Below are 57,671 nucleotides of genomic sequence, written 5' to 3'. Positions count from 1 at the left end.
CTTTGAACTAATCACTAAGCCTGTCCACCTAACGCTTTGCACGTTGCCTCAAGCCCGGGGTTTTCCTGGGTTACCCAATCACACACGAAGGTTTGGTTAATCATGAAGAGCGAACAGGTAGAAGGCGTTGTAGAAAAGGTTGCTGGCAAAGCGCAGAGCGCAGTCGGGAAGCTTTTTGGTGATTCGAAGTTGGAAGCTGAGGGCGCTGGACGCCAGGCTGCGGGTCAACTGACGCAAACCTATGGTGACGCACTGGACAGCGTTTCTACATTCGTCAAGGAAAAACCGGTTGCTGCACTGGCAATCGGGGCTGTTGCTCTACTGGTGCTGAAAAGATTGCTTGGTCGCTGAACAGCAGTAGCTTCAATAAGATTGCTGGCACGGTAGAGACGATGGTGAACGCTAACCAGAATCAGGGGCAAATTTCTGGAGTTTCTTGCAGGCGTGGAAGGGCGTGAAGTGGAGCGGGGTATCTGCCTGTTCCTTGGGTAGCCAAGTCATGCTGCCTAGCAATCGACGCGGTCTCTATGCCCTTTGCCGAGCTTGATGGGCTGAAAAGCCCTTATGTTTTCCAGGTCCCAGAAAAGCCAATGCCCCGACAAGTCGGGGCATTGGCTTTTTTATGAGCGAGTGGTCGGTTTGTATCGTTTTGTATCTGCGCTTTGGATAGATACACAGCGATTCCTTTAAGTCGGTTGATGACACATACGGGATACCTACGGGGCTTTAAATGAACCCATCGAGAAGGCGCAAACCTTCTCCAATGGATGACTCATTTAACTCGCGGCTATCTCTGCGCGTTTCGCGACGTTGTCGACCAATGACTTATAGGAAATTCAAAATGCCTGCAGCTACGTTCGGTTTCACCTGGCGCCATTGTATGGCTTCTTCCGTGAGAATGGGCGCTTTGGGATTGGCCCTGATAGCCGGCAGCGGTGGTGCCTGGGCTGCTGGCCCGGCCGCCGATGCGTCAGTTGCCAGCTCGGCCTCGACCAGTCCCGAATCGATTAGACCTTATCGAATTCACGTCGATGAAGCGCAATTGACCGATCTGAAAAAGCGTATTGCAGCGACCCGCTGGCCGGACAAAGAGACCGTCAATGACGTTTCCCAAGGCGTGCAGTTGGCCCAGGTCCAGGCGCTGGTGAAGTATTGGGGCAGCGGCTATGACTGGCGCAAGGCCGAAGCGAAGCTCAATGCGCTGCCTGAATTCATCACGACTATCGACGGCGTGGATATTCAATTCATCCATGTTCGCTCGCCAAACCCCAACGCGATGCCGCTGCTTCTGACACACGGATGGCCTGGCTCACAGTTTGAGTTCCTGAAGACGATCGGCCCTCTGACGGATCCCGTTGCTTACGGCGGTAAGGTTGAAGATTCGTTCGACGTGATCATTCCATCGATTCCGGGACACGGTTTTTCCGGTAAGCCAACTGAATTGGGCTGGGGGCCGGATCGGGTCGCGAAGGCTTGGGATGTGCTCATCAAGCGTCTGGGTTATACCCACTATGTTTCCCAGGGCGGAGATCACGGTTCGGTCATATCGGATGCATTGGGCCGCCTGAGTCCGCCGGGGCTGTTGGGCATTCACTTGAACATGCCGGCCACCATCCCGCCCGAATTGGTCAAGCCGATCAATAGTGGTGACCCGGCCCCTGTCGGGCTCACAGAGCCTGAACGCAAGGCGTTTGATTCCTTGAGCACCTTCTTCGGCCGCAATGCAGCATACGGCGCGATGATGGTTACGCGCCCGCAGACTATCGGTTACCTGCTGGCCGATTCGCCTACCGGAACTGCCGCGTGGATGTACGAAAAAATCGCCGCGTGGACGGACAGTGATGGCCAGCCTGAACGGGTATTGACCCGTGACGAGATGCTGGACGATATCAGCCTGTACTGGCTGACGAACGCAGGCGCATCGTCATCGCGTTTCTACTGGGAAAACAACAACAACAATTTCAGCGCTGCCGCGCAGAACACAGCAAGCATCAAGGTGCCGGTGGCGATCACGGTCTTCCCGCACGAGATCTATCAGGCGCCAAAAAGCTGGGCGCAACGCGCTTACCCATCACTTTCCTATTACAGCGAGGTTAACAAGGGCGGCCACTTCGCTTCCTGGGAGCAACCTCAATTGTTCAGCGAAGAGTTGCGGGAGGCCTTCAGGCCGCTGCGCGCCAAGCTGAGCGCAACGAAGACAGCCCAGTAGCTCACACGCAACCCAGCCAACACACCGGGCCGCTATTCGGCGGCTCGCTACGGAGAAATACCATGGAGATGACCTTGCTGAACAATCAAAATAAATCCAGCCGCCTGCGGGGTCTTGCCCCATCGCTGTTGGCAGCAGCGGTGCTGCAATTCGCGGCGGTGGCTGTCGGTTTTTCCCAAGCCAGCGCGGCTGATGTACCCGCGTCCACCATTGGGGCTATCACCCCGGGAGCTCACACCTCTCTCGGTGCACTTAAGCATGTGAAGGCGGGGCTGCTGAACGTTTCTTACGCGGAACTCGGTCCAGCCGATGGTCCTGTGGTCATTTTGTTGCACGGCTGGCCCTACGATATCAACGCATACGCTGATGTCGCTCCTGCTTTGGCGGGCAAGGGATATCGAGTGTTGATCCCTTCTGCGCGTGGTTATGGCGATACGCATTTTCTCTCGGCCAAGACTGCTCGCAATGGTCAACCTGCTGCGCTGGCGACCGACCTGATCGACTTCATGGACGCGCTGAAGATCAAGACGGCGGTGCTGGGTGGGTTTGACTGGGGCGCCCGCACTGCGGATATCGTTGCGGCACTGTGGCCGGAAAGAGTGAAAGCCCTGGTCGCTGTGAGCGGTTACCTGATAGGCAGCCAAGAGGCAGGCAAGGCGCCATTGCCGCCAGCCGCCGAACTGCAGTGGTGGTACCAGTTCTACTTCGCGACCGAGCGTGGGCGCCTGGGCTACGAGAAAAACACCCATGACTTCGCCAAGCTCATCTGGAAGCTGGCGTCGCCACAGTGGAATTTCGACGACGCCACTTATGAGCGCAGCGCGGCGTCCTTGCAAAACCCTGATCACGTGGCCGTGTCGATTTTCAACTATCGCTGGCGCCTGGGGTTGGTCAAGGGCGAGGCCAGATACGACGCGCTGGAGAAGAAACTCGCGGCATTTCCATCCATCAGCGTGCCCACCATCACCCTGGAAGGTGATGCGAACGGCGCACCGCATCCACCTGCCGAAGCGTACGCCAAGCGCTTCACTGGCAAGTATGAGTACCGATTGATCACCGGTGGAGTAGGCCACAACTTGCCGCAGGAAGCGCCGAAAGCCTTCGCCCAGGCGGTGATCGACGCCGATCATCTTTGAAAACCGGCGGAGAGGATGGCGAGAATGAAGCTGAAATTTCTGGCCGCGATGTCGGCTGCCATTGCAATCGCAGCGTTGACCGCTACCGGTGTTGCCTCGGGCGACGCCAGTAAGGGCGACGCCTCGCCGATCTATGGCGTGAAATTGCCTGAAAACTACCGCCTATGGCCGCTGATTGCGCCCGCGCAGGAAGCGGCCCCCTTGAACGAACTGCGAGCCGTGCTGGGCAATGACTTGGCCATCAAGGCTTATCAGGATTCAACGCTGCCATTCCCTGATGGCACGGTGCTGGTAAAGCTGGCCTGGAAACATGTGCAGTCCCCGGAATTCGAGCCGGCGTCCATCCCGGGGCCGGCCACCACCGTGCAGGTGATGGTGAAGGACTCGAAAAGATATGCAGCAACCGGTGGCTGGGGATTCGGGCGGTTTATCAACGGTAAACCGGCCGATGAAGCCCAACACGAAACCTGCTTCGCCTGTCACCAGGCGCGAGTGCGTAATCACGACTTTGTCTTCACGCGCTTCGCTCCCTGATTTCCCGTTAAACCCGGAGTCAACAATGAAAAAAGTATTAACCGCACTGGCCGTCGCCGTCAGCCTGAGCATGGCGACACACGCCTGGTCGCAAACTGAAAAACCCACGATTGTGCTCGTACATGGCGCCTTTGCCGATGCGTCGAGTTGGAATGGCGTCGTGAAGATTCTCGAGAAGGACGGTTACCCGGTGGTTGCCGCTGCCAACCCATTGCGCGGTGTAAAGAGCGATGGTTCGGCAATCTCGGCATTGCTGACGAGCATTCATTCGCCGGTGGTGTTGGTCGGCCACTCCTATGGCGGCAACGTTATCAGTGATGCGGCCAACGATCATGCAAACGTCAAAGCCCTGGTTTACGTCAGTGCGTTTGCACCTGAGGCCGGGGAAACCGTCGCCGGGCTGGCCGGCAAATTCCCGGGCAGCACGCTGGGTCCAACGCTGGCTGCGCCTGTACCGTTGGCCGATGGGGGCAAGGACTTGTACATCCAGCAGGATAAATTTCACAACCAGTTCGCCGCTGACGTCCCCGCGAAAGAGGCGGCATTGATGGCCGCCACCCAACGCCCGGTAACGGAAGCGGCGCTCAACGAAGCATCCGGCAGCCCTGCCTGGAAGCATATTCCGTCCTGGTACATCTACGGCGACAAGGACAAGAACATTCCCCCGCAAGCCATGGCATTCATGGCCAAGCGCGCCGCTGCCAAAGTCGTGGAAGTGGTCAAGGGCGCTTCACATGTGGTGATGGTTTCGAACCCGGAACCGGTTGCCCGCCTCATCGAAAAAGCCGCCACGGCGAAATGACACGCCAAGGGCGAAGCGGCGTTTTCAGCGCTCTACGCCGAGGCGAGTTTTGCACGTCGCCCGGCGGGTTTCGTTTTGAACTTGTGCAACGCTGAAACGCGGGAGAGAGGGGTATTCGACGCGGCCAACGCCTGGGCATACCGGGCGTTGTGCTTATCGCGGGCAACCGCAATCAATCAGGTACGCCACGATGTGGAAGATCAACCACAGTTACATTGACGGAGCATTCGTTCCCGTTCATGGCAATGAAACGGTGCAATGCATCAATCCGGCTACCGAGGCGGTCATCGGTACGCTCACTCTGGCTGATCGTGAAGATGCCAGGCGCGCGGTCGCGGCGGCTTCGCATGCTCAAGTCGCGATGGGCCGCACCTCCAAGGCCGAGCGTATCGACATGCTCGAGCAGTTGCAGGCTGCCGTGCTGGCGAGCACGAATGAAATTCGCGATACCGCCATCGAAGAGTACGGTGCGCCGTTTGCCCGTGCGCAATGGGTCAGTCGCTACGCTTCACAGTCATTTACCAATGCGGCGCAGGTGTTGAAACACTTCGACCTGAGTCGTTCGGTCGGTGACGCTACCGTGGTGATGGAGCCGGTCGGAGTCGCGGCGCTGTTTGCCCCCTGGAACAGCACCGCCGGGACGATATGCAGCAAACTGGCATCGGCCATCGCGGCGGGTTGTGCCTCGGTCATCAAACCGAGCGAGTTGAGCCCCTTGCAAACCACCGTTCTCGCCCAAGCGCTGCATCGCGCAGAGTTGCCCAACGGGGTTTTCAATATTCTGTTGGGACGCGGCAGTGATGTGGGTGACGAAATCAGCGCCAGCCCACTCATCGCGAAAATTTCATTCACCGGGTCCACCGCCACCGGAAAGCTCATTGCACGTGCCGGAATCGAGACCATGAAGCGAGTGAGCCTGTCGCTCACGGGGAAGTCGGCCTCTATCATCCTGGATGACGCCGATCTCGACATCGCCATTCCCCTGGCTCTGAATGCTGCGTTCATGAACAACGGTCAGGCATGTGTCGCTGGCACACGTCTGCTGGTGCCACGCTCGCACGCCGAGGACATTATCGAGCGCGTGAAAAGCCTGGTTGAAGCGATGGTCGTCGGCGATCCGCAGGATCCGGCCACTGCTCTCGGGCCGCTGGTCAATCGCGCCCAATTCGACCGCGTACAAGCTTTCATCCGCCGCGGGCAGGCGCAAGGCGCGACGTTGATTATCGGCGGGGAGGGCAGACCGACCGGCTTGGACAAGGGCTATTTCGTCAGGCCTACGGTCTTTGCCGACGTCAGCAATGACATGGACATCGCGCAAGAGGAGATTTTCGGCCCGGTGCTATCGATCATTGCGTATGACTCGCAAGAACAGGCGATCGCTATTGCCAATGCCAGTCTCTACGGTTTGCAGGCTTATGTATTTTCCCGGCAACCGGAGCGTGCCCAACGCCTGGCGACCCAGTTGCAGGCCGGCTCGGTGTTGATCAACAGAATTTCGCCAGAGCTGCTGGCGCCGTTCGGCGGGGTAAAGCAGTCCGGTGTCGGCCGGGAGTTTGGAGTCTTTGGGCTGGAAGCATTTCTTGAGGCCAAAAGCATCGTGTCAGATTAGCCTGGGGTTGGCGGGAGAGGGTGGTCGCGCAACCCAGGCCGCAGGAGAAAAAGCTAATGGCCCACAGCACGTTGCCTGTGGGCCATGGGTTTTCAAGGGTTACGCGGCTGGAGCTTTCGCCTCCTGCAGCAGTTGCTGAATCATCTTTTCCTGCGTCTCGTAGCGACCTTCTCCGAAGTGGGTGAAACGCACTTGCCCTTTGGCGTCGATCAGGTAGTGCGCGGGCCAGTACTGGTTATCGAAGTTGCGCCAGATCGCGTAGTTGTTATCGATGGCTACCGGGTAAGTGATGCCGAGCTTTTTCACCTCATCCCTGACATTGCTGATGATGCGTTCAAAACCGTATTCCGGGGTGTGGACGCCGATTACCACCAAGTCATCCTTCTCGTACTTCTGCGCCCAGTCCCTCACGTACGGCAGGGTGTGCTGGCAATTGATGCAGTCGTAAGTCCAGAAATCGACGAGCACTACTTTGCCTCTGAGCGATTCACTGGTCAGCGCGGGCGAATTGAGCCATTCCACCGCGCCGGACAGCGACGGCATCGGGCCTTGGGCGTTGTCGAGGGTGGGTTCGGCCTTGGCCTTGCTTACCAGGTATTCGACGACTTTGGGGACGCTTTGCAGCACGCCTTTTTCCAGCACGCTGACGCCTTCGGACGACGCCCCGGCCAACAGCGTCTTGTCGGCACCGGTAGAAATCATCAGCGCTGCGGCCAGGACCGCAAAACCGGTGACGCGCCGCAGCCAACCAGTGACCGGAATCGAGGCCTTCAGGCGATTGACTAAACCGCGTCCGGCGAAAATCAGCGTACCCAACGACAGTGCACTGCCCAGGCCGTAGGCCACCAGCAGCAGGCTGGTTTGCGCATTGGCGCCTTGCAGCATGGCGCCGGTAAGGATCACCCCGAGGATCGGCCCGGCGCACGGCGCCCAGAGCAGGCCGGTGGCGACGCCGATCATCAGTGAACCCAGCGGCCCGGACATTTTGCGCGTCTGGGGGTCGAGGCGATTGCCCAGTAACACGAACGGGCTGGCCAGCCAGCCACTGATTCGTGCCGAGATCAGCGACAAGGCAAACAGCGCCATCACCACAAGTGCCACATGACGCCCGGCGTTGTTGGCCTGAATCACCCATTCACTGCTGACCACGGCCAGGCTGGAAATCAGCGCGAAGGTCAGAACCATGCCACCAAGGGTAAGCAGGATCGAGGAGCGTGTGCGGTCGATACCGGCGAACAGAAATGGCACGACCGGCAGGATACAAGGGCTGAGGACGGTCAATAAGCCGCCCAGTAATGCGATGAGGAACATAAGGGTCTCCTGATGAAATGTGGGCAGGGCTCAGTTATCGCTGTGGCATTCGGCAAATTTGCGGTAGTTCAAGATCTCGGTCTTGCCCTGCGAATTCAGGTAGGTCAGCTGGGCATCGACAATGCCGCAGGCAGCCCCGGCATCCTGTGTCAATGCCACCACTTTCTGGATGTCCAGGTGCGTGCCGTAGGTGTAGGTCTGCGGCGTGACGTCGGCTTCGGCGCGGGCCGAGAAGGTGCAGATATTCAGGGCGGCAAACAGGCAAGTGGCATAGAGGGTATTGGTGTTCATGGTCGTTTCCTCAAGGCTTCATGGGTTGGGTCGTTCGGTTGAGCCGAGGCGCTAGGGTTGGCCTCGATGTGGCTCATTAGAAGCCCGCGAGGTATCTCGTCTGTGTCAAAAACAGGCGCGGATAAATCGGTTCGTATCAGGACCCCGTCCCGATACACAGCCATACAAAACCTAGGAAATTGTTGTTTTTGCCTCTGCATGTATCCTTCGCCACAGCAGATACACTGCAATACAAACCGCCGCGGGCGAACGGGCTCAGCCTCTATAGACTGAGCCGCAATTTCCAATGACAGAGGCTTGGCCCATGGAACACGTTGATCACATCCTCATCGTGGACGATGACCGTGAGATTCGAGAGATGGTAGGCAACTACCTGAAGAAGAACGGCCTGCGGACCACCGTGGTTGCCGATGGCCGCCAGATGCGCTCGTTTCTCGAGGCCACGCCGGTAGACCTGATCGTGCTGGACATCATGATGCCCGGCGACGATGGCCTGGTGCTCTGCCGCGACATTCGCGCCGGCAAACACAAGGCCACGCCGGTGCTGATGCTGACCGCCCGCAACGACGAAACCGATCGCATCATCGGCTTGGAAATGGGCGCCGACGATTACCTGGTCAAGCCGTTCGCCGCCCGTGAATTGCTGGCGCGCATCAACGCTGTGCTGCGCCGTACGCGCATGCTGCCGCCCAACCTGGTCGTTACCGAAACCGGAAGGTTGCTGGGGTTCGGGCGCTGGCGCCTGGACACCTCCGCCCGCCATCTGCTTGATGAAGACGGCACCATGGTCGCCCTCAGCGGCGCTGAATATCGCCTGCTGCGGGTGTTCCTCGACCATCCGCAACGGGTACTCAATCGCGACCAGTTGCTCAACCTGACCCAGGGCCGTGACGCCGACCTGTTCGACCGTTCCATTGATCTGCTGGTCAGCCGCCTGCGCCAACGCCTGCTTGACGATGCCCGCGAGCCGGCTTACATCAAAACCGTGCGCAGCGAAGGGTATGTCTTCTCGCTGCCAGTGGAAGTGCTTGGAGCACCGGCATGAAGCCTTCGCTGCATTGGCCTCGTACCCTCATCTCGCGGCTGTCGCTGATCTTTCTGGTCGGGCTGACCCTGGCGCAGGCCTTGTCCTTCGGCGTGCAGTATTACGAGCGTTACGAAACCGCGAAAAACACCATGCTCGGTAACCTGGAAACCGATGTATCGACGTCCATTGCCATCCTTGACCGCTTGCCCGCCGAGGAACGCATGAGTTGGTTGAAACAACTGGATCGACGCAATTACCGCTATTTGCTCGGCGAAGGCTCGCCAGGCGTCGCTCTGCGTGACACGCCGATTGCAGTGACCTCGATCAAGGAGGCCATCGGCAAGGATTACCCGATGACCGTGACAGACATTCCCGGGCCTATCAAACATTTCCAGGTCCATCTGAAACTGGCCGACGGCAGCCCGGTGACCATCGACGTGCGCCCCTCGATGGTGCCGTTGTCGCCGTGGCTGCCGGTGGTTTTGCTGGGCCAGTTGGCCTTGATGATTCTATGCACGTGGCTGGCTGTGCGTATTGCCATACGCCCGCTGACCCGACTGGCCCAGGCCGTGGAAAACCTTGATCCCAACACTCACCCGGTGCATCTGGATGAACAAGGCCCGACCGAAGTCGCACACGCTGCCATCGCCTTTAATGCCATGCAGGCGCGCATTGCGGCCTATCTGAAAGAACGCATGCAACTGCTGGCGGCGATTTCCCACGACCTGCAAACCCCGATCACGCGCATGAAGCTGCGTGCCGAGTTGATGGACGACTGCGGTGACAAAGACAAATTGTGGAATGACCTCGGCGAGATGGAACATCTGGTGCGTGAAGGCGTTGCCTATGCCCGCAGCGTGCATGGCGCCACCGAGGAAAGCCGCCGTACCGATCTTGATTCATTCCTCGACAGCCTCGTGTTCGACTACCAGGACATGGGCAAGGACGTGCAGCTCAGCGGCAAAAGCAACGCAGTGATTCACACGCGGCCCCACGCGCTGCGCCGAGTGCTAGTAAACCTCACGGATAACGCGCTCAAATTCGCCGGTGCAGCGCAACTGCGGGTGGAGCCGAAGGAGGGCGACAGCCTCTCGGTGACCGTGATGGATCGTGGTCCCGGCATTGCCGAAGAGGAGCTGGCCCGTGTGATTGAGCCATTTTACCGCGTGGAAAATTCGCGCAACCGCAGCACCGGCGGCACGGGCCTGGGCCTGGCTATCGCCCAGCAACTGGCACAAGCCCTCGGCGGCACCCTGACCTTGAGAAACCGCGAAGGCGGCGGACTGTGCGCTGAACTGAGATTACCGACGCGCTCATCGTAGGAGGAGCGAATAATGCAGGATTCGTTCAATCTGTCCCGTTTCGTCGAGGCGCAGCGCCGGGTGTTCAGTCGGGTCATGGACGAGCTGCGCGCGGGCCGCAAGACGAGCCATTGGACGTGGTTTGTCTTCCCCGCAAACGCAGGGGCTGGGTCGCTCCGCTCAAAGCTGATCTTTCATCCGGCTCGTAATCAATAAAGGCTGCCTGCTCACCCCCGACTGGCTGCACCACTCAAGCGCAGACATACCAAACCAGCGATGAAACGCCCGCGAAAAAGTGCTGACATCGGCGTAACCCAGCAGATGCGCCACGTGTGTAAGACTGACTGTCGGAACCAGCAGGTAATTGCGTGCCAGTTGTTGGCGAGTCTCATCCAGCAACTGCTGAAAAGACGTATTTTCTTGAGCCAAGTGGCGCTGCAAGGTTCTTGGGGTGACTGCCATGCAATCGGCCACCTTGTCGATCGTTGCACGTCCGCTGGGCAACAAGTTACGCAGCAATTGCCTGACGTAGCCAGGCATCACGTCTGTCGACAAGCGCTCTATACCTGATAGATGTGTAGCAAGAATCTGATGTAGTGCTTCGCTGGAGCGATCCAGTGGTTGCGCCAGCACGCATGCGTCAAATAGCAGACCAGTACGTGCTGCTGAGAACGTTGGTGTAATACCCAGTGCCTGGCGATAGCCCCACTCATCGGCAAGGGGCGGATGACGAAGCATTACCGCCTCAGGTTGCCATTGATCCCCCGCCAACGCGAGCATCAGTTTTAAACCGACACCACACGCCAGTTCTTCTGCTTGAGGCAATCCGACAATCGACATCTCATCGGTTCGATAACTCAGCAACGCGACGCCTTCGACAACCTCCAAATCAACCTGTGCCGCGCCGTTGTACAGCCCGAAATTCGCGCGCAGTTCGAGCAATGCATCGCCGATGGTTCGAGCGTTGTGGATCAGGAAAAACATATCACCGAAGACGTCGACACCTTGGTGGAGCCCGAATTCCAGACCGAACAATGCGTTATTCGAACGCTGCCGGCACATTTGCAACAAGCTGCAATATTGTTGGAAGGAGAGGATATCTTCCGGGCGCTGCAGCGACATCGCAGGCACACGGGCCTGTAGCAGTATACGGCTTGGGTCCAGACCCTGACGCCGGGCAAATTGATCGAACCCTGTCAGACTGATTGCACGAATAAATGGATTGGCCGCCATTTTTTACCCAAGAGTTTGTTGCATGCGCTGCTTCCACTTCTGCGGGCTGACGCCATTCCAGCGCGTGAAAGCCCGGGAAAAGGTGCTCAGGTCGGCATAACCCAACATACCTGCCAGCTGTGTCAGGCTGATCGATGAGTCGCAGAGGTAGCGTGCGGCCATCGTCTGGCGCGTTTCGTCCAGCAGCTCCTGAAATCGCGTGTTTTGTGCCCGAAGATAGCGTTGCAAGGTGCGCGGGCTGATCATCATGTACTTGGCCATGTCGCGAAGCGTGACCGGACCATTGGCAAGCTCATTGCGTAGCCTTTTTTGCACATAAGACGGTAATTCTTGCAGTGTTACGCGCGCTAACTCGTCGATCTGTTGCTGGGCTAATAGTTGACACCTGACGTCTGTAGCTCCGAGAGGTCTCGCCAGTAATGACTCATCGAAAACCCAGGCATTGACGGTGCTGTCAAAGCACGGAGGGACACCCAGCAGCGTGCGATAGGCAATGCGGCTGGCCGGAGCGCTGTGGCGCAACATCAGAGCTCTCGGTTTCCAGGCGTACCCTAGCAGTTCGCGGAGCAAGCATGCGGCAACTCCCATCGCCAGTTCCACTGTCTGATGTACTGAGGCCAACGTACCGTCAATGACTTCGTACACAAGAAGGGCACTGCCGCCTCGGCGTTCAAGGCGCACTAGTGCGCCGTCACTGTGTATATGGAAATAGCGTGTCAGCAGATTCAGCGATTCGCCCACATTGGCCGCGTTACGCATGGCGTACAGCAGAGTGCCTAGACTTTGCGTGCCTTGGTGCAAGCCTAACTGTAAGCCGAACAAGGGATTGCTCGACCGTAACGCACATAACTGGACCAACGCATTGAATTGAGCGCCGGATATTTGAGCGTTCAGCGGATCTTCGGGCAGGTCTACCTCCGCCAGCGCCGAAACCGGATCAATCCCCTGACTGGTAGCAAACGCCTTGAAACCAAGCAAAGCAACACCACGCACTGTGGACATCATCTGAGCCTCTCGAATGAAATACTGCCTTTGGCCTGAGAAGTATTGGCACGATATGCAAAATCTCTGGCGCGATATGCAAAGCTTTCACCCTTGTCCCGAGACCACACTCGAACGACCAATAACAAAAGACCTGCGTTCGGCCCAAGGCTGGACGATGGAGGTATACGATGCGTCGGTTTCTGTTCGCTTTGCTGGTGGTCGCGCTGATTTCGGGTGCGCTGTATGTTCAGCCACGGCCCGCTGACCACAATGTTGTTCATCATGCCAATCACCCGCCGGTTGCCAGCATCAGCGATGCCTTCACGCATTTCTGAGGACTGAAGCGTGCTCCTGCACAGAGGCGTGCTCGCGGAACTCGCCACTAGAAAGTGCTCCGTGCAGGAACATTTGCTCCAGCGTTCGGGCCGACTCGGCGTTGGCTGCACGCCCGCGCTGTTCGGCATCCACCAAGCCGTAGACCAGGGTGATGAACAGCTCGGTAAAAATCGCTGCGGTAATGTCGATGCGAAACAGTCCTCTTTGCTGACCTCTGAGGAAGAACTCGTCTAGCGCCGCCAGGTAAAACTGCCAGCGTGTGTCACCCCGTTCGAAGTCGAGGAAGTCTGGGCGGTATTGCGCCATAAGAAAGGCAAGCAATTCGCGATGAGCCAAGTGCTCGCGGATCAATCGACGCAGCGCGTCCAAGGGCTGCAGGTGCTGCAAACCGGCGCTGCGGATAATCAGATTGAGCGTACTTTCGGCGTACTCCTCCAGTCTCTGCCCTAGATTTTCCCGTGTCCCACAGTAGCGGTGCAGGGTCGCTTTACTCATGCCCGCCAGTTGCGCCAGCTCTTTCATTGTCGCCCGGGGGCGATTGACAACCGCCATAGTCAGCGACTTGAGCATTTGTTCATCATGGGAATTGGGTGTCATCACCACGCCTTTAGCGATGTTTATACAGGGATCACAATATTCTCATATGAGACAATGTTGACTCATTAGAGTTTGCAAAGTAGCATCCGCACCAAGTTCAATCAAGCCTTGGGTGAGAGATGGGAAATTTGCGTGCGATAGGGATGGCAGGCTCGCTGGCAGCGGCCATTGCGCTGGCCGGGTGTGGGCCGTCGAATGAACAAACGGATGTGGCCGAAGTGGCGCGTGCTGTAGAGGTGCTGGCAGTAAAGACGGAGCCTCTGGCTCTGACTTCGGATTTGCCGGGCAGGGTAGAGCCCATGCGAGTCGCCGAGGTGCGCGCGCGCGTGCCAGGCATCGTGATGCAAAAGCGTTTTGAAGAGGGCGCGGATGTCAAAGCCGGGGACCTGCTGTTCCAGATCGACCCGGCGCCGCTAAAGGCGGCCTTGTCGCGAGCAGAGGGTGAATTGGCCCGCACCCAGGCCGTCGCACTTGAGGCACAGGCGCGGGTCAAGCGCTATGAACCGTTGGTGAAGGTCGAGGCGGTCAGCCAGCAAGACTTCGACAGTGCCATGGCCGACCTGCGCAGCGCCCAGGCGGCCACGCGCTCGGCTCAGGCCGATCTGCAAAGCGCGCGCTTGAACCTTGGTTATGCTTCGGTGACTGCACCGATTTCCGGGCGTGTCGGCCGTGCACTGGTAACCGAAGGTGCGTTGGTCGGTCAGGGGGACGCGACGTTGATGGCGCGGATTCAACAGCTTGATCCGGTCTATGTCGATTTCACTCAGTCGGCCGCCGACGCGCTGCGCCTGCGCGAATCGCTCAATGGCGGAAAACTCTCCGCTGATGACAGTAAGACGTTGTCGATTCGTGTCGACGGCACCGCTTTTGAGCGTCAGGGCGCACTGATGTTTACCGATATCGCCGTTGATCGCGGCACCGGGCAGGTGTCATTACGCGGCAAGTTCGCCAACAGCGACGGCGTGTTGCTGCCGGGCATGTTCGTGCGCGTGCGCACGCCTCAAGGCACCGACAAACAGGCCATTCTCGTGCCCCAGCGCTCGGTGCAGCGCGGCAGCGATGGCGGCGCGCAGGTCATGGTCGTCGGCGCCGACGGCCGCGCCGAAGCGCGCAATGTGGCGACCGGTTCCATGCAGGGTTCGCGCTGGCAGATCAGTGAAGGCCTGAAGGCTGGCGATCAGGTGATTGTCAGCGGACTGAGCGGCCTGCAACCAGGTGCCAAGGTCGTACCCGCCCAGCCCCAAGCCCAGCCCCAAGCCCAGCCCCAAGCCCAGGCTCAGTCGCCTGAGTCGCACCAGTAAGGGCGCCGTCGCCGCGAGGATATTCCGATGTCTCTGTTTTTTATCAAACGCCCGAACTTCGCCTGGGTGGTAGCGCTGTTCATTTCTCTGGCCGGTCTGCTGGTCATTCCGATGCTGCCGGTAGCGCAGTACCCCAACGTCGCGCCGCCGCAGATCAAGGTGACGGCGACCTATCCCGGCGCCTCCGCGAAGGTGCTGGTGGACTCGGTCACCAGCGTGATCGAAGAGTCGCTCAACGGTGCGAAGAACCTGCTGTATTTCGAGTCGACCAACAACTCCAACGGTATCGCCGAAATTGCAGTGACGTTCCAGCCGGGCACAGATCCGCAGCTCGCTCAGGTTGATGTGCAAAACCGCTTGAAAAAAGCCGAAGCGCGGATGCCGCAAGCCGTGCTGACCCAAGGTCTGGAGGTGGAGCAAACCAGTGCCGGTTTCCTGCTGATCTATGCGCTGAACTATAAGGAAGGCACCCAGCACAGTGACACCACCGCATTGGGCGACTACGCCGCGCGCAATATCAACAACGAGCTACGCCGGGTTCCGGGCGTCGGCAAGCTGCAGTTCTTCTCCTCTGAAGCGGCGATGCGCGTCTGGCTCGACCCGCAGAAACTGGTGGGCTACGGGCTATCCATCGACGACGTCAGCGCGGCCATCCGTGGCCAGAACGTGCAAGTGCCGGCTGGCAGCTTCGGCAGTACGCCGACCAGCAGCCAGCAGGAACTGACCGCCACCCTGGCGGTGAAAGGTACGCTGGATAATCCGGAAGAATTCTCTCGTATTGTCCTGCGTGCCAACGAGGACGGTTCGACGGTCAAACTGGGCGACGTGGCCCGCGTGGAAATCGGTCAGGAAAGTTACAACTTCAACTCGCGCCTGAATGGCAGACCCGCCGTGGCAGCGGCGATCCAGTTGTCGCCGGGCGCCAACGCGATCCAGACCGCAACTGCGGTCAAGCAGCGCCTGGCCGAACTGTCGGCCTACTTCCCGGATGACGTGGAATATTCCGTTCCTTACGACACCTCGCGTTTCGTTGATGTCGCGATCGAGAAGGTAATTCATACCCTGATCGAAGCGATGGTCCTGGTATTCCTAGTGATGTTCCTGTTCCTCCAGAACATCCGCTACACCTTGATTCCGTCGATCGTGGTACCGGTGTGTCTGCTGGGCACGCTGCTGATGATGTACGTGCTGGGCTTCTCGGTGAACATGATGACCATGTTCGGCATGGTGCTCGCCATCGGCATTCTGGTGGACGACGCCATTGTCGTGGTGGAGAACGTCGAACGGATCATGGCCGAGGAGGGCTTGTCGCCGGTCGACGCCACGGTGAAAGCGATGGGGCAGGTATCGGGCGCGATCATCGGTATCACCCTGGTGCTGTCGGCGGTGTTCATGCCGCTGGCATTCATGTCCGGCTCGGTCGGTGTGATCTACCAGCAATTCTCGGTATCGCTGGCGGTGTCGATTCTGTTCTCCGGGTTCCTCGCGCTGACGTTCACCCCGGCGCTATGCGCCACGCTGCTCAAGCCGATTCCACAAGGGCACCATGAAAAGCGCGGCTTCTTCGGCGCCTTCAACCGTGGCTTTGCCAAGCTCACCGATCGCTATTCAGTCCTGAACAACGGGCTGGTGGCGCGTTCCGGCCGGATGATGTTGGTGTACCTGGGCATTATCGCCATGCTCGGTTACTTCTACCTGCGCCTGCCGGAATCGTTTGTGCCGGTGGAGGACCAGGGCTACATGATCGTCGACGTCCAGCTGCCGCCGGGCGCGACCCGTACCCGTACCGAATCGACTGGCGAACAACTGGAGCGTTACCTGGCTACCCGTGACGCGGTTCAGTCGACGTTCCTGGTGTCCGGCTTCAGCTTCTCTGGGATGGGCGATAACGCAGCGCTGGCATTCCCGGTGTTCAAGGACTGGTCGGAGCGTGGCGAAGATCAATCGGCCATGGCAGAAGTCAATGCGCTGAACGAGCAATTTGCCGTGGCCAACGACGGTGCGGTGATGGCCGTGCCACCGCCGCCGATTGACGGTCTGGGCAACTCCGGTGGTTTCGCCCTACGCCTGCAGGATCGTGCCGGCCTGGGTCGGGAAGCGTTGCTCGCTGCTCGTGATCAGGTGCTTGGTCAGGCCAACGGCAACCCGAAAATTCTCTACGCGATGATGGAAGGTCTGGCGGAGTCGCCGCAATTGCGCGTAGTGATCGACCGTGACAAGGCGCGCACCCTGGGGGTGAGTTTTGAATCGATCAGCAGTGCGTTGTCTGCCGCTTTCGGTTCGGAGGTGATCAACGACTTCACCAATGCCGGCCGCCAGCAGCGCGTGGTGGTGCAGGCCGAGCAGGGCGACCGGATGACTCCGGAAAGCGTGCTCAAACTGTACGTACACAACAGCGCGGGCGATCTGGTGCCGCTCAGCGCTTTCGTCACCACGCATTGGGAGGAAGGTCCGGTGCAGGTAGTGCGCTACAACGGTTATCCGTCGGTGCGCATCGTCGGTGATGCCGGGCCGGGCTACAGCACCGGTGAAGCCATGGCAGAAATGGAGCGTATCGCCGCGCAGTTGCCGGCCGGTTTCAGCTACGAGTGGACCGGTTTGTCCTACCAGGAGAAGGTCTCCAGTGGTCAGGCCACGCAACTGTTTGCGCTGGCCATTCTGGTGGTGTTCCTGCTGCTGGTGGCGCTGTACGAGAGCTGGGCGATTCCGTTGACCGTGATGCTGATTGTGCCGATCGGCGCCATCGGTGCGGTACTCGCGGTGATGGTCGCTGGCATGCCTAACGATGTGTACTTCAAGGTCGGTTTGATCACCATCATAGGTCTGGCGGCGAAGAACGCGATTCTGATCGTCGAGTTCGCCAAGGAACTCTGGGAAAAAGGTTACAGCCTGCGCGACGCCGCGATCGAGGCTGCACGGCTGCGCTTCCGGCCAATCGTGATGACCTCCATGGCCTTCATTCTCGGTGTGGTGCCGCTAGCACTGGCGACCGGGGCAGGGGCTGCAAGTCAGCGGGCAATCGGTACCGGGGTGATCGGCGGCATGCTCAGCGCGACACTGCTGGGTGTGTTGTTTGTACCGATCTGTTTTGTGTGGGTGCTATCGATGTTGCGCAGTAAACCGGCTCCCATTGAACAACCCGCTTTGGCTCAGGAGTGACGCATGCGTATTTCAGGATTTTCTACGCTGGTGATCGCCATGTTGTTGGCCGGTTGCTCGTTGGCGCCGACCTATGAGCGGCCCGTCGCACCGATTGCGGACAACTGGGCGGGCGAGTCGTTGAAACAGGGCGCTCCGATCAACCAGTTGGCGTGGCAGTCGTTCATCGTCGATCCCGACCTGCGCCGTCTGGTGGGTGTTGCGCTGGATAACAATCGCTCGTTGCGCCAGACCCTTTTGGACATCGAGCAGGCCCGGGCGCAGTACCGCATTCAGCGGGCCGATCGGGTTCCGGGGCTGAATGCAAGCGCGTCCGGCAACCGCCAGCGCTTGCCGTCGGACCTGGCCAGTGACGGCCGGGCAGGGGTGGCCAGCCAGTATCAGGTCGGTCTGTCGCTGCCCGAATACGAGCTGGATCTGTTTGGCCGGGTAAAGAGCCTCAGTGACTCTGCGCTGCAGGAATACCTGGCCACCGAAGAAGCAGCCCGCGCCGCGCAGATCGCGCTGATCGCTGAAGTCAGCCAGGCCTATCTGGTTCACGACGGCGCCCAGCGTCGGCTGGAGTTGACCCAACAAACCCTGAGCAGCCGCGAATACTCGTTCGCGCTGATCAGTCAGCGCCGCTCCAGCGGCACGGCGACAGCGCTGGATTATCAGGAAGCTCTGGGGCTGGTGGAACAGGCGCGGGCCGAACAGGAACGCAATCTGCGCGAGAAGCAGCAGGCGTTCAACGCGCTGGTTTTGCTGCTGGGCACAAAGGACGCGGGCAAGGTGATTCCCGAGCGGCTGACGACGCAGCCGATGCTGGTGCAAGACATCGCTGCGGACACCACATCGACGCTGATCGAGCGCCGGCCGGACATTCTTGCGGCCGAGCATCGACTGCAAGCGCGCAATGCCGATATCGGCGCGGCACGGGCGGCGTTCTTTCCGCGTATCAGCCTGACCGGCAGCTTTGGTACTTCCAGCGCGCAGATGTCCGGTCTGTTCGACGGCGGTTCGCGCTCCTGGAGTTTCGTACCGAACCTTTCGCTGCCGTTGTTCGATGCTGGTCGCAACAGTGCCGGGCTGAGTCTGGCCGAAGCCCGCAAGGATTCAGCTGTGGCGGCCTACGAAGGCACGATTCAGACGGCGTTCCGCGAGGTCGCCGATGCATTGGCTGCCACCGACACCTTGCGCCGGGAGGAGGCCGCGCGCCGCGCACTGGCCAATACCAGCACTGAAACCCTGAGTCTGGCCAAGGCCCGATATGAAGGCGGTATCGACAGCCACCTGCGTTATCTCGATGCGCAGCGCACCAGTTTCGTCAATGAAACAACGTTTATCGAGGTCAGCACGCAACGCCAGATTGCTCTGGTCGATCTGTTCCGTTCGCTGGGCGGAGGTTGGTCCACGCCGATAACCGTTAGATAACGCCTGACAAGAGCTCCTTTGGTTGGCGCATCCAACCGCCTTTGCCCCGTAGACCGAAAGGTCTCGGGGCTTTTTTTTCCAGGAAAACCGAGTAAGGCTTACAACGCACTCGCTGCGCCGGCCGCGCCATGCAGGAACATCTGTTCCAGCACATTGGCCGAGTTGGCACTGGCCGCGCGCCCACGGCGCTCGGCATCAACCATGCCGAAAATCATGGTCAGGAACAGCTCCGTGAAAACCGCGGCGGTGACATCGATACGAAACGCGCCCAGTTGCTGGCCACGCAGAAAAAAAGCATCCAGAGCGTCAGCATAAGTCTGCCAGCGGTCGCCCTCACCATTGACCGCAAACGTGTCGGGGCGGTACTGAAAGAGCAGGAAAACCAGCATTTCCCGATGCGCGAGATGCTCGTTGATCAAACTGCGCAACGCCTGTACCGGCTCGCCGTGCAACAGGTCGGTGGTGGTGGTGATCTGGTTCAGCACCGTCTCACCGTGGCTTTCCATCATCTGCACCAGGTTGTCACGGGTGCCGCAAAAGCGATGCAGCGTAGCCTTGCTGACGCCAGCCGCTTCAGCCAGTTCCTTGAGTGTCGCCCGAGGGCGATCCACGATGGCCAAGGCCAGCGCCTTGATAAGTCGTTCGTCTTGAGGAGTCAGGGTCATCAGTCGGTCTCGAATCGAATTTCAATCCGCCGAATTGTGCAGGAAAAGCTCATTACTGCAACGAAAACCACCGAAATAGAGCAAATGACTTCATCTGAGACAGTTTTTGTTCATCACGGGATCGGCGTTGCGCACCGTTCGAATGTCATGAATTGTAAGAAGCCTGCGCGATCTGATCCCCATGCGGCGCCTGGGCAAGGATCGACTCAGTGACTGGCCACCAACAAGGCCAGCGCAGTGCAAGCAGTCTCGGTTTCGGCTCGCAATCGATCCAGATCACCGTGGGCCGACCAGGCAATGGTCAGCCCGTCTACCAGTTGAATCAGCAAGCGGCTGGACGCCTTTAAAAACGCTTCGCTCAACTCAGTTCCCATGGCTCGCTGCAGCGCCTGCTCGGTGGCTTCAATGGCCACCGAGTAAATCTTGCTGGCCATTTGCGGGTCATTGCGCATTGCCCAGAAGAACAACTCGGTCTGCGCCCTGGCCGCATCCGGATGATCGATGAACCAAGTGATCAATTGCCGCAGAACTTCGGCTGCCGTCGCCGCAGCAGTGGCCCCGGCCGGTACCTGTTCCAGCGCTTGCGGTGGCAGGCTGAACAGCGATTCGTAGACCGCATAAAACAGGTCGTTCTTGGTATGGAACACGTAATGCAACGAAGCTAACGGACAGCCGGCTTGCGCCGCAATACGGCGGGTCGTGGCATTGGCTACGCCATGCTCGGCGATCACTCTGATCGTTGCCTCGACGAAATCCTGCCGGCGTAATTCAGCGCCCATTCTGGCCATGGTTCAGCAATCTCCTTTATTCCTGGCGCCCTATAACGACAAGGGCGATGTCGACGCTTGCGGATCCTACAGCAACAAATCGCCAGGCGTCATGAATGGAAAGGGGACATGAAACGGCTGCACCAATAATGGTAACAACTGTTTCGTTATTTCCCGAATCGGTGCGTTTCGGCGAAACAAACGGAAACATCCTCCGGCAGTTTTATCGCGCTGTAGACCCCGCGATCGCGCAATCGATTGATAAGAAACGACTAATTCCCGCTCTGTGGATCTTGGCACCGGGCTTGCTTTGATTACTCGACTTGGTCATTTGATCAAGTCAGTTGATTAGGTTAGCGCAGGCAACGGGTTGCCACCGTAAAGACCACCCCGTTGCTGATCAAGGCCCACGAGGATCCCTCCCATGAACACAGTGATTGAGCGCCCCCATAACAATTTTTCTATTGGCGTCGTAATCCAGCATCTGGTCGCGGCCGTCGCTGCCTCGGCGTTTTTCTGTACGGCACAGGCAGCAGATAAGGATCCAGCATTACTCGGCACCAAACTGACTCCGCTGGGAGGCGAGGCGGCGGCCAGTGCCGACGGGGTGATTCCCGCGTGGACAGCACCCGGTCCTCAAGGTGGCAGTTGGACCCATGGCCAAGTGCGCGGCAAGCAATGGACGTTCAAGGATGACAAGCCGCTGTTCAGCATCGACTCGGGCAACGTCGATAAATACGCCAGCAAGCTTTCACCGGGCCAGGTAGAAATGTTCAAGAAGATTCCCGGCTACCGGATGGACGTGTACCCGACACGACGCAGCTGTGGCGTGCCGGATTTCGTCGCGCAGAACACGAAGAAGAACGTCGGTTTCGCCAAGCTCGACGGCGACGGCCTGGCGTTGCAGGAAGCCTATGTTCCAGGCATTCCGTTTCCATTTCCAGCCTCGGGTGCCGAAGTGATGTGGAACATGAAAATGCGCTATCGCGGCGTTGGCTTCGATATGTCGAAAACCGTTTCCGGAATTTCGCCACGCAAGGGCAGTGAAGACTGGCTGCGCACCTCCACCGACTGGTTCATGTACACACCATGGGGCGTGAAGGGCAGCGCGCTGTTCTCGTCATTCGATCGCCTGGAAGTCGCCACCTACTTCAGCTACACCGACCCCGCCGCGCTTGCCGGACAAGCCGGGGTGGTCACCACCAAGGCCGGCGAGCAAGCCACCACGTTCTATTACTTCCCGGGCCAGCGCCGCGTGCGGCGCATGCCGGCGTATTCCTACGACGCACCGCAAATCGGCCTGGACAATCAATACACCATCGATGAATCCAACGTGTTCTTCGGCCCCATGGACCGCTTCGACTGGAAGCTGCTGGGCAAGCAGGAAATGCTTGTGCCCTACAACTCGTTCGGGGCCTACGACAACTCGGCGAAGATCGAGGAGGTGGCCAAGCGCGACTTCATCGCTCCCGAATCGCGTCGCTATGAGCTGCACCGCGTGTGGGTGGTCGAAGCGACCGTCCGCCAAGGCATGCGCCATCAGGCACCGAAGCGTCTGTTCTACATCGACGAAGACAGCTGGAACGCGCTGATGGCGGTGGACTACGACAAGCAGGGGCAAATCTGGAAGGTCCGCGAGGGTTACACGATCCCGGTGTACGAGACCGGCACCTGCGACATGGAAGCCCAGGCGCAATACAACCTGGTTGATGGTCGCTACCTGTACGACATGACCTCCATTGGCACCGGCAAGAACGACCATCGCTGGCTGACCGACGGGGCGAGCAATCCGCGCCTGAAACGCGACTTCTACACCTCCGACAACCTGCGCGCCAACAGCGAACGCTGATAGCGGCTTTCGGGAACAGACATGAAAAAAATAATCAGTAGAACCTCAGGTCTTGTCATCGCGTGTGCAACCCCATTTGCCATGGCGTTCACCTTTGAAACCGAAAACATTCGCGGCTCTTTCGACTCCACCATCGCCGTGGGCATGGGACTGCGCACCGAATCGCGCGGCTGCAACCTTATCACCAGCGGCCCCGGCGGGCACAATCCACCCAGCGGCTGTCTGGCGCCCAGCGCAGGTGTTGGTGACCAGGGCGACTTGAACTACGACCGGGGCGACCTGTTCACCAACTACATAAAAGGCATCCATGAACTGGTGCTGAAGTTTCCCGAAGACTACACGTTCATGGCGCGCGGTAGCTGGATTCGGGACTTTGCCGCGACCGACACCAGCGGTGCGCTATCGGCTAACCGGCCTGAAGGTGTCGGTAGCGACGGCCTCACCAGTGGCGCCCGAGACGATCTGGAGTTCAAGGCGCGTCTGCTGGATCTGTGGGTGAGCAAGAGTTTCGATGTCGGTGACCAACGTGTTCGCGCTCGCCTGGGTAATCAGGTGATCAACTGGGGCGAGAGTCTGTTCGCTGCTGGCGGCATCAACAACACCAACGCTTACGATGTCATGGCATTGTCGCGTCCCGGTACCCAGCTCAAGGAAGCCTTGCTGCCGGCCCCGATGTTGAGCCTGGCGTCGGGGCTTGGTGCCGGGGTGAATATCGAGGCGTATTGGCAGTTCAATTGGAACAAAAGTGAATTGCCCCCGGTAGGGAGCTATTGGTCCACCACCCACGCGCTGGGTGAGGGCAGGGGTACCTACGGGTACGATGAAAAAGAGGCGCGCAACAGCGGCCAATGGGGCGTGTCACTGCGCTGGCAGCCTGACAACACCGATCTCAACCTGGGTCTGTACGTGATGCGTTATCACGACAAACTGCCGTCACTGAGCGTGCAGGTGGATCCGCAAACCTTCGCCGCGGCGCCGACCTGGGAATATCCGGAAGACCGCATGATGTACGGCATCAGCGCCAATATGCCGGTCGGCGACTGGGCACTGGGCACCGAGTTGTCCTATCGTCCCAAGGATGCGGTACCGCTCAACCCGGTCATCGACGCTTGCGCCGCCAACGGTGGCAAATGCTGGAAAGACGCAAAGAAACTGCAATGGCACCTGACCGGCATCTACAGCATGACGCCGTCCAACTCGCCGACCTTGCTCGAATTCACCGGTGCCAGCACCGGTACCTTGTTGAGCGAACTGGTGGTCGTGAAATACCCCGGTCTGCATAACGACTACGCCGGGGAACCCATCGCCGCCGGCCTTAATACCTGGCAACTGGACCCGGCCATCGCGCCGAGCGCCAAGGGTAACAAAACCTCCTCTGGCATCAGCCTCGATTTGAGCCTGACCTATGACAACACGCTCGTTCCTGGCTGGCAGGTCACGCCGGGAGTGTTCTACTCGCGCTCGATCAACGGACGCACCCCGAACCTGTCGGCCACCTTCACCGAAGACGCCAGCAGCATGAACCTCTACCTCAACTTCGTGCGCAATCCGGCGAGCTGGCAAATCTCGGCCAACTACGCAAAGTTCATGGGCGGCAAGACCCCTTACGATCAACTGCTGCGTGATCGCGATTACGTTGGCCTTGTGGTTTCCCGAACCCTGTGAGGCGCGCCGTGAACAGTTCCCTGAACCTTAAGCAAAGCACTTCGCGCGGCGTGTTACCGCGCATCGAACAATGGCTGTTCTCGCATCGCATGCTGACGTTGGCGAGCCTGGCGCTGTTCACCTTGGGCATGGCTTGGTTTGCCGTGCAGTTGCGCATGGAAGCCGGGTTTGAAAAGCAGTTGCCCATCGGCCATGAATACATCGAGACCTTTGAGACCTATCGCAATGACTTGCTCGGCGCGAATCGGTTGACTGTGGTGGTCAAGGCTCGCCAAGGGACGATCTGGAGCCAGGCAGGGCTCAAGCGTCTGTATGACGTCACCCAGGCGCTGATCTTTCTGCCCAACGTGTCGCGCAGCAGCGTGCGTTCGTTGTGGACGCCCAACGCGTTCGTCAATGAAATCACCGAAGAGGGCTTTCGTGCCGACCCGCTGGTACCAGGGACGGTAACGCCGGAAAGTCTCGATGATACGAGCATAGCCATGATCGCCAACTCGACGGCGCAGGGTGGTTTTATCGGAACGCTGGTGGCTCGCGACCAAAGCAGCGCGATGATCACGGTCGACCTCAACGAGTTCGATACTAACGGCCTGCGCCTGGACTATGTGGCTTACAACCAGGTCCTGGAGCAGCAGATTCGCGGTCAGTTCGAGGACATGGATTTCGAGATCCAGATCATCGGCTTCGCCAAGCAGATCGGGGACATTGCCGTGGGCGCTTCGGCGGTTTTCGAGTTCTGTCTGCTGGCCTTGTTGCTGACAGCGGCTGCGGTGTTCTGGTACTGCCATTCGCTGCGTTTCACCTTGCTGGCGATGGGTTGCTCGCTGGTTTCGCTGATCTGGCAGTTCGGCGCTTTGCGTCTGCTCGGCTATGGCCTCGATCCGTTGGCGGTGCTGGTACCGTTTCTGGTGTTTGCCATAGGGGTATCCCATGGCGTGCAGCAGATCAACTTCATCATTCGCGAGATCGCCTGCGGCAAGTCGGTGGAGGGCGCGGCGCGTGCCAGTTTCAGTGGGTTGCTGATTCCCGGCACACTGGCGTTGGTCACCGCATTCGTATCGTTCGTGACGTTGCTGTTGATCCCGATACCCATGGTGCGGGAACTGGCAATCACCGCTTCACTCGGGGTGGCGTTCAAGATCGTCACCAATCTGGTGATGCTGCCCGTGCTGGCCTCGATGCTCAGGGTGCATGACGGTTACGCCGCAGCCGAGGAAGTTTCTCGCCAGCGCCGTGTCCGTTGGTTACACGGTCTCGCCCGTTTGAGCGAATGGCACAACGTGCGCTGGGTGCTGGGTATGGCCGTGCTGATCTTTGTCACGGCGGCGTGGCAAAGCCATGATCGAGTCGTCGGTTCTTTACAGGCCGGAGCCCCGGAACTGCGCGAGGATGCGCGCTTCAATCGGGATGCGCTGTCGATCGCCAGCAATTACGACATTGGTCTGGACTGGCTCAGTGTGGTCTTCGAGGTCAAGGTCGATGGCGGTGCGAACGACTGCGAGAACGTCGCTCTCGGCCAATATCAGGACCGTTTTGTCTGGGCCATGCAAGGTGTGCCTGGTGTGGTCTCGGTGACCTCGTTTTCCAACAGCCTGCGCCAGTTCAACGAGGGCTATAACGAGGGCAACCCGAAAATGAACGCGGTGCCCATCGACCCGACCAACTACTCGTCGATGGCCGCCGAGGTGGCTCGCGTGCCCGGCATGATGCGGCCTGATTGCAGTATGACCGCGGTGCATTTGTTTCTCGCCGATCACAAGGCAACCACCATTCACCGGGTGATCACCGCGGCCAAGGCTTTCCGCAGCCAGTTCACTCAGCCCGGGGTGAGTGTACGTCTGGCGTCCGGTAACGCCGGCGTGATCGCGGCGATCAACGAAGAAGTGGAACGCAGCGAGTTGCCGATGATGCTTTACGTCTACGGCGCTATCGCGCTGCTGGTGTTTGTCGTCTACCGCGATTGGCGCGCAGTGCTGGTCTGCTGCCTGCCGCTGACTCTGGGGACCTTCATCGGCTACTGGTTCATGAAGGAGCTGCAGATCGGCCTGACCATCGCCACCTTACCGGTCATGGTGCTGGCGGTCGGCATCGGCGTGGATTACGCGTTCTACATCTATAACCGTTTGCAGCTGCATCAGGCGCTCGGGCAACCGATCACCAAAGCCGTGGAGCATGCATTGCTGGAGGTCGGCGTCGCCACGATTTTTACTGCGATCACCCTGGCGGCGGGCGTCGCCACCTGGGCGTTTTCCGACCTGAAGTTTCAGGCAGACATGGGCAAGCTGTTGGCCTTCATGTTTCTGGTCAACATGATCATGGCTATGACCGTTCTCCCAGCCTTCGCAGTATGGCTGGAGCGGACATTCCCGCGACGGCGCCCAGTGCGCCTGATCGGCTCACTGGTGCATTGAGGAGACAGCCATGCGAAACCTGATGCCTTTACTGGTTCTGATGTTGCCGGCGTTATTGCAGGCTTCGTCCTTGTCGGCTGTACCGGCTACACAAACGGCCAGCGCCAATGCCGCGACGCTGTTGAGCGTTGCCCGGGCCGGGGAGCGAACCGTTGCCGTCGGCGATCACGGCGTGGTGCTGTTGTCGGATGATCACGGTGGGCATTTCCATCAAGCGACATCCGTGCCGTTGGCCACCCCTCTGACGGGGGTGTCCTTCGTCGATGCCCGTCAGGGTTGGGCCGTTGGTCACTGGGGGGCGATTCTGGCCACTACTGACGGCGGCGATACCTGGCAGGTGCAGCGCCTTTCCAGTGCAGAAGATCGGCCACTGTTTGCCGTGCACTTTTTCAATCCGCAGCAAGGGGTGGCGGTGGGGCTGTGGTCGCTGGTGCTGACCACCGATGACGGCGGCAAGCACTGGACCGAGCAGCGACTCGAAGCTCCGCCGGGTTCGAAGCGGGCCGACCTAAACCTAATGGGGCTGTTTGCCGATGGGGAAGGGTGCTTGTACGCCACCGCCGAACGCGGCCAGTTATTGCGCTCAGACGATCAGGGCAAGCACTGGCGCTATGTGGATACCGGTTACAGCGGCACGCTGTGGACGGGGGCGGTGCTGGGCGACGGCTCGCTGCTGGTGGGCGGGCAACGCGGCACGTTGCTGCACGGCTCCGCCGACGGCGCACGTTGGCAGCGCGTGTCGCTGCAAAGCAAGAGCTCGGTCACCGCCATCGATGTTTCCGGGCAAACAGTCATCGCCGTAGGTCTGGACGGTTTGATCGTGCGCAGCGACGACGGTGGCCAAAGTTTCCATGAACAACCCAGCGGCGACGGGGTTTCGCTCACGGCGACACTGCTGAACGGGGATGGCTCGCCGATCGTCTTTTCCCGTAGAGGCGTCGTTTCTCGGCACTGATACCGGCGGTATGTCGGGAGTCGAACGCCATGCTCGTTTCCCGACACGTCGGCGCGATTTTTTCTCAAACGAACTGCTGATTTCCGGCCGAATTTCCATGCCTGAATGAGTTTCTATAGGTGCAAAATAATAAACATAACGAATGTTGCGTTAATTAATTTTGCTTGTTAGAGTCGATGGCAAATAACAAGACGCAGCACGCTGCAAGCGCAGCGGCTGCCACTCTCGATGGAGGTACTTTGATGATCTCGCTCAAGTCGACACTCACCCTGCCAGCCGCTGGACTCACCGGTTTCGAAACCCCGCTGACGGAAGAGGAGGCTGCGATTCAGGCCTCCGTGCACCGCTTCGCCAAAGAAGTGTTGCGACCATTGGGTCGCGAGCTGGACCGCATGACCGCCGAAGAGGTGGTTGCCCCTGGCTCGCCTTACTACTCGCTGTTTGCCGAGTTCGCCAAGCTCGGCCTCGACCCGGCGCTGTTGGCACAGTTGCCGCCGGACATGGCGGTGCGAATCGAATCGCTGATCGGTGAAGAACTCGGCTGGGGCGACGCCGGGCTGGCGATCTCTTTGGGCTGCGCCGGTTTCCCTCTGCAAATGGCCGTTGCCGCCGGCAATGCCGAACTGGTCGAACTCTGCCAGGGCCGGATCGGCTGCTGGATGGCCACCCAACCCGACCGTGGCAGCGACAACCAGATCTTCGACATGGCGCGAGACTGGCCAGCGGGCAAGCTCGGCAATATCGGCAACCTGACCGCCAAAGTGGTTGGCGATGAAGTCATCCTCAACGGCCAGAGCTCGGCGTGGGTCTCCAACGGCGTCATTGCCCAAGTGGCACTGGGCTTGATCTGCGCCGATTACGGTGACGGTTTTTACGATGAGAACGGCCGGCCGCACGGGATTGCGCTGATTATTCCGCTTGATCTGAAGGGCGTGTCCAAAGGCAAGCCGCTGGACAAAATCGGGCAGCGATCCTTGCCTCAAGGCGAAATCTACTTCGACAGCGTACGAGTGCCTCGGCGCTTTGCTATCGCCGAGCGCGACAACTACTACGGCGCCGTCAGTTCTTCCTGGTCGTTCGCTGGCACCCACATGGGCCAGGTGTTTACCGGTGTCGCACGAGCCGCCTTCGAAATGGCCCTGCAGTACTGCCATGAGCGCCGCCAGGGCGGGCACCCATTGATCGACCACCAGATGACCCGTCTGCGCCTGGGTGACATGTTGCGTCGGGTCGAAACGGCCCGTGCGGTCGCCCGACGTTCGCTGAGCTTCGCGCGCCTGTCGCCGCAAACCCATCCGTACGCCACCGCCTCCGCCAAAGTCACGGTGACCGAAGAGGCGATGGCCGTTGTGCAGGAAGCTTTCCGCCTGTTCGGTGGCAATGGCACCACCCGTGAATACCCGATCGAAAAACTCTTGCGTGACACCCAGTCGTCATTGATCGAGGACGGCGAAAACCGGGTCCTGACCATGCGCCTGGGGCTGCTCGCCCAGCAGCTGTACGCCGAAGGCTGGGCTAACAACTGATTCTGAATGCACCCGACATCACTCATCCAACAATAACAAATGAGGTAAATCCCGATGGCCAAATATCCTGTCGTTGTCTATGGCGCCAGTGGTTACACCGGCATGCTGATCATGGACTGGTTGATCGACCAGCACATCCCGTTCACCGCCGTCGCTCGCAACGCCGCCCGCGCTCAGGAAATGATGGCACAACGCGTCGTCGGCCTGGAGTCGGCCACTTACGAAATCATTGAATGCGCCCACGAGGTCGACGCGCTGGTCTCGGTTTTCAAAGGTGCGCGCGTGGTGTGCAACACGGTCGGCCCGTTCATAAATTTTGGCCTGACTGCCGTAGAAGCGGCCTTGAAAGCTGGCTGCCATTATCTGGATCCAGCCGGAGAGCAGGCGCACATTCGAGCCTTGCGTGATCAGTTCGGCGAGCTGTATCGCCAGGCCGGGCTGCTGCTGTCGCCATCGCTGGCGTACATGTACACCTACGCCGAGATCGCCGCCGAATTGGCCCTGGAAACACCGGGCGTCGATTCGCTGGAAACCGCGACACTGACCCGCGGCCCACGCACCGGTGCCGCTGGGGTGACTGTCGGTTCAACGGCGACCATTTTCGAGGGCGTCCGTTACCCCGGCGCCTACCTGTGGGAGAAGGAACTGGTGCCTTATGCGCCGAACACAAGCTTCAACGTGGTTTGTCCTGATCTGCTGGAAGCTGTGTTCTGCCTGCCTTGGGGCGGCACTTCACTACCGGTATTTTACGAAGAGGATGGCCGGGTACGCAGTTGCATGTCCTGTGTCGGCTTCTACGACAACCCGGTGATGAAAATGGTCCACGGCCTGGGTGAGAAGTGGGAAGCCGAATACAAGCACCTGCCCAAAGAACAGCAGGACGCGGTGATCCAGAGCCTCGTGCAATCGACCACCCCGAGCATGCCACCGCGTGAACGCAGCACTCTGCAACGCACCGTTGACTTCGCAATCGGTCGTGGTCAACTGACGGCCGTGCGTGCCACCGTGCATGGCATCACGCCTTACATCGCCACCGGGGCCTTGCACGCCGCAGCCGTGGTCAAACTGTTGAATAACGACACCGCCAGAACCGGTTTCGCCTCGGCCTCGAAAGCCTTCGGTCATCGCTATCTGCTGGGCTTCCTCGAGCAGCGTGGCCTGGCCCGCGCAACCGTTACTCAACTGTGAAGTGAATAACATGGCGATTATTGATTTCTTCGACCGTGGCTGGCGGATCAATCCGCACGGCGCGGCGTACATCCAGGACGATCGGGTGTTCACCTTCACCGAAGTCCGCAACCTGTCTAGCCGGATCGCCAACGCGCTGTTAGCCGCCGACCTGCCCGGCGGCACCAAGGGCGCAGTCTGGTCGGCCAACGATGCGGTGGCCTGGACCTGCACCCTGGGGCTCTGGCGCGCCAACCTGTGCTGGATTCCCATCGGCGCACGCAACAGCGCCGAAGAGAACCGTCACGTGCTCGATGCCTTCGACTGCGAGGTGCTGTTTTTTCAACGAGAGTTCGCGCCGATCGTCGACGCGTTGCGTTCGAGCCTGCCGAAAATCCGGTTGTGGATCTGCATCGACGAGCACTTGCCCGGGGCGCCGTCGCTCAAGTCCTGGATCGCGGATCAGCCGGCCACGGCACCGAAGGTCGAGTATCAACTCGATGATGTCGTGGCGCTCTCGCCAACCGGCGGCACCACGGGGCTGCCGAAAGGGGTGATGAACACTCATCGCAGCATCCAAACGTTCTGCGCGCACTTTATGATCAATTTCCCATATGCCGATGAGCATCCGCCGGTCAACCTGGCGGCGGCGCCGATGACGCATACCGCCGGCACGCTGTCCCTGCCGTGCACCTCGCGCGGAGGCACCGTGGTGATCATTACTAAGCCGGATCCTGCACTGATGCTGGCAATGATTCCGAAATACAAGGTCACCGAGACCTTTCTACCGCCGACGGTTATCTATCGACTGCTGGATGTTCCGGATCTGGCGCAGAAGGTCGATTTCAGCTCGTTGAAGTATTTCCTGTACGGCGCGGCACCGATGTCGGTGGACAAGCTCAAGCAAGCCATCGAGACCTTTGGCCCGGTAATGGCCGGCGGTTACGGTCAGACGGAAGCGCCGGCCTCGATTTCCAACCTGCCGCCCGCCGAACATTTGCACGGTGGACGTCTTGCAACGGACGAGCGTTTGTCATCGGTAGGCCGTCCTAATCCGCTGGTTCGGGTGGAAATTCTCAGCGACGCCGGAGACATTCTCGGCCAGGGCCAAACCGGAGAAATCTGTGTGCGCGGCGATCTGGTGATGAAGGGCTACTACAAGGATCCGCAGAAAACCGCAGAAACCATCGTCGATGGCTGGCTGCACACCGGCGACATCGGCCATTTCGATGTGCACGGCTACCTGCACATTACCGACCGCAAGAAAGACATGATCATCTCCGGCGGATTTAACGTTTATCCCAGTGAAGTCGAGCAAGTGCTGTGGAGTCATCCGGCGGTGCAGGACTGCGCCGTCATCGGTGTGCCAGATGAGCAATGGGGCGAGGGCGTGAAGGCCGTGGTCGAGTTGAGCGCCGGGCATACCGTCACTGCTGAGGAGTTGATCGAGCTGTGCAAGACCCGGCTCGGTTCGGTCAAGTCGCCGAAAACCGTGGATTTCATTGATGCATTGCCACGCAGCCCGGTCGGCAAAGTACTGAAAAAAGATCTGCGTGCCCATTACTGGCAAAACGTTGAGCGGCGTATCTGAGGGAAATGATCTGATGGAACCTATTTACATCGCCGGCATTGCCATGACCGAGTTCGGTCGCCACTTGGACCGAAGCCTTCAGGATCTGGCGCTGGAGGCCTTGCAAGGCGCACTCGCCGATTCCGGTGCCCTGCGCGCCGATATCGGTGCGGTGTTCTACGCCGGGATCACCAACGGTCATCTGCAAGGGCAACTGTCGATTCCCGGGCAGGTGCTGTGCAGCAAGATCGGCCTCGAAGGGGTGCCGGTGTACAACGTCGAAAACGCCTGCGCCTCGGGCAGTACCGCGGTTCATCTGGCAGTGCAGAGCTTGCGCTCGGGGGCTACCGACGTAGCCCTGGCGTTGGGCGCGGAGAAAATGAACGTGCCGGACAAGGCGCGGGCGCTGGCCCTGTTCGAAACCGGCTGGGACGTTTCCACCGCCGAGGAAAACTACGCGACGCTGGTGAAAATGGGCGAGGGCATCGTGGTGCCGCCGGGCTCGGAATCCGATCGTCCATACAGCAAGTTCATGGCCATCTATGCCGCCATGTGTCGCTGGCACATGAAGACCTACGGCACCACTCAGCGACAGATTGCAGCGGTGTGCGCCAAGAATCATCAACACTCGGTGCACAACCCGTATTCGCAATTTCGCAAGACCTTCACCATTGAAGAAGTGCTCGCCGCGCCGCCGATCACTTATCCGATCACGCTGCCGATGTGTGCGCCGTTATCCGACGGCGCGGCCGCCGCGATTCTCTGTACCGAGGCGGGATTGAAACGCATTGGTGCCGACCCGAAACGTTGTGTGCGGATCGCCGCCAGCGTGATCCGCAGCTTCACCCTGCGTGGGCTCGACGAGCCGCACAAGCACGTCAGCCTGTTGGCAGCGCGTGAAGCCTACGAAATCGCCGGCCTTGGCCCGCAGGACATGCACGTGGCCGAAGTGCACGACGCCTCGGCCATGGGCGAAATCATCCAGGCGGAAAACCTCGGGCTTGCGCCGCTGGGGGAGGGTGGGGTGTGTGCCGAACGCGGCGATTTCACCCTGGGTGGTCGCCTGCCGATCAATCCCTCTGGCGGCCTGGAATCCAAGGGCCATCCGCTGGGTGCGACAGGGATCGGTCAGTTGTACGAGCTGACCACCCAGTTGCGCGGGGAGGCCGGTGCACGCCAGGTACCCGGTGCGCGGCATGCCATCCAGGAAAACGGTGGCGGTCTGCAAGGTGTAGAGGAAGCAGCCGTCGCTATTCACATCCTGAGTCGATAGGAGCACATCACATGTCCATGACCTACCAATCACGAGAGCTGGAAAGCCACTTCGCCGGCGGGCATTTCCGTCGGCTGGGTGGCTGGGTCGAAACTCCGGCTGATCTGCAACCCGAGCTTGAGGGCGATGTCAGCGCGGACGTCATCGTGATCGGTGGCGGTTTCGCCGGGCTGTCCACCGCCCTGGAACTGACGGCGTTGGGGGCCAAGGTTGTGGTGCTGGAGCAGGCGTTTGCCGGTTTCGGCGCCAGCGGGCGGAATGCCGGCTATCTGGGCGGCAGCGTCGGCATTGAGTTCGAGTTATTCTTGAAACGTGTTGGCAAGGAAAAAGCGCAAAAAATCGTCAAATTCTATGACGAAGCTGTCGCCTACGTCGAAGGTCGCTTACGCGAATTGGAGATCGACTGCGACTACAACGCATCGGGCATCATCAGGGCGGGCATCCATCCGTCGCAGGAGAAAAGGCTGCGCAAAAGCATGGCCGTGGGCCACGAATTGGGTTCGCAAACCGAGTTTCTGGATCAGGCACAAATGCGCGCGCGGGGCATTCCACCGGCCTTTCTGTTTGGCTGCCTGCAACGCCACGGCGGTACGCTGGACCCTGGCAAATATGTGATGGGCCTGCGCCGCGCTGCACTTCAGGCGGGAGTGAGGCTGTATGAAAACACCAAGCTTGAGTCGTACTCCGACGGGTCGACGATCACCTGCCGGACGCCACGCGGGCAGGCGAGCGCGCCGATAGTGGTGCTGGCCACCAATGCCTATACGCCGCAACTCGGTCTTCTGCGCGACAAAGTCGTTCCATTTCGAGTGTCGGCGGTCGAAACCGAGCCATTGACACCACAGCAGTTGGCATCGCTGGGCTGGGCAGGGCGGGAAGGGTTGACCACGCCGCACCTGGTGATGGAAAGCCATCGCCTGACCGCACGCAATACGCTGCTGATGACCACTAAACGGCTGGGTTATGCCTACGGCTCGAAAACCCCGAACATTCCCGATGAGGTGACCTACCGCGCGTTGCAAGACAACCTTGGCGTGCGTTTCCCGACGTTACGCGGTGTCGGCATTCAAGCGTGCTGGAGTGGTTACGTCAGCATGGCCTACGACGCGTTGCCGGTGGTGGGCGAAACCGGGTCGCACCACAACATTCTCTATACCGCGGGTTGCTCCGGACACGGCGTCGCATCGCAGTCGCTGATCGGTCACCTGCTGGCGGAAAGAATCGGCGGTATCGAGCATCCGCTGCTCGCCGCGTTGCGGCATAAAACCCCGAAAACCCTGCCCGAACCGCTGCAGTGGTGCGCCGTGAATGTGGCGCTGGGAGGGGCACATCTGCTGGACGAATACACCAACCGCAAAGTTGCGCGCCCTCATGCCTGACGGCTGAGGCTTATAGAACCAACACGCTGAGTTTGCATGATGACGCTGACCTTGAAGTCCTGGGGCCGGTAGGCGTTCGCCTGCAGAAAGACAAACGAATGTTTGCGTTTTCGTCACCCCTTTTTTACTGCCGCACCCACGCTCGGCCACGGGCGTTCAATTCAACAATAACGTGATGTGAGGCAACGAACATGAGCACTGACGCCCCTCCTGATTTGAAGCGCAGGCAACTACTTAAACTGGCCGGTGCCACTGCCGCCGTGGGATCGATCGGTTTGAACATTGGCCTGGCCACTGCCGCCGATGCGCTGCTCAAAGACAACCCGGACGATGTGTTTGATGTGGTGATCATCGGTGCCGGCCTGGCTGGTTTGACCGCCGCTCGTGATCTGCATCTGGCGGGTTGCGAGTCGCTGCTGGTGCTTGAAGCGCGTGATCGTGTCGGTGGCCGCACGCTAAATCATGACTTGGGTTCCGGCTATATCTCCGAGGCCGGAGGCCAGTGGATCGGCCCCGGACAAACCGCCGTAGCGGACCTGGCCCGTGAGCTTGAGGTCGGCACCTTTCCCAGTTTCTATGAGGGGGAAACCGTGATCCTCGGTGGCGATGGACGTGTCGCCGTCGATTTGAAAGGCACCTTCGGTACCGACGAAAGCGTCTCGGCAAAACTCAGCGAGCTGTCGCGTGATGTGCCGTGCGGCGCGCCATGGAAATCCCCCCGACTGGCCGAACTGGACAAGCTCTCGGCAGGCGACTGGCTGGCTCAGCAAAACATCAAACCGGAAGACCGCGCAGGGTGGAATGCCAGCTTTCTCCTGACCTGCGGCGTCACACCAGCGAAGATGGGCTTTCTGCATTTTCTGTCGATGATCAATTCGGCCGGCAGCGAATACATGCGGCTCGACTCGATCAAGGACAGCGCGCAAGGGACGCGGGTCGTCGGCGGTTCACAGGTTCTCAGCAGCAAAATGGCGCAATTGCTGGGTGACAAGGTTCGCTTGTCGTGCCCGGTGCGCAAAATTGCTGACTGGAACGGCGACATCGTCAGACTGCAAACGGATCAGGGCGAGATCCGCGCCCGGCGCGTGATCATGGCGATTCATCCAGCACTGTGCCAACGCCTGCAGTACGATCCACCGCTGCCCGAAACCCGCGCCGCCCTGCAGCGAGCCTGGCCGGCGCACTCGCCGGCACGCAAGACCACAATGGTCTACCCGCGGCCTTTCTGGCGCGACAAAGGCTTGAACGGCCATATCATTCAGGTCGGTGGGCCGGTCATCTGGGCATACGACAACTCGCCGCCAAACGGCGAAATCGGTGTGATCAATGCGTTCATTTTGAATGCCGCAGCCCCCACCGACCTAGAGGCCGCGAAGCGTATGCAGACCGAAATCTATGCACGTGCCCTGGGGGACGCAGCGCTCGAGCCGGTTTCCTATCACGATCATGACTGGGCGCATGCCGACCCGTGGACCATTACGTGCGTGTCGCCGATTCCCCCCGGTTTCTGGTCGACACATGGCGAGGCACTGCGTCCGCCCTGCGGCAATCTGTTCTGGTCGGGCACCGAAACCGCTGACATCTGGGCAGGTTACATGGACGGTGCCGTGCGCGCCGGACGCCACAGCGCCTTACAGGTGCTCAACGCATTACGTAGGGTGTAGGAGGCGGCAATGAAAAAAATCATAGCGCTTGGCGTCATCGTGGTCATTGCGGTGCTATTGGCGATTTTTGGCCGCGATCTGCTCGATCTGTATCGGCTGCAGAGTTACATCACCACCTCCACTGAGGCCTACCAGGCCGAACGCGGAAACTGGCCCCATCTGACCGATGCCTGCACCGGTTGCCATGGCAGCCACGGTAACTCGATGAACTCGAGGTATCCGAGCCTGGCCGGGCAACCCGCCGCGTATCTGTCTGCCCAGTTGCGCAATTTTGCGAGCGGACAACGGCTTGCGCCCAACATGGGGCCGTTGGCGATGACCCTCAGCCCGGATGATATTGATCTACTGGCGAATTTTTATGCCCGGCAATCGGTCGTTGCCCATGCGGCTGTCAGTCCTGACGAGGGGCTGAGGGATCAGGGCAAACAACTGGTGCAAACCCGAGGCTGCACCGCCTGCCATGGTGCCCAACTGATGGGCCAAGACGCCTTCCCACGCCTGGCTGCACAAGGGCAGGACTACCTTTTGGCCCAGCTCAACGCTTTTGCCAGCGCCGAGCGCATTGAGCCCAGTGGTGCCATGCAAGCCATGGCCGCAGCGCTGTCAGCGCAGGAGCGCCAAGCGATTGCGGCTTATCTGGCCGCACTCGTTCCTCAACCCCGCTAATCCATCAAATTATCTGTCAGCTGTACCGAGGCTATCGTTATGGAACCGAGAAATATTGTGCTGTGCCTTGCCTGTTTCTTGCTGCTTGCCAATGGGCTGACCTTCGGCATCAGGTTTCTGAAGAAAAGAAACCTGCTACTGGCTCTGGAGTGGTTTGTGGTTGCCTTTTCCGCAACAAACTTCCTGGTTTTTTTCCTGACGGGATCGGAGCATGCGTACCTGATTTCATACTTTTGCGACGCGTTCTCCAGAGCCTTTGGGATTCCGCTGATTACCGCGCTCGGGCTGATGGCGGTGACGCATGTCTACAAGCCGTCTGTGGGCAAGGAACTCATGATGTTTGCCGGCGCTCTGCTGGGCACACTCGCGTTGATCTCGGCCAAGGTTCTGGTCCCGCTCCTACCGTATTTCTACGTGCTGATGTGGATGATATTTTCGGTCTACCTGGTGTATTTCGCAGTACGCCTGGCAACCGTTGGAGAGTCACTGCACGCGATCGGAGTGATGTTTGGCATGCTCGCCTCACTGACCATTGCGTGCATCTACGACTTCTACAAGATCCCCGGCGACGATAGCAATGTACTGCTGAACTTCTACGTGCTTGCACTGACGACCTGGGCTTATCTGCTGGTGCACCTGTATTACGCGTATTGCGCGCTGGAGCGCGCGAAGGGCGCAATGGCAGCTCTGCAAACGCGCTGAGGGGTAGTTGAAGTGTTCGAAGCCGCCGTTCTGGGGGCTTTTTTGCGTGATGCAGAGGAGGACGGGGGGCATCCTTGCCCGTGCAGGATCAAGGGTTCAGCTTGGCCAGATAATGCGCCACGGCCTTGATGTCTTCATCGGACAGGGTGCCCGCCATGGCATTCATGGCCTGCGTCGGATCGGTGCGTTGGCCACACTTGAAAGCGCTCAATTGATCGCTCAGATAAAGCTGCCCTTGTCCGGCGATACGCGGAGCCAGGGGGCCGCCAGAGAGTTTTTCGCCGTGGCAGGCTGCACACCCGTTGGCGGCGACCACACGCTGACCGCGCTGGTCCAGCGCATCATCCTTCGTCGGGACTTCAGTCACACCAGGTTTCTGTTCGGAAAAATAGGCGGCCAGACGTTTGATCTGCTCGTCCGTCAGATTGGCCGCCAGTGGCTCCATCTGTGCGCTGTGGCGACGTCCTTCGGCAAACGCGTGCAACTGGTTTTCGATGTACGCTGCGGTCTGCCCTGCAAGCGCTGCGTATTGAGCGTCGCGCGGTTGACCGTTAGCGCCATGGCAAAGCGCGCAGGTGTCCTGTAACTGTGGCCACGCACCGCCATTGGCCTGGTATGCAGCGTCGTGCTGATCCACGGCCTGCATGAAACGATAGCCCGCCCACAGTTCCGGTCCATACATCGCAATTGATCCGGCCAACGCTGCGCTCACAACGATGGCTCCAACCATCATAATCCGCTTCATCAGGCGTTCCTCCGAGGTTGAAGTAACGCCTGGAGCGCTTCCATTGCCGCGCGATGTCCGGCGCGGACTGCACCGTCCATTGCCCCGGCCCAGATCTGCGCAGTCTCGGTACCCGACCAGATCATGCGGCCGACCGCCGGCGTCAGATACTCGCCCCATTGCGTCCAGAAACCGGGAGGCATGGGGGAAATACAACTCAAACTCCACGGGTCGATCTTGCCCCAGTCCAGATCATGAAACTGAATCGGGTGCAGGGCTTGTTCGCCCATGGCGCTGGCGTAGATCGCCGACAAGGTGTCCTGCGCGGTTTTGGGGTCATGGGGTAATTGGCCAGTTCTGACGAAGCCGCTGAGCACACCCAGGCTGCCGTCCTCCGGCGAATTGTCAAAGGCCCAGATCAGCGGACCTTCCACTTGCACGATCTGGCCGTTGAGGCCTTGGTCGCGCCAGAACGGGCGCTCATAGACGTGCACGGTCTTGCGCATCGGTGCATGGGCCGGCCAATGCCGATGCAGCTCGGCACGCCCGGAGGGCAGGGGTGGATCGAAGACGATCTGATTGCACAGCGCCGGGCTCAGCGCGGCAATCACCTGCCGCGTGCGCATGATGCCCTGATCGGTATGCAACTCGACGACATCACGATCCCAACCGACAATCTTGCGCACTGGGCACGCCAATCGGACTTTTTCTCCGAGAGCTTGCGCCATCTTCAAGCTGAGGATTTGCGAGCCGCCTACCAAACGTGATTCCTGTGCACCCCCTTGGACACCTTCGAGCTTTTCGAGACGGCAGTCAGAGGAGTTGATCATCGCCAGGTAATGCAGGAGCCCCATGCCGGCCGGCGTGGTACCGAAGGTGAGGCTCACGGACATGTTGAAGCCGATCTTGTCGACATTGCTGATGCCTTGCCCGGCCAGCCATTGGCCAATCGAGAGTTTGTCCAGCTCACCCGTATCCTTGGCTTTCCACGGCGCTTTGCTGGGGACGCCTTCGGCGAGTTTGTTCAGTTTTGCGACGATGTCAGTATTGGAATTCGGACCATCGCTGACGTCCTCTTGGACTGTTACCTCGTCTATCAGATAGACCGCCTTGCCCTTGTAGTACGTAGGAAAGGTTGCGACATCAAGCTGTCTGGCCAGATCGGCGATTGACGTTTGACCGGGGCCGATCCATTGCCCACCGGCCTCGCAGATTACGCCATTGCCTAGGTCATGGTTAAGTGTGCGACCACCGACGCGATCGCGGGCTTCAAGCACGACAAACGACTCGCAGCCAGCGGCCTGGAGGTCTCTGGCAGACGTAAGCCCGGACAGGCCTGCGCCAATGATCACCACATCCAGTATCGAGGTGTCTAAAGGTTGGGTTTGCGCCATCGCACGCCCGGTGACACCGAGCCCTCCGGCGAGGGCCGCGCCTCCAACCGCTTGCAATAACAATCGTCGCTGTCGTGATTGCGTCGACAGTTCATCGAGATCCGCATCCATCGTCACCTCCGTCTTTTAGTTATAATCACAGATGTTATGCAAATATATGACGGAACAGGAATTCAGCAAAGTGAAATCGGCGCAATGGCGATTAACCGAGGGGGTGAGAGATAGGCGGGCGCCATCAAGCAGGATTCGCTGCGCAAATGAAGCGAATCTTCTGGATGCCTGAGGGCAGGGTAGGGTTTAGCGAGCGGGGCTGATCAGCGTGATGACCGCATCCATCAAGGCCTTGCTGCGTTTGGCTTCAAATCGCTCTGGCTCGATTGGCAACATCATCATCCAGCCGTCACTCAGCGCGCTGAGCTGATCGGCGAGCAGATCGGCAGCAATGTCCTTGCGAATGATGCCCTGGGTTTGTCCTTTGCCCAGAATGCTTGCGAGATCCTCGCGAAAGCGCGAGTAACGTTTCTGGATTACGTCGGCAAACACCGGTTCGTGCCGGGCGTGTGCAAGCATCTGAAACAGGGCCAGCCAACGCGCCGAGTCGTTGGCTTGAGTCAGGTTCAACCACTGCTCGATCATTGCCCTGATATCGACTTTTTCCTGATCGGCATCCAGCAAGTGATCGAACTCGTCAAACAGACTCTGCGCCGCCGCCGTGATCATTTCTTCTTTATTGGCAAAGTAATAGGTCACGGCGCCCGTGGTGCAGCCGGCATGGCTGGCAACTTTGCGCAGAGACGTCCCGGCATAACCCTCCTGCGCAATGACTTCGATGGCTGCAGTCAACAGTTCACCGCGTTTTTCCAGACGGTTACCTACCGGGCGGCCGCGACGTGGGGCGGGCGCTGAATCACTGTCTTTGGAGTGCTGACTATCCGTGGAAGGCGCTTGAGCATCATGCATGAGAGAAAGTGATTCCGTTGGTTGAAGGCGTTGAGCCGGCAGCGGCTGCGAACGCCATTTTGGCTTGGCACGTCGCGATCATGCAATCGTTCAGATTCGACCGCTGCCAATCACCGCGACGGCCCGAACCTCCACGCGCAAGCCCGGCATTGCCAGTTGTGAAATGCCGACAGCGGTCCAGGCTGGATAACGTTCAGGGAAGTATTCGTCCTTTACCTGTCCAAAGGCGTGCACTTCGCCCTGCAGATCGGTATGAAACGTCATCAACTCGACGACATCAGCCAGGCTTGCGCCGGCAGCTTCGAGGATGGTCCGCAAAGACTGAAACGCCAGATGGGATTGCGCCTGGATGCCTTCGGCGGGAACCATGGCCTCGTCGATACCGACCTGGCCGGACACCCAGATCATGTTGCCGACGCGTGTTGCCTGGGAAAAGTGGAAGTTGTCGTAGATTGCCTGGGTGTGACCAGGGTTGAAGGACTGACGCTGCAGGACTTGAGTGTTCATGGCAATGCTCCTTTTATATTAATTGGCGGAACGTTGGGTGGCGGAAGCCGTCTCCCGCTTTCAGGGTCGACAGCTCTTCAGTAAACAGCACGCCTTGCTGCGGGTAACCGCTCGCGCTGTTTTCTGGTAAAGGATGGAAGGTGGCGTCGTCGCCAAAGAAACGGAAAACGAAGGTGTGACGATCCGGGAAAGCTTCATCCACTGGAGCGCCACCATGCAGTGAACCCGGATGCAGCAAGACGATATCGCCAGGCTCGGTAGCCCACGAAATGATGTCGAATGATTCGGGATCGTTTTGGCGCAGCGCCTCGATATCCGGCAGGCGTGGTAATGCGTCGCCGCCATGCAGCGGTTGAGTCGGATCGTTAGGATCGCGAAACGTAGTGCCGTCGTAGCGTGGTCCTTTGTGCGAACCTCGAACGATTTCCAAAGCGTTTTTCTTCGGCACTGATTCAAAACTGATCCAGGCATTGGCCCAGTGGCTTCCGGCCCATGGCAGATAAGACGTGTCCTGATGCCAAAGCGTGCGAGATCCGCGCCCACCTGCTTTGAGAAACACCTCTTCGGCGAAGTACCACACGTTTTCCGAGCCCCAGAGCTGCGCAAACAGCTGGCCAAAGGGCAGGGAGGTTACGAGTTCTTCAAGACGGGCTTTGGCGACGGGGTTGGCATTGTCAACATGGGACTGTTGCTCAGTCCCGTCGAACATTCGGGTTGCATGAGGGCCGTGATTCTCGACTGCCCAGTCATAGGCTGCCCGGCACTCAGCCAATTGATCTTTGTTCAGAAAACCTTTGATCAGGACGGCCCCGTCTTCCAGGAACGCCTTTCGCACAGAGAGTTGCATGAGAGCTTTCTCCTCGAAAATGCCACGTGGCAATTTCGATGCTAGCAGCCCTCAAAATTAAACACAACGACAGTTATGTTAATTATGAAGAGCCATTACCATGACAGAATCCTGAAGATCTGTGCATACCAGCAACGGCGCCGTCACGATCAAAGATGAGGGTTTCAGCTGCGCAGTCCTCACTCGGTGCCAAGCATCACCTTGTCTGAGCGCACAGCCCTTATCCAGGTATCGGCTTTTTGCGTAGCTATAGAAAGCCTGGATCGCTCGTAGATGCGCCGCCGCAGTATTGAAAACGCGGCGCCTGAGTTTGAGTTGGACGTACATGAGCGGACAAGCATGGGCAACGGCGCGCGTCACCAGCTTGCCCGAGCAGCGGTAGTCGTTGACCTGAAGAGGACTCGTCATGAGCACTATGGACATGGCTCATTGGGAGAGTAGGCGTAATAACGAATTCGTCGAATCAGTGACTTACGTCGCTTATGAACATATCCGACATAATACATTATTTAAAAGTGGGCGATGTCAAATGTTCATGAATCGCTCATCGGGAGAACGCCCCTGGCTTAATGCTCCAGAAATGAATGCGGCTGTTCATCGATTGATGTTCATAGACCGAGTTTTCCGAGACCCGCGTTAGCCTCGTCCCCGGGATGACTCAACCATTGGTCGACCTCGCCCTGCCTCGGGTTACGCGTGAGCACTACATCATCGGTAACGCCGCGATCAATTTCCCGTATCCGGACGTGTTGGCATTTTTTGTCGTACTGGAATCGTGATTCGGGGTTGTGCAAGGTGTCCCTTGCTGGCATCCATTTTCCGGGAACCACATCGTTTTTTTGGTGACGTCGGGATCTTGGATGCTACTCAGCAGCTAGCCGAGCGAGGCTGGCATGCTGAAGGGGAAACTGCATGGATGGCTGCAGCTAAAGCTTGATAGGCGTGATCAACCTGCTCAATCCGCAAGCTGGTCGCCGTGCTCCGGGTGCCAAGCCGAAACTGGTAGCAGGCTTGGCATTTTCAACGCATTGCACAGACCGCACGTTCAAGCCTGCGAGCTCGGCCAAGGTTTCTTGTGACCACTGGACGACCTCACGCATTTTGCGGATGAGAGCGGCGAACTCCTCAAGGTTCAGCATGCGAGGTTGGCCAGAAGTGTTGGTGTTCATTGTTGGGCTCCATCAGAGGTTGATACGGTTCATGATGAAGAAGCCGTCGATGAGACAACACTAAAGGGGTCCGATAAGCCGGCAGGCAAGGACTTGGTAGGAGTTCGGCGGCTACCAGCCCGCAGCTGATTGCAGGGCGTCCAGCACGTCCTGCAGATACTTTTCACTGCCAAAAGCAAACCCTGCTTCGAGTAGTGGCACTCGATGTTCATCCGTTGAATATTCCTGCGCCAATCGTATGATCCTGTCCTCAACTAGAGAGATCCGGCCTAGGCTGATCTGGCTAGTTTGGTTTCGCTCAATCATGCTGCTCAGCGACTCTTGGTTCACGTCTCGCAATTTCAAGAAATGAAGCAAGCAAAGGAACTCGAAACGCTCATAAAGCAGCTCTGCTGATTCAATTCCCGCAAAGTCAGGCGCCCATCGTGGGACGAGCACACCGGCAAGCCTGTTACTGAAGGGGGCCTTAGCGCGCTCCTGGCCTTCAAAGGTGTTCCAAATCTGGCGGCTGTTGCTCTCGATAAGGAAAGGTGAAAGCTCCGCATTCATCGATAGGATCCGGCCACGTCGCTGGTTCTGCAGCGGAGCATCGAACAATTTAAACAACTCGCCCAGCCGACCGGCTTTCGTCAAACCCAACCCATACCCATAAAACACCATGGCAGCGGGGTAGTGCTTTTGATCCAGCCAGCTCTTGAAACCTTCCTGGGCTTTCTGAGCCTCAGCGTACAGGGCACCGATCGCGTCTAATACCAGCTTGTGTTCGTTGTCAGATCCCCAACGTCCGATGACGGCAGCTAGCCTTACCAAGGGTTCTGTTATCGATTCATAGTCAAGAACCCAATCAATGGGCTGATGCTGGTGCCGCGTTTGACCGCCTGCAAACACAGACGCGAAGTGTCCGATCACCTTGCGCGTCTCATTACAGAACAGATCGTCCATCTGGATACGTTGTTCCGGCCGCGCGAGGAATCGTTTGGCCATTGCCACGCTCATATCCGCTCCCACCGGATTCAGCTGCCTGGACTGCTGGATGGTCTCCAGCTTGACGTTCAGCCCGGTAAAAAAGGTATTGGCATCCCCTGAGGTGATGACCACGGCTTTACGCTGATCAATCAATTCCTGGCCACGGTCGGACAACCGGCCGCGAGAGAGCCAGAACGTGGGGTACCGTCGACTAGGCGCGCGCAGAAATGCTGCCCGCAATGCATGATCCCACTCACCCGACCACCCCGCGACGATCAGACCGAACTCATCGATGATTCGGTCAAGCAACGCGTTAAAGGGTGTTGGGTACACACCCAGTTCTGCGTCAGTGTTCAGAATCCTGGCGTCTTTGTAATCACCATGGATCTTGAAGACGTAGCACTGAGAATGAGTCAGAGGCTCTGCGCCAGAAAGGGTGTCCTCGGAGCTTACGACAGTGGGTTCGATGCCCAATTCGCGTAGTGCGTTCTCCATGAGCCGATCGAAGTTCGTGGTGACGATAACGCGAATGTGGCCCGACTTGACCATTGAGGCGATCGCGCGGTGAGCCGGCGTGGGGGTCTTGAGTCCGTCCTCAAGCTCCTGAGCACTGGGCTCAAGAAAACCCTGAATGATGGCTCGACGTTCCGTCTGCGTGCTGGCGAGCTCTTCCAGCAGGACTGAGTAGTTGGGCTGTTGGCCAGTCGTATTGACATACCATTGAACCCAGTCATCTTGAGGGCGCGCGCCCGCTGCAACACCTGCGCGCTCCACCAGCTCTTTCGTGATCTCCCATCCCGTAGGAATACCCGCAGCCCGGGAAATGCCGGAGCCGACCAGGACGGCATATACCCCTTTGTTCTCGAACATCGAGAAGGCCAGCTGAGTCGTCGGATCTCCAGAGATAACGGTCATTCTATCGTCCTTAATAGCGTTCGCGCCCTGGCGAGATACAGGCGCAAAAAATGGTAAGAAGGGTGAGACTCGACTAGACGATCGATTATTGCAGTCCCATAGCCTGCTTTCTGAACGCGCCAAGGTTCGCTACCCAATTACGAGAGATAACGTGAAGCTTATTGGCAAGGTCGCGGCAGCACTCTGGTGTGAAGAGTGCCGGCAAATCCTCTTGGGCACTAACATACTCAAGAATGTTGCCATGACACAGGGTGTGCCGAACCCTTACGAGTTCCACGTTCTGGCGGGTAGGCAAATTGGTTTCGAAATCTTGCTCACCTGGAAATGCTAAGGCGTCGATTGACATGCCATTGGCCCTAGCTTGGCGCAACAGTGAGTTACTGAGCAGTGAGATATCGTCAACGTTGTCGATTGGGGCAGGGATCTTCACTTGAGCCATCGTATTGCGAAGCGAGCCCTCAATTCCGGTCAGAAATCCAGTGCAAGCCGGCAAGTAGAGTTCATGTTTCAGGGCATCATACGCCTGGATAAAAAGCCAATGGGTTTCCGCGCCCAGCGAATGCTGAAGCCAATAGCTACGCTCGTTGAAGTCCGCCTGCTGTTTTTGCAGGAAACTCTCTAGCTCTTGCTCGTTACCCGACTGCTCACGGTTGTCATTCATACTGGCTACCTCGTTTCAGCCGACTGCAATTGTGGGGCATCTGCCCCGGAACAGGCCTAGGAATCAACAGCGTACCCACGAAACAGAACATCAAAGGGTGTCGGGCTTGGAGATCCATTGCAGCACCTCGTCCACGCCAACTCGATTTGCCTGCGCACGCAGTGTTTTGCCAATTTTGAACGGTGCATCCTCTCTACAACGCTCTGCAAAGCGGACGAAGTTCTTATCGGCCGATATGATGATGTCCGCATCAACTAGATGGGTCGCCAGTCGTGTGTCGCCAGGGGTGCCGGTAGTGACTTTGTGCCAAGCTTGAAGAAACTCAAACGATCCACGCAGCCATTGCCGCGGAACTGCGGCGGGGTCTAACTCGTGCAGCCATAATCGATTCATCGACTCTGGCGATGAAAGCATAGCGGGCACGTCAATTTCGCTATCGAGCCATTCTCTCACCGCACTCTCATACACCTGCAGTTCCGATTTGAACATGTGCAGACTGGGCATCCGCCAGTAATGCACGGGCTTTCCAGTCCAGCCTGGAGTGCCAGCCTCTGGGACATGCCCGACGTACTGTAGGTGTGTATCTCCGCCAGGCTTGGTTTTCTTCATGCGCTCCCTTATCGCGAACGACTGCTCCACAGCCAAGCGTTCTTCTTCGTCCCGTCGAACACTTTCATTCGTTGGTGGTGTTTCGATCTCCCGGCGCGCGCGATCCCAGTAGCCTCCGGTTCGCCTTACCCAGTCGTACCTGACCCGATTGAACTCCCTAAGGTTAGGTTCGGCTATGACCCACTCAGGTCGAAGCTTGATGATCTCTGACTTGAGCTCCGCGCATTCGCTGAACACCTCGGGCATCAGTCGCTTCCAGTCCTTTTTTGTCAGTAGCTGCAGAACCTTGCGGCGGGCTTCCGGAACCGGCAGTTGCTGTACCTCATCCACCACGGCAGGGGAGACGACAATCTCAACGTCTGCTGCCCTAGCGACCGCTGCAAGCTCACAGCCAGCATCCTCATTCGCGATGTAGCTCCAAATGTTTGTATCCAAAAAAAATCGCATCAACGCTGTCTCAATCCTAAAGTAGTAAGCGTACTACGCTGTAAAAGCCGCCAAATATTGGATCACCCTAGATCAAACATCCACTGGAATCCTTCGACTGCGCCTACCTTTCAGAAAGCGTGTCTGCGTGGTATATGCATCTGCAAACACGTCTTCGGCTGGCCCGAAAGGGGCGAGCGCTTTGGTACGCAAGAGCAGGGCGGGGAATTGAGTTTACTAAGCCATTAGGTCGGCATCGCCGCCCGCGTTCACCGCATGGAGTCGAACGTTTCGATAGATCACCGAAAAGGCTAAGCTAGGGTTCGCGACGTCGGCTATCAGCCTCAGAGGTTTTGGTCAGTCGCCGCAGCATGGATAGAGTGATGCCCGCGATTTCCCCCTTACTACTTGAAGGCCGATTAGGACTCCCCGATTTCGAGATCCTCTAAGTTTCTGCGTCGGCAAAGCCAGCAGATTAGATTCACTACAGAATGAGATTACCGGGATGGGCAGAGTCCAAAGGATGCGGGAAGAGGAAATGGAGCGCGGCTATTCGAGCGTTGAGGATACCTATGTATGCGAGAGGTGCATTCAAGACGCTGGGCTGAAAAAATTCGTAAGGAGACATCGTAGTCCCGGTACCTGCTCCTACTGCGATAGATCAGTCAAAGTGTCCGCCATGGATAATGTGATAGAGCACGTGGTGAACAGCCTCTGCTTGGAGTGGGGCGATCCAGCCAATGAAGGACTTCCCTACGAGACCCGAGAAGGTGGGTGGCAAGGTAATGTTTACAACATTTATGAGCTGCTTTACGACGTAGGCCCCGATTGCCCAGAAGAGATTCTAGATACCATTGCCGGGTCAATTCATGACACCGGATGGTGCGAGAAAGACCCGTATTCTCTCCCTCTTCACAAGATATTGGTCTACGGCTGGCAGAGCTTCAGTAAATTCATCACTCACACCGCGCGGTTCGTCTTTTTCAGGGCGGTCAACCCAGCATACGATCGTGACCAGCATGACGAAATGAACCCGGTTGACATCCTGGAGACCTTGGGCCGGGTTGTGGGAAGTCTAGGTCTTATTGATACGGTTCCGGGCGGGAAAAAAATTTATCGCGTTCGGATCGTCGACCAGGACGAGTTGATAACGCAGGCCAAGGATCTTGGCCCACCTCCAGCCGAACGAGCAAATATGCCTAATAGGATGAGCCCAGTAGGCATTCCGATGTTCTATGGTGCATTTGATCTCAATACAGCCATTCGTGAGATTTACGAGCCTGACAATGCGAAGGGGAAGAAGGTCGCCTCGGGCGAGTTCACTGCTCTTCGAGATCTTAGAGTAGTGGATCTATCGAAGTCGCTTCCTGTTCCCAGCCTCTTCGATCCAACACTCCAGAAGCTGCGTAACTATTACCGGTTCATGAATAACTTTATCGACGATTTCACCAAACCAATTGAGCGTAGTGATAGAGCACACGCTGAGTACGTACCCACCCAAGTGGTGACAGAGTATTTTCGACATGTGTATCGGACTGGAGATGGAGCTCAGATAGACGGAATCATCTACCCCAGTTCAAAGACTGGGCAGAAGGCGATCGTGATTTTCGCTGACTCTACTGCATGCACTGATGCCGAAGAAACGCAGGGAAGTGGAGCGCTTCTGAGGTTGGACAGGGCGGTCGATGTCAGCTTGGATGTATATGCAAATGTTGAAAACATCGAAATTTTTTGACCAGAATAGGCGTTTTGCGCTGGTTGATAATGCCTGGAGTCTGGTGCGCCGGAGCTTCAAGGAAGCGCATTGTGGTCGTCTCATTTATTCTTAGCGTTGCCGAGCTGTCCGCTATCCCATGCTTCCGTGAGTTCGTCTATCCGATCCGCGATCTGAGGCTTTTTCGATAGGAAAAGGCAGCGTGTGTTGCCGAAAAATTCCTCCACCAGACTAGCTGACTATATGGCTGCGGCCGGCTGGAACTCAGGTAACATGCGAGTCGCGGCGCATTGCGCTTTGACTGATGGAGTAGTTGCGTGGGAAGGACGTTCGCATTCGTCGATGAGTCTGGCAATCATGACCTGGATACGTCGAAATCGGGAAGCTCTGGCTTCTTTGTGATCTGCTCGATCATCATAGCCGAGAAAAATCTGTTGGGGGCCTACGAGCGAGCAGAAGCGCTGCGCTTACAGCACTTTCAAACGGGTGAGATTGTAGTGGTCAACTAATCCCGGACACGACGTTAAGTTTTTTCTCGGCCTGAGGCAGGGCCAGCCCATCGTTGAACTGGTGCGGTCGAATCCAGTTGTACCGATGCATCAGGTAATGATTGATGTCTCGGTGCGCTTCGTGAGCCGTCATGTAGCCCACACTCGCTACCCATTCAGTTTTCAAACTGCGAAACACGCGCTCTATTGGCGTATTATCCCAACAGTTTCTACGACAACTCATGCTCTGGCGCATGCGGTAATGGGCATTGGCGGGCAGGGTATTGACGGGTACACACAATTGGAACTGCGCAGGGCTGATAGCGCTGTAGATCTGTTGCAAATGGGGATTACGGATTTTATCGACCGCGTGCGCCAAGCAGACCTGCAAGTTCAAGGGCGGACATCTGCTGAGCTGGTTAACATGGTGGCCCACCTGATGGTCAACGAGGTGCGTGAGTGCTAATCCCATGGACTGTTGACTGTGTTAGCGACGAAACAAGCGTATCAAACATAGCGCCTCGTATAAATTATTGGCGGTTCCCCAAGCAGTCTTTCAATGGCATAGGAGAAGGGATGTTCCGTCGTCTAACTCAGTTTTATCGCAATGTGATCACGTCGATGACGGCCTTTGTGATTTGGCTTTAATGCTTAGCACGAATTCGAGCCCAAATTTGTACCAAGGGCAAAGTTGTGTTGCCCTCCACCCTTCCAGTAGGCTTGAGCGATAGTGGCAGCCCGCCAGTAACACGTTGAAGGACGCAACGCATGCCTGAATCCTACAAGCCAATGCCGGCAGTGCTAGATCGGCAAATCGAAAACGAAGCTCAGGATGCATTTGGTCACAGGCATTTTTCCCAGGCACTCCAGAGCCTCATTGAGGCCGATCACCATAAGCCTCCGTTCAGCATTGGATTACTCGGCGGATGGGGAACCGGGAAAAGCTCTATCAAAGAGCTTTACACCCGAGGCCTCGCAGACGGTGCATCCGACGGTTCCGGTAAAATCTCGCGCAGGTCTCGCATCAAGAGCATCACTTTTAATGCCTGGCGTTTCGGCGGGAAAGATCAGGACATCAAGCGCGCGCTTCTGCGCCATGTTTTTATCGAGCTTGGGGGAGACGAACAGGCGCTTCATGACAAGCTCTTCCGCAACATCACACAGGTTGAGCATCAGTGGAAAGGATTTCGAGAGTATGCCTGTCAGTTATGGCGCGCGTGGTCGATGCCGTTGCCTGCCTTCCTGGTGGCCATACTGTTGCTTTTTGGTGTGCTGTGGGTTGGGCTAACCGTCCTCCCATGGAGCGACCCCTATGTTCGATCGACCTTCATCTTGGCAATAAGCGGTGCCTACAGCTATCTACTCAAGAACCTGAAGCCCTCAAAGGTCGATAGCTTCCGGTCGATCACCAAGGTTTCTCTTCCCAGCGCCAGCGCAGAACAATACGAAGAGATGCTCCTCGAACAGTTGAAAGCGTTCAAGGAGCCTTCGGGGATATTTCGAAAAGTAAACCCTTGCGAGCGCCTGGTGATCTTCGTCGATGATCTGGATCGGCTCTCAGCAGAAGAAATGGTGCTCGGCCTCGACGCCGTCCGGGCGTTCATGGAAATCCCCTCTGAAAAGCTTCCACACGGGTTGGGACTAGTGTTTGTGATCTCGTGTGACGAAGCAAAAGTAGCCGATGCGCTGGCGCGTGGTCGCGGCAAAAACCCTGAGCAGCCAGGTACCGTTTTCACGCACATGGACGCTCGTCGGTACCTTGATCGCATCTTCCAATTTCGACTTGAAATCCCGCCAGTACCTCGAGGAGACATGAGGCAATTCGCGCTGAAAAATCTCCTGTCATTTACTGAGATTGTCAGCGACCTGAAGACTTCGGGCACCAGCCCGGAGCAAGTGATTGATCGGATGATCCATGTGAATGTCGCGGATCCCCGGAACGCTCTGCAAATTGTCAACGCTTTTGCACAGTCCTGGTGGTTGGCGAAACGTCGTGAATACGAGGGCAGTGCAGGGGAGCGACCAGGCGGTCTGCACGAGGGATCGGTGACTGCTCACCCCATATCCCTGGGTGCACTCAGTGCAGCGCGGGTGAGCTTTCCGGACTTCTATCGCGATCTTCAGGATGACCCGTTGCTGCTCGGTCGACTGACCCAGTTACTGGTGAATGAAGGCTCACTCCTAGATCAACCAGTTGAGGCCCAAGCGTTATTGGGTAAGCGTTATGTAACCTTGGACAAGGATACAAAGACAACGACCATCCGCGATGACTGCAGAGAGCTTCGTCAATTCCTGTCCAGCCTTGTTGGTATTCGTTGGCCAGACTCTCTTCAGAGTCTGCTTCTGCTGTCTGAAGATCCAATAAGTCGAAAGTTTGGTGCCGGGACCAGCGTTATCTACAACCTGCTGATGTCTGGCGATACTCGCGGTGTGGTTGAGCAACTGTCAACGCGCGCTGATAATGTCGTCCTAAGCGATGACCACGCGCACCTGCTCCATGAGCTGGTCAGCGATCTACACCTGGAGACGACTGCCCGCCGTCATAATGCAATGCGTGTAATCGCCAACCTCCTTGACCGCCTACCACCACGGACAGTGCGTCTGATGCTGGGAAAACTGTGCAACGAACTGACGGCGTCACTCGATCTCCGGTCAATGATTGGTCTGGACAAAATTGGCAATGTCGTAAAAAGCGCCAATGCTCAAGAACAACGCCAAATCGCCGCAGAGTTGGTTGACGATCTACTGTCGACCAGCCAGACCATCGAATTTCGCCTTGAAACCATGCAGACTCCGAGTCTTGACGAAGCACGGGGGATGGTTAGTAAGGCCTGTAACATCGTGCTCAGTGTCCGCGCAGCTCACGGGCTCCCCGCTCCTCAGGAACGTAAGCTGATCGATTGGCTCAAGGTCAGAGATGTCAATCTCAGCGGAGGCTCCTACCAATTCGAGTTCCAAGAGCTGGAGCGGTGGATTGATGATCATGAAGCCATGCTGCTGACGATGTTAGGCACGGACTATGTGACACTAGTTGCCGACGAATTGGATGCAAACCGTGGCGAAGTGATGAAGTTGCCAGCAGTTGCGGCTCGAGTGGATCGGCTGTTTGCCGAGTTGGTTTCCCAGGGGGAGGAGAGCAGATCCATTTTGTGGCCACTCGTACTGAGATATTTGGCTCTGCCGCGAATTGAGCTGCAGGCTTGCGCACTGACTGTGCTGGAGACATCACATCAAAGGGCTGACGCACAAACGCTTTCGGGATGCGTGATCGCGGTGGCGAAAAACCTTGTGGCTCATCCAAAACCTGAGATCGATTACCGTCGAGGGTTCCAATGGACAATGGCTGTGGCTTCAGCTCGCTTTGGTGAGCTGACGACGGACGCACAATCTAATCTTGTTTTACTGTGCAACAACCTATCCACGGGAGAATCGTACCAAACTGATGCAGTAGCGCTTTTCGAGTTAATGCTTCAGCGTGCCCCTGAGCTTACTGCCCAGGTCAGCACCAACTGGGTCGAGCGTCTGGCTGACGAACTGCCGATAGAATGCTGTCGCTCCCTGATGAAGGCCTTCGACAAATTGCCGGACGCGGTTCAAGTTCAGATCACTACGTATTTCGACTCCGGGTTTACCGCTCCGATGCCTGAAGGTTTTGGCGAGATTTACACGATGGCCTCCGAGGAAATTCCGAGTCAATGCTGGGCGACTGGGAATCTGCAAGCACATCTTGATCGCGCGCTGAGTCGGCTGCCCTCATTCGTATCACGATCAACCGATGATCTCGACAGCGTTATGGTCGGCCTTTCAAAAATCTACCTCAATGGGTCGCCGGCGACGATCGCAGCTTGTTTGCGAGATACATTTTCTTCCGCTGGCAGCTACCCCGCTCAGAATAATCAGCTCCATCAGCATTTCGCACGGACGTGGCCATCGGTCGACCAGGTACATCCAGGCTACGTGCCCGACACGATCTTTACGGAAGCGATCAGCACCGGTCGGCGCGACCTCAAGGCGGCGAAGCGCGGTTTGCTGGCTTCCCTTGACTCCATGATCACAGCCAAACGGGTACCCGCCGAGCGTGAAGCTGAGCTCCTCGAATTCGCCTGCCAGGTATGGCAAACCCACCCAGCCGAAGCGGAGCATTTCTTCACCTGTGCTGCCAGGCGTCTTTCGCCAAGTCAGATCGTCCTGCTGCCAACCCCCATCAGTTGGGATTCGGAGCAAGAGGTGGCCTTGTTGGCAGCTGCGTGGAAAAAAGCAGTATCGGTGCTGAATCTACCGCAAAGCGTCGCATCGACATTAGAGGTGCTGGCGCTAGGGCATACCGGCACCGTGGATGCGCCCGATCAGGTGTTGTCGCTGTGGTCGAAGTGCTTGGACAAGACGGCTTATCAAGTACTGGCGCAGACCATCCTTACCGTCGAAGCTACCGACGATGGGCGACGCCGACTCTGGCGCCAGATCACATCACTTGATCCAATGCCGGCGCCACAAGAGCTTATTGATCTTGGCATCCGGATCCTGGCACTGGGCTCAGCACCGGAAGCTGCCAGCGTGGTTAACGACAATCTGGAGTCTTTCTGCGTCCGCCTGGCCAACCAAGAGAGCAAACTCGCTACTGCCCATACGTTCTTGAGAACACTGCCGCGTTGCTCCTCGATCAAGATCAAGACAAACCTGGCTCGTTTGTCCTATAGCCTCGGTACCCATGCAGCGTTGGCATCGGTCGACGCATCCACACTCAGCGAAGGGGACATGCAGATAATCTCGGACGCGTTTGGGAAGGGGCGTGAATTGACCAAGCTGAAAAGTCGATTCGAAAAGGCTTCAGAAGAATGACGAGCAATGTAATCACCACAGGGGCTTCTCCAGTGAAAATGACAGCTGGCAAGCTCGCCGACTACCTGGCTGCCACAGCCGTTACTCTCACGTAGAAGATGTACGTATGATAGGCATCCACCTTACAAATCGTCGGAGAGAGCAGGTGGTTGAGCCCAAGCCCAAGAAGACAGATCGGCCTAAAAAGCCCGCGACTGGCAGTAGCGCTAAGGTACGGCAGCCGCGGAAAATTCAACGATAGGTCATCCGCACCGAGAGGTGATTCCGTGTCAGTGGACCACCGCTTTCTTCACGACGTGCGGCAAGGCTGGCACTTTACTCATCCTGGCCGTGTCACCGATGAATGATGACTCGGCCGGGATACGCCTCAATATGCAAGACTGGCGCACAGCTTCATATGGGAGACCCGGATGCATCGGAACAGGCCGCCGATTAGCAGGCCTTCTTCGCTCCAGTCGATTTGAAAGGCCTCGCCGAGTGCAAAGGTCAGCGGTACGAAGTCCCGTAAAGACTTGCCTTGCTCGCCGCGCCACGCGCGTATGAAGGCGGTGAGCTGGCTGTAGCCGCCGTCGTACCCCTCGGCCTTGATCTGCTCGAAGAGTGCTTTGGTACTTCTATGGTTGTCCTTTGCCTGAAACGAATTGGCCTTGAGCGCCTGCTCCAGCGTCTCGTGAAATAGACTGAGTTTGTTAAAGGTTGCGCACCGTTGGTACGCCGGCTGAGCGGCTCCGAGTGCTCTCACCCATAATAGTGTTTCTCGACAGCCCGGTACGCTTGGCTATCTGATGCAGCGACAGCTTGTCGCGAAAGTACATCGCCGAATTTTCCCCAACATTTCCATGCTGATCACCCTGTGTTCTCCTGCTCGAAAAGCGAGCAGAAGCAGTTGAACACCTGGGTCAGTTTTCGGTCAGCGGCAACACGCCAGCAGCATCAACAACTCTGCCTGTAGCCTACGGTGTGTCGGGCGCTAGCATCCATGACTCCAACGCTCCGACCACATAGTCCTCAACGCCAACACCTCCTGCATGCAACTCAAGAACCTCGCGGGCCAAGGCCTTGTTATTCGTTACCGTTTCGGGTGAGTAGCCTCCAAAAAACGAGGCTTGGCTAATGTGCGATGGACGCACGTTCACAATCGTCTGACGGAAGGTCGCTGGCGCCGTTTCCTCATTGAAATGAACGTTAATCTCAATGAGATAGAGCGACAATCCGTCCGGGTCTGCCCAAAATTTCGAGCGCAGCTTAAACCTGATTCTATCCGTTTCTTGAGGCTTTAATTCGTGGTGAATCTTTTTCCTGGCTACGCTTCCAGCCTTCTCGGAGAGAGAGACGTCATAGGTAGCTGAAACATCCACAATCCGGTGATTCCGGTCTGTCACGAGGCTCCAATGCTTAACCGTGTGGAATGAAATTTCCTTAACGAAAGCGACTTCAGAGCCCGAATTTCTCAGCTTCAATTCGACTTCGGTAGCGAGATCATCCCGGTCTTTTTGATTGTTCTCGTCCTCATCAATCACCTCGTAGAAGTCGACAACCTTGAGGCTGTGAGCGGGCGGTGAAGGCTCAAATGAGTTCAGCACCTGCTTGATCTGGTCGTGCTCAAGAGAGAAGAGCTTGTTTTCCAATTGGCTTGCCAGAAACACTTCTGAGCGATCTAAGTCGTGTAGATGTTTCAGTTGATCAACGGTTTCGTAGATGTGAGGGGAAACGCCCTTGAACTTATCATTAACGACGAAGTAAAACTCTCGGACAGGTGATAGATGATTCCAAAAACCCTTCAACTTTTCAAAATCTTCAGACAGCTTAGTAAGTGCGCTTTTCGTATTTTTTGCCAATGACTCAGGCGCGTAGGACTGATAGTACCGACCCTTCTTGGCCACCCAACCATCATTGCCTCGATCTCCAATATTGCCGCACGCCTTGACCGGTTTAAAATCAGGATCGCTATAGGACATTATTTTGACGAACAAATCTTCGTATCTCTGACCATCTGACTCGTGAACCAGTAGTTTGAACGCAGTACGCATCTCACATCCTGTGCTGTGTTAATTATGTTGACGCTTTATAAGTGCTCCGAGCGAACAATATTGCTCAGCCTGTAGATCCAATCGTATCATATTAAAAAGGAGCTTTTTCATGTTTCCCCCAAGCCTAACTTTTTTAATATTCCTCTTGCGTAACGGTGATCTACTCACCGTCGAGCAGCACGTGGAGTTGCTCCGTAGCCAGACACTGCTGGAATTCTAGGCATTTGGTTTGCTCTATCACATGGCCGATGCACTGGATAAGTGCTCTTATCGTCCGGGTAGGTACAGCGGGTCTGATTCCCCCGCTCGTCGCCAAAATGTGCTGTATCGATGATTGGTTTCGATCAAATAGTTGGGCAACTTATTGGAGAGAATCGCCTTTCTGCCAGTGATCCGACATCAATTTTTTCTGGTTTTCGGTGTAATAGATCCGAGGTCTCTACTTCATCTGCAACACTTCTTCTGCCCACACAGAATTTAGTCGTTTTGCGTCGACCGGTTAAATCCACAGCCGAAAGCGGACGCTCAAATTTCTCGTACTCGATCCCTTCATCCTGATCCACCTCAGCTGTTTGGTCGGAGACGGAAATTTCATCCTTTTCTGACATGTAAGCTTCCCCCTATGTGAACGCACTAGTGGATGGCCGCTTGAGGCGCGCAATCCCAGCCGTGGGACTGGGTTGCGTGCCTTTTCAGGCTGGACAACCGATGATCATGCCATAGGGGCTCAAACGCTACCTTGAGAGGGGCAACTATTCAGTCGCCGCCACAGGCGTCTTACCTAGCCATGGCGTCTCAGACGCAGTCACCCCATCAGGCGTGGGAACCAGTGACCAAATGCGTGCCTCGATCCCATCGTTCTGCAGCTTGCGCATGAAGTATCGTGCCTGAAGTGCGTCATGGGTCGCGATCACTACCTGGAAGTCATGATCGATGATGTAGTCGCGAAGCACGTCAAAGACCGCGGCAGCATGCACAAGGTCATGATGCTGAGTGGGATCATCGAGGAGAAGACAACGCCACGGCGACCACTGATGCTCCAAGGCCATGGACAGCAAGAATGTCAGTTGCAGATCTGTCAGTTGAGCTTCACTGGCGATCGAGGTTACCGGGGTTGAGCTTCCATTGAGCTGTACAGTGACGCTTGCCTGAGGCCTCAGACGGGTCGTTCGGAAGTTCAAGTTCGTCCCAGTAAACCTGGACTCTCTGACGACACGCTTGAGCAACGCTTGCCACCGGGGCATGACTGCCTGCACGTGCTTCTGAATGTTCTCAATTTCGGAGCTAAGGAATTTGTTCAGTGACTCCATTGCCTCGTGCAACTGCGACAGGCGTCGCACGGCTATATGTTCCGACTCCAGCTGTTGTTGAAGATGAGCGGTGAACTCATCTTCAGAACGTTCGCCACGTCGACGATCCAGAAGAACTTGTGCGACACGAGCTTTCTCAATTCTGCTCCAGGCTCCGATCTCGATTTTGATGGTCTGCAGTGCTTCGGAATGTCGGTTAAGCGCTGTGTTCGTAGACTGCAATTGCGTTTCTTGACTACTTGCAACCTCGGCGGAAGGGTCTCCAACGAAGGAAAGCTGGCGCCAGGAAGCCCTGACCGTTGCCAAACGAGCTTGGGCCTCTGAGAACTGCGTTTCCAACGAAGCAACCGCATTTATCGCTGCGGTGAGTTCGACCTGCTGGCGATCCGAGGTCGACTGCTGCGTCGCCACTTTGGAATCTAGCTCGATGAGTAGGCTTGCGTTGAGGTTCTGTGCAACGGACAACTCTTCAAGTGTTTTCGCAGGTAGGGCGTCTGCGGTTACAGCCTCGAGCATCGCAGTCGCTTGCGCAAGTCGGCTGCTGGCCTCGGCGCGAGCGTCCCGTGCTGCGTCAACTGCTCGAGCAGCTGAGTTATAAGCGTTTCTGGCT

General features: G+C 57.8%; 47 protein-coding genes and 4 pseudogenes (1 of these 51 only partly in view). 30 read left to right on the top strand and 21 right to left on the bottom strand.

Translation table 11 applies throughout. The annotated features are described in order from the left end of the window. The first annotated feature begins 102 nt into the window (after positions 1–102). The 7 genes and pseudogenes from OC445_RS13805 to OC445_RS13775 all read left to right on the top strand — a co-directional run bounded on the left by OC445_RS13805 (position 103) and on the right by OC445_RS13775 (position 6,290). The gene (locus OC445_RS13805) at positions 103–351 is read left to right on the top strand and encodes a CsbD family protein (protein ID WP_014718439.1); all 249 of its coding nucleotides are present in this window, start codon (positions 103–105) and stop codon (positions 349–351) included. A gap of 490 nt (positions 352–841) precedes the next feature. Beyond that, on the top strand, positions 842–2,209 hold the full coding sequence (locus OC445_RS13800; protein ID WP_089041682.1) for an epoxide hydrolase family protein: 1,368 nt from the start codon (positions 842–844) through the stop codon (positions 2,207–2,209). A 62-nt stretch (positions 2,210–2,271) separates the two neighbouring features. Beyond that, positions 2,272–3,345, top strand: coding sequence for an alpha/beta fold hydrolase (locus OC445_RS13795; RefSeq protein WP_054898501.1), 1,074 nt, complete (start codon positions 2,272–2,274; stop codon positions 3,343–3,345). A 24-nt stretch (positions 3,346–3,369) separates the two neighbouring features. Continuing rightward, the gene (locus tag OC445_RS13790; RefSeq protein ID WP_072446660.1) at positions 3,370–3,879 is read left to right on the top strand and encodes a cytochrome P460 family protein; all 510 of its coding nucleotides are present in this window, start codon (positions 3,370–3,372) and stop codon (positions 3,877–3,879) included. 25 nt (positions 3,880–3,904) lie between these two features. After that, positions 3,905–4,681, top strand: a complete 777-nt coding sequence (locus tag OC445_RS13785) for an alpha/beta fold hydrolase (RefSeq protein ID WP_054898503.1) — start codon at positions 3,905–3,907, stop codon at positions 4,679–4,681. A gap of 12 nt (positions 4,682–4,693) precedes the next feature. Continuing rightward, positions 4,694–4,771 (top strand): annotated as a pseudogene (locus tag OC445_RS13780) (creatininase family protein); the annotation flags it as partial. Between the two features lie 100 nt (positions 4,772–4,871). Beyond that, the gene (locus OC445_RS13775) at positions 4,872–6,290 is read left to right on the top strand and encodes an aldehyde dehydrogenase family protein (protein ID WP_089041683.1); all 1,419 of its coding nucleotides are present in this window, start codon (positions 4,872–4,874) and stop codon (positions 6,288–6,290) included. 99 nt (positions 6,291–6,389) lie between these two features. Here the strand turns inward: OC445_RS13775 and OC445_RS13770 are convergent, their stop codons facing one another. Beyond that, positions 6,390–7,601, bottom strand: coding sequence for a cytochrome c biogenesis protein DipZ (locus tag OC445_RS13770; protein WP_089041684.1), 1,212 nt, complete (start codon positions 7,599–7,601; stop codon positions 6,390–6,392). Between the two features lie 30 nt (positions 7,602–7,631). Next, entirely contained in the window at positions 7,632–7,892 is a 261-nt protein-coding gene (locus tag OC445_RS13765; RefSeq protein ID WP_014718446.1) for a DUF2790 domain-containing protein, read from the bottom strand. Between the two features lie 304 nt (positions 7,893–8,196). On the opposite strand from OC445_RS13765, the gene OC445_RS13760 reads away from it, so the two are divergent. From OC445_RS13760 to OC445_RS13750, 3 genes are read left to right on the top strand one after another with little or no spacing between them, the layout of a single operon-like run. Continuing rightward, complete coding sequence (locus tag OC445_RS13760) at positions 8,197–8,937, top strand: response regulator (protein WP_054918946.1); 741 nt, start codon at positions 8,197–8,199, stop codon at positions 8,935–8,937. Beyond that, complete coding sequence (locus tag OC445_RS13755; RefSeq protein WP_054918947.1) at positions 8,934–10,241, top strand: sensor histidine kinase; 1,308 nt, start codon at positions 8,934–8,936, stop codon at positions 10,239–10,241. Before OC445_RS13760 ends, OC445_RS13755 begins: the two co-directional genes overlap by 4 nt. 12 nt (positions 10,242–10,253) lie before the next feature. Further along, a complete protein-coding gene (locus OC445_RS13750) occupies positions 10,254–10,436 on the top strand; it encodes a DUF1810 family protein (RefSeq protein WP_374225741.1) in 183 nt (60 codons plus the stop codon). Here the strand turns inward: OC445_RS13750 and OC445_RS13745 are convergent. Further along, positions 10,401–11,453: an AraC family transcriptional regulator gene (locus OC445_RS13745; protein WP_198791761.1), complete on the bottom strand. Its 1,053-nt coding sequence runs from the start codon at positions 11,451–11,453 to the stop codon at positions 10,401–10,403. The genes OC445_RS13750 and OC445_RS13745 overlap by 36 nt on opposite strands. 3 nt (positions 11,454–11,456) lie before the next feature. Then, positions 11,457–12,455: an AraC family transcriptional regulator gene (locus tag OC445_RS13740; protein WP_232241639.1), complete on the bottom strand. Its 999-nt coding sequence runs from the start codon at positions 12,453–12,455 to the stop codon at positions 11,457–11,459. Between the two features lie 170 nt (positions 12,456–12,625). On the opposite strand from OC445_RS13740, the gene OC445_RS13735 reads away from it, so the two are divergent. Further along, on the top strand, positions 12,626–12,772 hold the full coding sequence (locus OC445_RS13735) for a hypothetical protein (protein WP_169918921.1): 147 nt from the start codon (positions 12,626–12,628) through the stop codon (positions 12,770–12,772). On the opposite strand, the gene OC445_RS13730 is transcribed toward OC445_RS13735, so the two are convergent. Continuing rightward, entirely contained in the window at positions 12,759–13,370 is a 612-nt protein-coding gene (locus OC445_RS13730; protein WP_054898511.1) for a TetR/AcrR family transcriptional regulator, read from the bottom strand. The two genes, OC445_RS13735 and OC445_RS13730, sit on opposite strands and share 14 nt — an antisense overlap. 119 nt (positions 13,371–13,489) lie before the next feature. On the opposite strand from OC445_RS13730, the gene OC445_RS13725 reads away from it, so the two are divergent. The 3 genes from OC445_RS13725 to OC445_RS13715 are packed head-to-tail and all read left to right on the top strand — an operon-like array spanning position 13,490 to position 19,243. Further along, positions 13,490–14,671, top strand: coding sequence for a MexC family multidrug efflux RND transporter periplasmic adaptor subunit (locus OC445_RS13725; RefSeq protein WP_262020189.1), 1,182 nt, complete (start codon positions 13,490–13,492; stop codon positions 14,669–14,671). 27 nt (positions 14,672–14,698) lie between these two features. Then, positions 14,699–17,830 (top strand): efflux RND transporter permease subunit, encoded by a 3,132-nt coding sequence (locus OC445_RS13720; protein WP_054918955.1) that lies wholly within the window; start codon positions 14,699–14,701, stop codon positions 17,828–17,830. 3 nt (positions 17,831–17,833) lie between these two features. Further along, positions 17,834–19,243: an efflux transporter outer membrane subunit gene (locus OC445_RS13715; protein ID WP_089041687.1), complete on the top strand. Its 1,410-nt coding sequence runs from the start codon at positions 17,834–17,836 to the stop codon at positions 19,241–19,243. Positions 19,244–19,341: 98 nt separating this feature from the next. On the opposite strand, the gene OC445_RS13710 is transcribed toward OC445_RS13715, so the two are convergent. Both OC445_RS13710 and OC445_RS13705 read right to left on the bottom strand, forming a co-directional pair. Next, positions 19,342–19,908: a TetR/AcrR family transcriptional regulator gene (locus tag OC445_RS13710; RefSeq protein WP_044273809.1), complete on the bottom strand. Its 567-nt coding sequence runs from the start codon at positions 19,906–19,908 to the stop codon at positions 19,342–19,344. 206 nt (positions 19,909–20,114) lie between these two features. Further along, positions 20,115–20,696: a TetR/AcrR family transcriptional regulator gene (locus OC445_RS13705; protein WP_169918920.1), complete on the bottom strand. Its 582-nt coding sequence runs from the start codon at positions 20,694–20,696 to the stop codon at positions 20,115–20,117. A 403-nt stretch (positions 20,697–21,099) separates the two neighbouring features. Between OC445_RS13705 and OC445_RS13700 the strand changes: the two genes are divergently transcribed. The 12 genes from OC445_RS13700 to OC445_RS13645 all read left to right on the top strand — a co-directional run bounded on the left by OC445_RS13700 (position 21,100) and on the right by OC445_RS13645 (position 37,502). Beyond that, on the top strand, positions 21,100–22,524 hold the full coding sequence (locus OC445_RS13700) for a DUF1329 domain-containing protein (RefSeq protein WP_198791275.1): 1,425 nt from the start codon (positions 21,100–21,102) through the stop codon (positions 22,522–22,524). Positions 22,525–22,545: 21 nt separating this feature from the next. Continuing rightward, positions 22,546–24,189 carry a DUF1302 domain-containing protein gene (locus OC445_RS13695; RefSeq protein WP_054896432.1) on the top strand — a complete coding sequence of 548 codons (1,644 nt, stop codon included), beginning with the start codon at positions 22,546–22,548 and terminating at the stop codon, positions 24,187–24,189. A gap of 89 nt (positions 24,190–24,278) precedes the next feature. Then, a complete protein-coding gene (locus tag OC445_RS13690; protein ID WP_410055955.1) occupies positions 24,279–26,600 on the top strand; it encodes an efflux RND transporter permease subunit in 2,322 nt (773 codons plus the stop codon). Positions 26,601–26,610: 10 nt separating this feature from the next. Further along, positions 26,611–27,555, top strand: a complete 945-nt coding sequence (locus OC445_RS13685) for a WD40/YVTN/BNR-like repeat-containing protein (RefSeq protein ID WP_262020187.1) — start codon at positions 26,611–26,613, stop codon at positions 27,553–27,555. Positions 27,556–27,797: 242 nt separating this feature from the next. Next, complete coding sequence (locus OC445_RS13680) at positions 27,798–29,081, top strand: acyl-CoA dehydrogenase family protein (protein WP_054896435.1); 1,284 nt, start codon at positions 27,798–27,800, stop codon at positions 29,079–29,081. A 54-nt stretch (positions 29,082–29,135) separates the two neighbouring features. After that, positions 29,136–30,269, top strand: a complete 1,134-nt coding sequence (locus OC445_RS13675; protein ID WP_054896436.1) for a saccharopine dehydrogenase family protein — start codon at positions 29,136–29,138, stop codon at positions 30,267–30,269. Between the two features lie 10 nt (positions 30,270–30,279). Further along, entirely contained in the window at positions 30,280–31,839 is a 1,560-nt protein-coding gene (locus tag OC445_RS13670) for an AMP-binding protein (RefSeq protein ID WP_054896437.1), read from the top strand. Between the two features lie 13 nt (positions 31,840–31,852). Continuing rightward, positions 31,853–33,091, top strand: a complete 1,239-nt coding sequence (locus tag OC445_RS13665; RefSeq protein WP_054896438.1) for a thiolase family protein — start codon at positions 31,853–31,855, stop codon at positions 33,089–33,091. 11 nt (positions 33,092–33,102) lie between these two features. Beyond that, positions 33,103–34,470, top strand: a complete 1,368-nt coding sequence (locus OC445_RS13660; RefSeq protein ID WP_054896439.1) for an NAD(P)/FAD-dependent oxidoreductase — start codon at positions 33,103–33,105, stop codon at positions 34,468–34,470. Between the two features lie 191 nt (positions 34,471–34,661). Further along, entirely contained in the window at positions 34,662–36,134 is a 1,473-nt protein-coding gene (locus OC445_RS13655) for a flavin monoamine oxidase family protein (RefSeq protein WP_054896440.1), read from the top strand. Between the two features lie 9 nt (positions 36,135–36,143). Next, entirely contained in the window at positions 36,144–36,800 is a 657-nt protein-coding gene (locus OC445_RS13650) for a c-type cytochrome (RefSeq protein WP_089041693.1), read from the top strand. A 39-nt stretch (positions 36,801–36,839) separates the two neighbouring features. Beyond that, a complete protein-coding gene (locus OC445_RS13645; RefSeq protein WP_198791278.1) occupies positions 36,840–37,502 on the top strand; it encodes a hypothetical protein in 663 nt (220 codons plus the stop codon). Positions 37,503–37,590: 88 nt separating this feature from the next. On the opposite strand, the gene OC445_RS13640 is transcribed toward OC445_RS13645, so the two are convergent. From OC445_RS13640 to OC445_RS13620, 5 genes are all read right to left on the bottom strand, one after another. Continuing rightward, positions 37,591–38,247, bottom strand: a complete 657-nt coding sequence (locus OC445_RS13640) for a c-type cytochrome (protein WP_054896443.1) — start codon at positions 38,245–38,247, stop codon at positions 37,591–37,593. Next, positions 38,247–39,731 carry a flavin monoamine oxidase family protein gene (locus OC445_RS13635; RefSeq protein WP_198791279.1) on the bottom strand — a complete coding sequence of 495 codons (1,485 nt, stop codon included), beginning with the start codon at positions 39,729–39,731 and terminating at the stop codon, positions 38,247–38,249. Before OC445_RS13635 ends, OC445_RS13640 begins: the two co-directional genes overlap by 1 nt. 186 nt (positions 39,732–39,917) lie before the next feature. Next, positions 39,918–40,580 (bottom strand): TetR/AcrR family transcriptional regulator, encoded by a 663-nt coding sequence (locus tag OC445_RS13630; protein WP_054896445.1) that lies wholly within the window; start codon positions 40,578–40,580, stop codon positions 39,918–39,920. 90 nt (positions 40,581–40,670) lie between these two features. Then, positions 40,671–41,087, bottom strand: a complete 417-nt coding sequence (locus tag OC445_RS13625; RefSeq protein ID WP_054896446.1) for a RidA family protein — start codon at positions 41,085–41,087, stop codon at positions 40,671–40,673. A 13-nt stretch (positions 41,088–41,100) separates the two neighbouring features. After that, complete coding sequence (locus OC445_RS13620) at positions 41,101–41,934, bottom strand: phytanoyl-CoA dioxygenase family protein (RefSeq protein WP_054896447.1); 834 nt, start codon at positions 41,932–41,934, stop codon at positions 41,101–41,103. 653 nt (positions 41,935–42,587) lie between these two features. On the opposite strand from OC445_RS13620, the gene OC445_RS13615 reads away from it, so the two are divergent. After that, positions 42,588–42,713 (top strand): hypothetical protein, encoded by a 126-nt coding sequence (locus OC445_RS13615; protein ID WP_262020186.1) that lies wholly within the window; start codon positions 42,588–42,590, stop codon positions 42,711–42,713. A gap of 501 nt (positions 42,714–43,214) precedes the next feature. On the opposite strand, the gene OC445_RS13610 is transcribed toward OC445_RS13615, so the two are convergent. The 3 genes from OC445_RS13610 to OC445_RS13600 all read right to left on the bottom strand — a co-directional run bounded on the left by OC445_RS13610 (position 43,215) and on the right by OC445_RS13600 (position 46,701). Next, positions 43,215–44,984: an SIR2 family protein gene (locus tag OC445_RS13610; protein ID WP_090511803.1), complete on the bottom strand. Its 1,770-nt coding sequence runs from the start codon at positions 44,982–44,984 to the stop codon at positions 43,215–43,217. A gap of 85 nt (positions 44,985–45,069) precedes the next feature. Continuing rightward, the gene (locus OC445_RS13605; RefSeq protein ID WP_124377935.1) at positions 45,070–45,645 is read right to left on the bottom strand and encodes a hypothetical protein; all 576 of its coding nucleotides are present in this window, start codon (positions 45,643–45,645) and stop codon (positions 45,070–45,072) included. Positions 45,646–45,735: 90 nt separating this feature from the next. Beyond that, positions 45,736–46,701, bottom strand: coding sequence for a PIN domain-containing protein (locus OC445_RS13600; RefSeq protein WP_090515864.1), 966 nt, complete (start codon positions 46,699–46,701; stop codon positions 45,736–45,738). 484 nt (positions 46,702–47,185) lie between these two features. Here OC445_RS13600 and OC445_RS13595 point away from each other — a divergent pair, with 484 nt between their 5' ends. Next, entirely contained in the window at positions 47,186–48,415 is a 1,230-nt protein-coding gene (locus OC445_RS13595) for a HEPN-associated N-terminal domain-containing protein (protein ID WP_262020185.1), read from the top strand. Between the two features lie 80 nt (positions 48,416–48,495). On the opposite strand, the pseudogene OC445_RS13590 reads toward OC445_RS13595, so the two are convergent. Then, a pseudogene (locus OC445_RS13590) lies at positions 48,496–48,624 on the bottom strand (AbrB/MazE/SpoVT family DNA-binding domain-containing protein); the annotation flags it as partial. Positions 48,625–48,711: 87 nt separating this feature from the next. Here OC445_RS13590 and OC445_RS13585 point away from each other — a divergent pair. Then, positions 48,712–48,903, top strand: coding sequence for a DUF3800 domain-containing protein (locus OC445_RS13585; RefSeq protein ID WP_124377934.1), 192 nt, complete (start codon positions 48,712–48,714; stop codon positions 48,901–48,903). Here the strand turns inward: OC445_RS13585 and OC445_RS13580 are convergent. Continuing rightward, positions 48,896–49,144: pseudogene (locus OC445_RS13580) on the bottom strand (integrase core domain-containing protein); the annotation flags it as partial. The gene OC445_RS13585 and the pseudogene OC445_RS13580 sit on opposite strands and share 8 nt — an antisense overlap. Before the next feature lie 506 nt (positions 49,145–49,650). On the opposite strand from OC445_RS13580, the gene OC445_RS13575 reads away from it, so the two are divergent. Then, positions 49,651–53,721, top strand: coding sequence for a KAP family NTPase (locus OC445_RS13575; protein WP_262020184.1), 4,071 nt, complete (start codon positions 49,651–49,653; stop codon positions 53,719–53,721). Between the two features lie 370 nt (positions 53,722–54,091). Here the strand turns inward: OC445_RS13575 and OC445_RS13570 are convergent. From OC445_RS13570 to OC445_RS13555, 4 genes and pseudogenes are all read right to left on the bottom strand, one after another. After that, positions 54,092–54,536 (bottom strand): annotated as a pseudogene (locus OC445_RS13570) (IS21 family transposase); the annotation flags it as partial. 138 nt (positions 54,537–54,674) lie between these two features. Next, complete coding sequence (locus tag OC445_RS13565; protein WP_236326759.1) at positions 54,675–55,751, bottom strand: hypothetical protein; 1,077 nt, start codon at positions 55,749–55,751, stop codon at positions 54,675–54,677. 344 nt (positions 55,752–56,095) lie between these two features. Further along, on the bottom strand, positions 56,096–56,359 hold the full coding sequence (locus OC445_RS13560) for a hypothetical protein (protein WP_236326760.1): 264 nt from the start codon (positions 56,357–56,359) through the stop codon (positions 56,096–56,098). A gap of 144 nt (positions 56,360–56,503) precedes the next feature. Beyond that, positions 56,504–57,671, bottom strand: partial view of an AAA family ATPase gene (locus OC445_RS13555; protein ID WP_262020183.1) — the final stretch only. 1,841 nt of this gene lie beyond the right edge of the window; only the last 1,168 of its 3,009 coding nucleotides appear in the window; its start codon lies beyond the right edge, outside the window — the gene reads right to left on this strand; its stop codon occupies positions 56,504–56,506.

It is taken from the genome of Pseudomonas sp. Pse35 (assembly GCF_024519715.1).
GTDB lineage: Bacteria > Pseudomonadota > Gammaproteobacteria > Pseudomonadales > Pseudomonadaceae > Aquipseudomonas > Aquipseudomonas paracarnis.
Note: the sequence above shows the minus strand (reverse complement) of the source record. Positions and strands in the feature narration are given on the sequence as shown.

Excerpts from the sequence above, each read along its gene's own strand:
- OC445_RS13805 (WP_014718439.1), top strand. The coding sequence starts at position 103 with ATGAAGAGCGAACAGGTAGAAGGCGTTGTAGAAAAGGTTGCTGGCAAA.
- OC445_RS13800 (WP_089041682.1), top strand. The coding sequence starts at position 842 with ATGCCTGCAGCTACGTTCGGTTTCACCTGGCGCCATTGTATGGCTTCT.
- OC445_RS13795 (WP_054898501.1), top strand. The coding sequence starts at position 2,272 with ATGGAGATGACCTTGCTGAACAATCAAAATAAATCCAGCCGCCTGCGG.
- OC445_RS13790 (WP_072446660.1), top strand. The coding sequence starts at position 3,370 with ATGAAGCTGAAATTTCTGGCCGCGATGTCGGCTGCCATTGCAATCGCA.
- OC445_RS13785 (WP_054898503.1), top strand. The coding sequence starts at position 3,905 with ATGAAAAAAGTATTAACCGCACTGGCCGTCGCCGTCAGCCTGAGCATG.
- OC445_RS13775 (WP_089041683.1), top strand. The coding sequence starts at position 4,872 with ATGTGGAAGATCAACCACAGTTACATTGACGGAGCATTCGTTCCCGTT.
- OC445_RS13770 (WP_089041684.1), bottom strand. The coding sequence starts at position 7,601 with ATGTTCCTCATCGCATTACTGGGCGGCTTATTGACCGTCCTCAGCCCT.
- OC445_RS13765 (WP_014718446.1), bottom strand. The coding sequence starts at position 7,892 with ATGAACACCAATACCCTCTATGCCACTTGCCTGTTTGCCGCCCTGAAT.
- OC445_RS13760 (WP_054918946.1), top strand. The coding sequence starts at position 8,197 with ATGGAACACGTTGATCACATCCTCATCGTGGACGATGACCGTGAGATT.
- OC445_RS13755 (WP_054918947.1), top strand. The coding sequence starts at position 8,934 with ATGAAGCCTTCGCTGCATTGGCCTCGTACCCTCATCTCGCGGCTGTCG.
- OC445_RS13750 (WP_374225741.1), top strand. The coding sequence starts at position 10,254 with ATGCAGGATTCGTTCAATCTGTCCCGTTTCGTCGAGGCGCAGCGCCGG.
- OC445_RS13745 (WP_198791761.1), bottom strand. The coding sequence starts at position 11,453 with ATGGCGGCCAATCCATTTATTCGTGCAATCAGTCTGACAGGGTTCGAT.
- OC445_RS13740 (WP_232241639.1), bottom strand. The coding sequence starts at position 12,455 with ATGTCCACAGTGCGTGGTGTTGCTTTGCTTGGTTTCAAGGCGTTTGCT.
- OC445_RS13735 (WP_169918921.1), top strand. The coding sequence starts at position 12,626 with ATGCGTCGGTTTCTGTTCGCTTTGCTGGTGGTCGCGCTGATTTCGGGT.
- OC445_RS13730 (WP_054898511.1), bottom strand. The coding sequence starts at position 13,370 with ATGACACCCAATTCCCATGATGAACAAATGCTCAAGTCGCTGACTATG.
- OC445_RS13725 (WP_262020189.1), top strand. The coding sequence starts at position 13,490 with ATGGGAAATTTGCGTGCGATAGGGATGGCAGGCTCGCTGGCAGCGGCC.
- OC445_RS13720 (WP_054918955.1), top strand. The coding sequence starts at position 14,699 with ATGTCTCTGTTTTTTATCAAACGCCCGAACTTCGCCTGGGTGGTAGCG.
- OC445_RS13715 (WP_089041687.1), top strand. The coding sequence starts at position 17,834 with ATGCGTATTTCAGGATTTTCTACGCTGGTGATCGCCATGTTGTTGGCC.
- OC445_RS13710 (WP_044273809.1), bottom strand. The coding sequence starts at position 19,908 with ATGACCCTGACTCCTCAAGACGAACGACTTATCAAGGCGCTGGCCTTG.
- OC445_RS13705 (WP_169918920.1), bottom strand. The coding sequence starts at position 20,696 with ATGGCCAGAATGGGCGCTGAATTACGCCGGCAGGATTTCGTCGAGGCA.
- OC445_RS13700 (WP_198791275.1), top strand. The coding sequence starts at position 21,100 with ATGAACACAGTGATTGAGCGCCCCCATAACAATTTTTCTATTGGCGTC.
- OC445_RS13695 (WP_054896432.1), top strand. The coding sequence starts at position 22,546 with ATGAAAAAAATAATCAGTAGAACCTCAGGTCTTGTCATCGCGTGTGCA.
- OC445_RS13690 (WP_410055955.1), top strand. The coding sequence starts at position 24,279 with ATGCTGACGTTGGCGAGCCTGGCGCTGTTCACCTTGGGCATGGCTTGG.
- OC445_RS13685 (WP_262020187.1), top strand. The coding sequence starts at position 26,611 with ATGCGAAACCTGATGCCTTTACTGGTTCTGATGTTGCCGGCGTTATTG.
- OC445_RS13680 (WP_054896435.1), top strand. The coding sequence starts at position 27,798 with ATGATCTCGCTCAAGTCGACACTCACCCTGCCAGCCGCTGGACTCACC.
- OC445_RS13675 (WP_054896436.1), top strand. The coding sequence starts at position 29,136 with ATGGCCAAATATCCTGTCGTTGTCTATGGCGCCAGTGGTTACACCGGC.
- OC445_RS13670 (WP_054896437.1), top strand. The coding sequence starts at position 30,280 with ATGGCGATTATTGATTTCTTCGACCGTGGCTGGCGGATCAATCCGCAC.
- OC445_RS13665 (WP_054896438.1), top strand. The coding sequence starts at position 31,853 with ATGGAACCTATTTACATCGCCGGCATTGCCATGACCGAGTTCGGTCGC.
- OC445_RS13660 (WP_054896439.1), top strand. The coding sequence starts at position 33,103 with ATGTCCATGACCTACCAATCACGAGAGCTGGAAAGCCACTTCGCCGGC.
- OC445_RS13655 (WP_054896440.1), top strand. The coding sequence starts at position 34,662 with ATGAGCACTGACGCCCCTCCTGATTTGAAGCGCAGGCAACTACTTAAA.
- OC445_RS13650 (WP_089041693.1), top strand. The coding sequence starts at position 36,144 with ATGAAAAAAATCATAGCGCTTGGCGTCATCGTGGTCATTGCGGTGCTA.
- OC445_RS13645 (WP_198791278.1), top strand. The coding sequence starts at position 36,840 with ATGGAACCGAGAAATATTGTGCTGTGCCTTGCCTGTTTCTTGCTGCTT.
- OC445_RS13640 (WP_054896443.1), bottom strand. The coding sequence starts at position 38,247 with ATGAAGCGGATTATGATGGTTGGAGCCATCGTTGTGAGCGCAGCGTTG.
- OC445_RS13635 (WP_198791279.1), bottom strand. The coding sequence starts at position 39,731 with ATGGATGCGGATCTCGATGAACTGTCGACGCAATCACGACAGCGACGA.
- OC445_RS13630 (WP_054896445.1), bottom strand. The coding sequence starts at position 40,580 with ATGCATGATGCTCAAGCGCCTTCCACGGATAGTCAGCACTCCAAAGAC.
- OC445_RS13625 (WP_054896446.1), bottom strand. The coding sequence starts at position 41,087 with ATGAACACTCAAGTCCTGCAGCGTCAGTCCTTCAACCCTGGTCACACC.
- OC445_RS13620 (WP_054896447.1), bottom strand. The coding sequence starts at position 41,934 with ATGCAACTCTCTGTGCGAAAGGCGTTCCTGGAAGACGGGGCCGTCCTG.
- OC445_RS13615 (WP_262020186.1), top strand. The coding sequence starts at position 42,588 with ATGACTCAACCATTGGTCGACCTCGCCCTGCCTCGGGTTACGCGTGAG.
- OC445_RS13610 (WP_090511803.1), bottom strand. The coding sequence starts at position 44,984 with ATGACCGTTATCTCTGGAGATCCGACGACTCAGCTGGCCTTCTCGATG.
- OC445_RS13605 (WP_124377935.1), bottom strand. The coding sequence starts at position 45,645 with ATGAATGACAACCGTGAGCAGTCGGGTAACGAGCAAGAGCTAGAGAGT.
- OC445_RS13600 (WP_090515864.1), bottom strand. The coding sequence starts at position 46,701 with ATGCGATTTTTTTTGGATACAAACATTTGGAGCTACATCGCGAATGAG.
- OC445_RS13595 (WP_262020185.1), top strand. The coding sequence starts at position 47,186 with ATGGGCAGAGTCCAAAGGATGCGGGAAGAGGAAATGGAGCGCGGCTAT.
- OC445_RS13575 (WP_262020184.1), top strand. The coding sequence starts at position 49,651 with ATGCCTGAATCCTACAAGCCAATGCCGGCAGTGCTAGATCGGCAAATC.
- OC445_RS13565 (WP_236326759.1), bottom strand. The coding sequence starts at position 55,751 with ATGCGTACTGCGTTCAAACTACTGGTTCACGAGTCAGATGGTCAGAGA.
- OC445_RS13560 (WP_236326760.1), bottom strand. The coding sequence starts at position 56,359 with ATGTCAGAAAAGGATGAAATTTCCGTCTCCGACCAAACAGCTGAGGTG.